This window comes from Pseudomonas sp. GW821-FHT05H12 (assembly GCF_059419385.1).
In genome coordinates this window covers 1-57,340 of sequence record NZ_JBWKRS010000038.1, presented here as the reverse complement: position 1 = coordinate 57,340, position 57,340 = coordinate 1, and the positions used below count along the sequence as shown (strand labels likewise).

50 protein-coding genes and 1 pseudogene (1 of these 51 cut by a window edge) are annotated in these 57,340 nt (G+C 61.8%); 16 read left to right on the top strand and 35 right to left on the bottom strand.

The window, feature by feature from the left end:
* On the top strand, positions 1–237 hold the 3' portion of the coding sequence (locus tag AC07SU_RS26060; protein WP_176996152.1) for an Lrp/AsnC family transcriptional regulator. Its footprint begins 204 nt before the window's first position; only the last 237 of its 441 coding nucleotides appear in the window; its start codon lies off the left edge, out of view; it ends in the stop codon at positions 235–237.
* Positions 238–337: 100 nt separating this feature from the next.
* Positions 338–1,186 (top strand): NmrA family NAD(P)-binding protein, encoded by an 849-nt coding sequence (locus AC07SU_RS26055; RefSeq protein ID WP_494998679.1) that lies wholly within the window; start codon positions 338–340, stop codon positions 1,184–1,186.
* A gap of 227 nt (positions 1,187–1,413) precedes the next feature.
* Here the strand turns inward: AC07SU_RS26055 and xylB are convergent, their stop codons facing one another.
* The 6 genes from xylB to AC07SU_RS26025 form a co-directional block, all read right to left on the bottom strand.
* Positions 1,414–2,874: a xylulokinase gene (gene xylB, locus AC07SU_RS26050; RefSeq protein WP_494998678.1), complete on the bottom strand. Its 1,461-nt coding sequence runs from the start codon at positions 2,872–2,874 to the stop codon at positions 1,414–1,416.
* Between the two features lie 7 nt (positions 2,875–2,881).
* Positions 2,882–3,883, bottom strand: a complete 1,002-nt coding sequence (locus tag AC07SU_RS26045) for a LacI family DNA-binding transcriptional regulator (protein ID WP_494998677.1) — start codon at positions 3,881–3,883, stop codon at positions 2,882–2,884.
* A gap of 23 nt (positions 3,884–3,906) precedes the next feature.
* Complete coding sequence (locus tag AC07SU_RS26040; RefSeq protein WP_494998676.1) at positions 3,907–4,839, bottom strand: ABC transporter substrate-binding protein; 933 nt, start codon at positions 4,837–4,839, stop codon at positions 3,907–3,909.
* Between the two features lie 34 nt (positions 4,840–4,873).
* The gene (locus AC07SU_RS26035; RefSeq protein ID WP_176998280.1) at positions 4,874–5,851 is read right to left on the bottom strand and encodes an ABC transporter permease subunit; all 978 of its coding nucleotides are present in this window, start codon (positions 5,849–5,851) and stop codon (positions 4,874–4,876) included.
* Complete coding sequence (locus AC07SU_RS26030; RefSeq protein WP_494998675.1) at positions 5,844–7,376, bottom strand: sugar ABC transporter ATP-binding protein; 1,533 nt, start codon at positions 7,374–7,376, stop codon at positions 5,844–5,846. The genes AC07SU_RS26035 and AC07SU_RS26030 overlap by 8 nt, the downstream gene beginning before the upstream one ends.
* Before the next feature lie 131 nt (positions 7,377–7,507).
* Positions 7,508–8,365, bottom strand: a complete 858-nt coding sequence (locus AC07SU_RS26025; protein ID WP_494998674.1) for a LysR family transcriptional regulator — start codon at positions 8,363–8,365, stop codon at positions 7,508–7,510.
* A 115-nt stretch (positions 8,366–8,480) separates the two neighbouring features.
* On the opposite strand from AC07SU_RS26025, the gene AC07SU_RS26020 reads away from it, so the two are divergent.
* Together AC07SU_RS26020 and AC07SU_RS26015 are read left to right on the top strand one after the other, a co-directional pair.
* Positions 8,481–9,185 carry a haloacid dehalogenase type II gene (locus AC07SU_RS26020; RefSeq protein ID WP_494998673.1) on the top strand — a complete coding sequence of 235 codons (705 nt, stop codon included), beginning with the start codon at positions 8,481–8,483 and terminating at the stop codon, positions 9,183–9,185.
* A 3-nt stretch (positions 9,186–9,188) separates the two neighbouring features.
* Positions 9,189–9,977 (top strand): aldolase, encoded by a 789-nt coding sequence (locus tag AC07SU_RS26015; RefSeq protein WP_176998286.1) that lies wholly within the window; start codon positions 9,189–9,191, stop codon positions 9,975–9,977.
* Between the two features lie 86 nt (positions 9,978–10,063).
* Here the strand turns inward: AC07SU_RS26015 and AC07SU_RS26010 are convergent, their stop codons facing one another.
* Positions 10,064–10,864 carry an alpha/beta fold hydrolase gene (locus AC07SU_RS26010; RefSeq protein ID WP_176998287.1) on the bottom strand — a complete coding sequence of 267 codons (801 nt, stop codon included), beginning with the start codon at positions 10,862–10,864 and terminating at the stop codon, positions 10,064–10,066.
* Positions 10,865–11,003: 139 nt separating this feature from the next.
* Here AC07SU_RS26010 and AC07SU_RS26005 point away from each other — a divergent pair, with 139 nt between their 5' ends.
* Positions 11,004–11,819 (top strand): AraC family transcriptional regulator, encoded by an 816-nt coding sequence (locus AC07SU_RS26005; protein ID WP_176998288.1) that lies wholly within the window; start codon positions 11,004–11,006, stop codon positions 11,817–11,819.
* A gap of 39 nt (positions 11,820–11,858) precedes the next feature.
* Here the strand turns inward: AC07SU_RS26005 and AC07SU_RS26000 are convergent, their stop codons facing one another.
* Entirely contained in the window at positions 11,859–14,015 is a 2,157-nt protein-coding gene (locus tag AC07SU_RS26000; RefSeq protein ID WP_494998672.1) for a dermonecrotic toxin domain-containing protein, read from the bottom strand.
* Positions 14,016–14,147: 132 nt separating this feature from the next.
* Complete coding sequence (locus AC07SU_RS25995; protein ID WP_494998671.1) at positions 14,148–15,146, bottom strand: M14 family metallopeptidase; 999 nt, start codon at positions 15,144–15,146, stop codon at positions 14,148–14,150.
* A gap of 90 nt (positions 15,147–15,236) precedes the next feature.
* On the opposite strand from AC07SU_RS25995, the pseudogene AC07SU_RS25990 reads away from it, so the two are divergent.
* Positions 15,237–15,776: pseudogene (locus tag AC07SU_RS25990) on the top strand (TetR/AcrR family transcriptional regulator); the annotation flags it as partial.
* Here AC07SU_RS25990 and AC07SU_RS25985 read toward each other — a convergent pair.
* The 8 genes from AC07SU_RS25985 to AC07SU_RS25950 all read right to left on the bottom strand — a co-directional run bounded on the left by AC07SU_RS25985 (position 15,732) and on the right by AC07SU_RS25950 (position 24,398).
* Positions 15,732–16,730, bottom strand: coding sequence for a DMT family transporter (locus tag AC07SU_RS25985; protein WP_494998670.1), 999 nt, complete (start codon positions 16,728–16,730; stop codon positions 15,732–15,734). The pseudogene AC07SU_RS25990 and the gene AC07SU_RS25985 sit on opposite strands and share 45 nt — an antisense overlap.
* Positions 16,727–17,425 carry an ABC transporter permease gene (locus AC07SU_RS25980; RefSeq protein WP_494998669.1) on the bottom strand — a complete coding sequence of 233 codons (699 nt, stop codon included), beginning with the start codon at positions 17,423–17,425 and terminating at the stop codon, positions 16,727–16,729. The genes AC07SU_RS25985 and AC07SU_RS25980 overlap by 4 nt, the downstream gene beginning before the upstream one ends.
* A 7-nt stretch (positions 17,426–17,432) precedes the next feature.
* A complete protein-coding gene (locus AC07SU_RS25975) occupies positions 17,433–18,137 on the bottom strand; it encodes an ABC transporter permease (RefSeq protein ID WP_494998668.1) in 705 nt (234 codons plus the stop codon).
* Positions 18,137–18,991 (bottom strand): transporter substrate-binding domain-containing protein, encoded by an 855-nt coding sequence (locus tag AC07SU_RS25970; protein WP_494998667.1) that lies wholly within the window; start codon positions 18,989–18,991, stop codon positions 18,137–18,139. The genes AC07SU_RS25975 and AC07SU_RS25970 overlap by 1 nt, the downstream gene beginning before the upstream one ends.
* A gap of 24 nt (positions 18,992–19,015) precedes the next feature.
* The gene (locus AC07SU_RS25965) at positions 19,016–21,016 is read right to left on the bottom strand and encodes an aminotransferase class I/II-fold pyridoxal phosphate-dependent enzyme (protein WP_494998666.1); all 2,001 of its coding nucleotides are present in this window, start codon (positions 21,014–21,016) and stop codon (positions 19,016–19,018) included.
* A gap of 559 nt (positions 21,017–21,575) precedes the next feature.
* Positions 21,576–22,565 carry a DUF3443 family protein gene (locus AC07SU_RS25960; protein WP_494998665.1) on the bottom strand — a complete coding sequence of 330 codons (990 nt, stop codon included), beginning with the start codon at positions 22,563–22,565 and terminating at the stop codon, positions 21,576–21,578.
* Positions 22,566–22,596: 31 nt separating this feature from the next.
* On the bottom strand, positions 22,597–23,352 hold the full coding sequence (locus AC07SU_RS25955; RefSeq protein ID WP_494998664.1) for a CDP-diacylglycerol diphosphatase: 756 nt from the start codon (positions 23,350–23,352) through the stop codon (positions 22,597–22,599).
* 62 nt (positions 23,353–23,414) lie between these two features.
* The gene (locus AC07SU_RS25950; RefSeq protein WP_494998663.1) at positions 23,415–24,398 is read right to left on the bottom strand and encodes an aldo/keto reductase; all 984 of its coding nucleotides are present in this window, start codon (positions 24,396–24,398) and stop codon (positions 23,415–23,417) included.
* Positions 24,399–24,510: 112 nt separating this feature from the next.
* Between AC07SU_RS25950 and AC07SU_RS25945 the strand changes: the two genes are divergently transcribed.
* Positions 24,511–25,434, top strand: coding sequence for a LysR family transcriptional regulator (locus AC07SU_RS25945; RefSeq protein ID WP_494998662.1), 924 nt, complete (start codon positions 24,511–24,513; stop codon positions 25,432–25,434).
* Between the two features lie 40 nt (positions 25,435–25,474).
* Positions 25,475–29,467 (top strand): hypothetical protein, encoded by a 3,993-nt coding sequence (locus AC07SU_RS25940; protein WP_494998661.1) that lies wholly within the window; start codon positions 25,475–25,477, stop codon positions 29,465–29,467.
* A 79-nt stretch (positions 29,468–29,546) separates the two neighbouring features.
* Here AC07SU_RS25940 and AC07SU_RS25935 read toward each other — a convergent pair whose 3' ends face one another.
* From AC07SU_RS25935 to AC07SU_RS25925, 3 genes are all read right to left on the bottom strand, one after another.
* Positions 29,547–29,693, bottom strand: coding sequence for a hypothetical protein (locus AC07SU_RS25935; protein WP_494998660.1), 147 nt, complete (start codon positions 29,691–29,693; stop codon positions 29,547–29,549).
* A 10-nt stretch (positions 29,694–29,703) separates the two neighbouring features.
* Positions 29,704–29,880: a hypothetical protein gene (locus AC07SU_RS25930; protein WP_494998659.1), complete on the bottom strand. Its 177-nt coding sequence runs from the start codon at positions 29,878–29,880 to the stop codon at positions 29,704–29,706.
* Positions 29,881–29,950: 70 nt separating this feature from the next.
* A complete protein-coding gene (locus tag AC07SU_RS25925; RefSeq protein WP_176998302.1) occupies positions 29,951–30,496 on the bottom strand; it encodes a hypothetical protein in 546 nt (181 codons plus the stop codon).
* 452 nt (positions 30,497–30,948) lie between these two features.
* Here AC07SU_RS25925 and AC07SU_RS25920 point away from each other — a divergent pair, with 452 nt between their 5' ends.
* The 3 genes from AC07SU_RS25920 (at position 30,949) to AC07SU_RS25910 (ending at position 33,855) form a co-directional block, all read left to right on the top strand.
* The gene (locus AC07SU_RS25920; protein WP_176998303.1) at positions 30,949–32,358 is read left to right on the top strand and encodes a circularly permuted type 2 ATP-grasp protein; all 1,410 of its coding nucleotides are present in this window, start codon (positions 30,949–30,951) and stop codon (positions 32,356–32,358) included.
* A gap of 3 nt (positions 32,359–32,361) precedes the next feature.
* Entirely contained in the window at positions 32,362–33,312 is a 951-nt protein-coding gene (locus AC07SU_RS25915; RefSeq protein WP_017253783.1) for an alpha-E domain-containing protein, read from the top strand.
* A gap of 108 nt (positions 33,313–33,420) precedes the next feature.
* A complete protein-coding gene (locus AC07SU_RS25910; RefSeq protein WP_494998658.1) occupies positions 33,421–33,855 on the top strand; it encodes a nuclear transport factor 2 family protein in 435 nt (144 codons plus the stop codon).
* A gap of 114 nt (positions 33,856–33,969) precedes the next feature.
* Here the strand turns inward: AC07SU_RS25910 and msrA are convergent, their stop codons facing one another.
* From msrA to msrB, 3 genes are all read right to left on the bottom strand, one after another.
* Complete coding sequence (msrA, locus tag AC07SU_RS25905; protein ID WP_494998657.1) at positions 33,970–34,665, bottom strand: peptide-methionine (S)-S-oxide reductase MsrA; 696 nt, start codon at positions 34,663–34,665, stop codon at positions 33,970–33,972.
* A gap of 132 nt (positions 34,666–34,797) precedes the next feature.
* Complete coding sequence (locus tag AC07SU_RS25900) at positions 34,798–36,558, bottom strand: cytochrome c biogenesis protein DipZ (RefSeq protein WP_494998656.1); 1,761 nt, start codon at positions 36,556–36,558, stop codon at positions 34,798–34,800.
* A 35-nt stretch (positions 36,559–36,593) separates the two neighbouring features.
* Entirely contained in the window at positions 36,594–37,094 is a 501-nt protein-coding gene (msrB, locus tag AC07SU_RS25895; RefSeq protein ID WP_176998307.1) for a peptide-methionine (R)-S-oxide reductase MsrB, read from the bottom strand.
* A 231-nt stretch (positions 37,095–37,325) separates the two neighbouring features.
* Here msrB and AC07SU_RS25890 point away from each other — a divergent pair, with 231 nt between their 5' ends.
* Together AC07SU_RS25890 and AC07SU_RS25885 are read left to right on the top strand one after the other, a co-directional pair.
* Positions 37,326–38,036 (top strand): response regulator transcription factor, encoded by a 711-nt coding sequence (locus AC07SU_RS25890; protein ID WP_494998655.1) that lies wholly within the window; start codon positions 37,326–37,328, stop codon positions 38,034–38,036.
* Positions 38,033–39,499: a sensor histidine kinase gene (locus AC07SU_RS25885; RefSeq protein WP_494998654.1), complete on the top strand. Its 1,467-nt coding sequence runs from the start codon at positions 38,033–38,035 to the stop codon at positions 39,497–39,499. The genes AC07SU_RS25890 and AC07SU_RS25885 overlap by 4 nt, the downstream gene beginning before the upstream one ends.
* On the opposite strand, the gene AC07SU_RS25880 is transcribed toward AC07SU_RS25885, so the two are convergent.
* The 3 genes from AC07SU_RS25880 to AC07SU_RS25870 all read right to left on the bottom strand — a co-directional run bounded on the left by AC07SU_RS25880 (position 39,462) and on the right by AC07SU_RS25870 (position 44,373).
* Complete coding sequence (locus AC07SU_RS25880) at positions 39,462–40,394, bottom strand: alpha/beta fold hydrolase (protein WP_494998653.1); 933 nt, start codon at positions 40,392–40,394, stop codon at positions 39,462–39,464. The two genes, AC07SU_RS25885 and AC07SU_RS25880, sit on opposite strands and share 38 nt — an antisense overlap.
* A gap of 80 nt (positions 40,395–40,474) precedes the next feature.
* Positions 40,475–42,730 (bottom strand): ATP-dependent DNA helicase, encoded by a 2,256-nt coding sequence (locus AC07SU_RS25875; protein ID WP_494998652.1) that lies wholly within the window; start codon positions 42,728–42,730, stop codon positions 40,475–40,477.
* Positions 42,727–44,373 carry a VRR-NUC domain-containing protein gene (locus tag AC07SU_RS25870; RefSeq protein WP_494998651.1) on the bottom strand — a complete coding sequence of 549 codons (1,647 nt, stop codon included), beginning with the start codon at positions 44,371–44,373 and terminating at the stop codon, positions 42,727–42,729. Before AC07SU_RS25870 ends, AC07SU_RS25875 begins: the two co-directional genes overlap by 4 nt.
* 187 nt (positions 44,374–44,560) lie before the next feature.
* Here AC07SU_RS25870 and AC07SU_RS25865 point away from each other — a divergent pair, with 187 nt between their 5' ends.
* Entirely contained in the window at positions 44,561–44,785 is a 225-nt protein-coding gene (locus AC07SU_RS25865; RefSeq protein ID WP_176998314.1) for a YgdI/YgdR family lipoprotein, read from the top strand.
* Between the two features lie 50 nt (positions 44,786–44,835).
* On the opposite strand, the gene AC07SU_RS25860 is transcribed toward AC07SU_RS25865, so the two are convergent.
* A complete protein-coding gene (locus AC07SU_RS25860; protein ID WP_494998650.1) occupies positions 44,836–45,000 on the bottom strand; it encodes a hypothetical protein in 165 nt (54 codons plus the stop codon).
* A gap of 191 nt (positions 45,001–45,191) precedes the next feature.
* Between AC07SU_RS25860 and AC07SU_RS25855 the strand changes: the two genes are divergently transcribed.
* A complete protein-coding gene (locus AC07SU_RS25855; protein ID WP_494998649.1) occupies positions 45,192–45,470 on the top strand; it encodes a hypothetical protein in 279 nt (92 codons plus the stop codon).
* On the opposite strand, the gene AC07SU_RS25850 is transcribed toward AC07SU_RS25855, so the two are convergent.
* The 8 genes from AC07SU_RS25850 to AC07SU_RS25815 all read right to left on the bottom strand — a co-directional run bounded on the left by AC07SU_RS25850 (position 45,471) and on the right by AC07SU_RS25815 (position 56,201).
* Positions 45,471–46,901, bottom strand: a complete 1,431-nt coding sequence (locus AC07SU_RS25850; RefSeq protein ID WP_494998648.1) for a polyurethane esterase — start codon at positions 46,899–46,901, stop codon at positions 45,471–45,473.
* A gap of 108 nt (positions 46,902–47,009) precedes the next feature.
* Positions 47,010–48,338, bottom strand: a complete 1,329-nt coding sequence (locus AC07SU_RS25845; protein WP_494998647.1) for a TolC family outer membrane protein — start codon at positions 48,336–48,338, stop codon at positions 47,010–47,012.
* Positions 48,339–48,340: 2 nt separating this feature from the next.
* Complete coding sequence (locus AC07SU_RS25840; RefSeq protein ID WP_494998646.1) at positions 48,341–49,654, bottom strand: HlyD family type I secretion periplasmic adaptor subunit; 1,314 nt, start codon at positions 49,652–49,654, stop codon at positions 48,341–48,343.
* The gene (locus AC07SU_RS25835; RefSeq protein WP_494998645.1) at positions 49,651–51,402 is read right to left on the bottom strand and encodes a type I secretion system permease/ATPase; all 1,752 of its coding nucleotides are present in this window, start codon (positions 51,400–51,402) and stop codon (positions 49,651–49,653) included. The genes AC07SU_RS25840 and AC07SU_RS25835 overlap by 4 nt, the downstream gene beginning before the upstream one ends.
* Before the next feature lie 103 nt (positions 51,403–51,505).
* Positions 51,506–51,874: a protease inhibitor Inh/omp19 family protein gene (locus AC07SU_RS25830; protein WP_176998321.1), complete on the bottom strand. Its 369-nt coding sequence runs from the start codon at positions 51,872–51,874 to the stop codon at positions 51,506–51,508.
* 48 nt (positions 51,875–51,922) lie between these two features.
* Positions 51,923–53,356, bottom strand: coding sequence for a serralysin family metalloprotease (locus AC07SU_RS25825; RefSeq protein WP_176998322.1), 1,434 nt, complete (start codon positions 53,354–53,356; stop codon positions 51,923–51,925).
* A gap of 367 nt (positions 53,357–53,723) precedes the next feature.
* Positions 53,724–54,827, bottom strand: a complete 1,104-nt coding sequence (locus tag AC07SU_RS25820) for a DmpA family aminopeptidase (protein WP_494998644.1) — start codon at positions 54,825–54,827, stop codon at positions 53,724–53,726.
* A 9-nt stretch (positions 54,828–54,836) separates the two neighbouring features.
* On the bottom strand, positions 54,837–56,201 hold the full coding sequence (locus AC07SU_RS25815; RefSeq protein WP_494998643.1) for an APC family permease: 1,365 nt from the start codon (positions 56,199–56,201) through the stop codon (positions 54,837–54,839).
* A 200-nt stretch (positions 56,202–56,401) separates the two neighbouring features.
* Between AC07SU_RS25815 and AC07SU_RS25810 the strand changes: the two genes are divergently transcribed.
* A complete protein-coding gene (locus tag AC07SU_RS25810; protein WP_494998642.1) occupies positions 56,402–57,187 on the top strand; it encodes a helix-turn-helix transcriptional regulator in 786 nt (261 codons plus the stop codon).
* The last annotated feature ends 153 nt before the right edge of the window (positions 57,188–57,340 follow it).

The following is a 57,340-nucleotide window of genomic DNA, read 5'->3' as shown; positions in this document are numbered from 1 at the left end:
CGTATTCGCCCCCTGCCCGGCCAGTTGCAGGAGGTGGAGCGACAGATCCAGGCGATCCCCGAGTTCACCGAGTGCGACAAGGTCACCGGCGACGACTGCTTCATCGCGCGCCTGCACGTGCGCACCATGGAGCAACTGGACACCCTGCTCGACCGCCTCAACCACTACGCCGAAACCAACACGGCCATCGTCAAGAAGACCCCGGTGAAACGACGTTTGCCCCCGCTGGCGCATTGATGATTTTGAGTCACTTGCGCAGTGACTGGATCGCTATTCTGTCAACAGTCGACGGTCTTTATGCTGGGCTCCACTCATTGGAACCACAGGTGTAAAGCTCATGTACGTGATTACCGGTATTACAGGCAAAGTCGGCGGCGCCCTGGCACGCAATCTCCTCAAGGCGGGCCAGCCCGTTCGCGCCGTGATTCGCGATGAGGCCAAGGCGGCCTATTGGGCGGACCTGGGCTGTGAAGTGGCGTTTGCCCGGATGGAAGATGCCCAGGCACTGACCGCTGCCTTCAAAGGCGCGACCGGTGTGTTCATCCTGCCGCCACCAGGGTTTGACCCGCTGCCCGGCTTCCCGGAGGCCCGTGCAGTGATCGCCGCCGTGAGCCAGGCATTGCAGGCGGCTGCGCCGAAGAAGGTGTTGTGCCTGTCCACCATTGGCGCCCAGGCCGAGCAGGTCAACCTGCTGACCCAGCGCACCCTGATGGAACAGGCCCTCGCCGCCCTCGATCTGCCGGTGACCTTCCTGCGCCCGGGCTGGTTCATGGAAAATGCCGCCTACGACCTGATCACGGCCCGTGAAACCGGGGTGATCCACAGTTTCCTGCAACCCTTGGACAAGGCCGTGCCGATGATTGCCACGGCGGATATCGGTGTACTCGCGGCGCAACTGCTGCAGCAGGACTGGTCCGGGAAGCGAGTGGTGGAATTGGAGGGGCAATGGGTCAGCCCCAACGATATTGCCCAAACGCTGGCGCAGATACTCGGCCGTGACGTACGGGCCAAGGTGGTTGAGCGTGATACCTGGGAAACCCTGCTGCGCTCGCAAGGCGCGCAAAACCCGTTGCCACGCATGCGCATGGTGGACGGTTTCAACGAAGGCTGGATCTGTTTCGAGCATGAACATGTGATCAAAGGCAGCACACCGCTGCTGACGGTATTGCGTGAGCTGGCCCGCTAAAACCACCACCGGTTGGCCGGCGATTGCGGTGGGTCCGCTTGCATCTTCGCTGACAGACATTCCGCCATCGCTGGCAAGCCAGCTCCTACAGTTCGGTGCGTGAACGGCTCAATTAAAACTCTGTAGGAGCTGGCTTGCCGGCGATGGCGGTGGTCCAGCCGACTCATTGGGTGGCTGATCTGACGCTATCGCCGGCAAGCCGGCTCCTACAGTTTGGTCTGTGTGGTTTATTCGTGCAGTGTTTTGGCGGCGGCGAGCAAGCCTTGGAACTGGTGGTAGCGGGCCGACAACACTGCGTATTGCGCAGTATCCGGCACGTACCGCGCCTTCACGGGCATTCCCGCTTGCAGCAGATCCGCGCCCTGCCCGATGGCCAGGAAGCCCAGTTTCGCCGCACCGATGCACGCGCTCAGTTCACTGCCGTGCAGGGTGAAGATCTCCCGCTGCAGGATATTGGCCAGCAATTGCGCCCAATACTCACTGCGTGCGCCGCCACCCACCAGGGCGCATGCGCCGACGTCGGCCCCTGCCGATTGCACCGCGCGCAACGCATCCAGTAAACCAAACCCCACCCCCTCCATCACCGCATAACCCAGCATCGCGGGCGTGCAGTCATGGCCCAGGTTCATGAACCCGCCACGCAACAAAGGATCATTGTGCGGCGTGCGCTCCCCCGCAAGGTAAGGCAAAAACAGTGGCGTGGACGCAGGCACCGCTTGGCCCATTGGCAGTTGCGCCTGGACCTGTACCAGCAGCGCCTGTTCATCGGGCATGCCGGTCAACCGTGTTACCCAGCGCAAGCAACTGGCACCCGCCAGCATCGCGCCCATGGTGTACCAGCGGTCTGGCAGCGCATGGCAAAAGCTGTGCACGGCACTCGACGGGTTACCGGCCGCATGATCGGTGATCGCGACAATCGCCGCGCTGGTACCCAGGGTGATGAAACCATCGCCGGCATTGATCGCACCGATGCCGACGGCGGCCACCGGGTTGTCGCCGCCACCGCCTGCGATCACCACTTGCGCCGACAAACCCAGCTCGGGTGCCGTCAGCTGGGCACTCGCCGCGCCGCCCTCGACCAAACGCGGCATCTGCTCCGGGGCCAGGCCCGTCGCTCGCACCATGGGGGAGAACCATTGGCGGTTCGCCACGTCCAGCCATAACGTGCCCGCCGCATCGGACATCTCGCTGATCCGCTCGCCCGTCAGGCGCAAACGCAAGTAGTCCTTGGGCGACAGCACGCAGTCAATCGCCGCGAACAGCTGCGGCTCATGCCGTTGCAGCCACAGCAGTTTCGGCGCCGTCAGCCCGGCCATGGGCAAGCTTCCGGTGACGTCGGCAAAGCCCGGGCCCAGCTGTTCGGCTTCGGCCACGGCGCGGGCGTCGTCCCACAAAATTGCCGGGTACAACACCCGGTTATCGTCCCCCAGCAACACCGCACCATGCATCTGGCCCGACAGGCCGATGCAGGCCACGCGGGTAAACACCGGATGGGCGCGCAGTTGCTCCAGGGCCTGCAGGCACGCTTGCCACCAATCCTCTGGATCCTGCTCGGACCAGCCGCTGTGGCGGCGCGAAACGCTCAGGCGCACGCCGGCATGGGCCAATACGCGGCCATCAAGGTCCATCAGGATGGCCTTGAGTTCCGAGGTGCCGAGGTCTATGCCGAGGGAAACGGGTGTGCTCATACGCGTATCATTCCAATCCAGTACAGCCACATGAATGCCTCAGTTGCAGGGTCGGTGCCAGGCGCAGGCTCTGGGTCGGCGCGTCGGGTGAGGCCATGCGTTGCAGCAGCAGATGCACCGCGCGGGTGCCCAGGTCCTGCACCGGCTGGGCAATCAGCGTCAGGCGCGGCACGAAGAAATCCGCCCAGTCAAAATCGTCGAAGCCCACCAGGGCCATTTGCCCTGGTACCTCGATGTGCGCATCCCGCAAAGCGTGCATCGCACCGAGGGTCATCAGGTTGTTGCCGGCCATGATCGCCGTGGGCGGTGCCTCCAGGGCCAGCAAGTGTGCGGTGGCGGCCCGCGCCGGCTCGCTGCTGGAGCCGCCGTTGACCAGCAACTGCGGATCAAACGCCAGCCCGGCCGCCTGCAACGCCTGGCGGTAACCGGCTACACGCTCATCGGTGGTGCCCAGCCCCGCACGTCCGGCAATAAAGCCGATGCGTCGGTGGCCGTGTTCAATCAAATGGCTGACCAGCGCTTGGGTGGACTCGGTGTTCTCCACGCCGATCTGATCAAACTGCTCGCTCATCATGCGGTCCACCAGCACCGTCGGCACCTCGTTGGCCTGCAAGTATTCCAAGGCCCGGGAACCGGTCGACGGTGCCAGCAAGATCCCGTCGACCCGCCGATGATGCAGCGCCGTGACCACCCGTAGCTCCTGCTCCGGGTCGTCGTGGGGGTCGACAAACAGCATCATGTAGCCGTGCCGTGCACACTCGGTTTCGATCGCGTGCACGGTTTCGCTGAAGTAGTGGTTGGACAGCGCCGAGATCGCCACGCCAATCGTGCTGGTGCTCGACCGCGCCAGCGAGCGCGCCAGGGTGTTGGGAATGTAGCCCAGTTCCTGGATCGCACGCTGCACCGCCTGCACGGTGGCCGGGCTGACTTTGCGGGTGCCGTTGAGCACATGGGACACCGTCGACGTCGACACCCCCGCCCTGCTTGCCACGTCATCCATGGTGACCACGACGCTGCTACCCCTTTAGTGGATCAATGTTGACTCGACCAACCGCTGTACGTACCGACGTTGTCACGGGTGATCAGTTTTGGCGTGAGCAGGGTAACCGCTTCGGCCGGGGCCTTGTCATTGAGAATGTCATTGCCCACGTTCACGGCAGTCTGGGCCATGGCCCAAGGGTCCTGGCTGGCGGATGCCTGGATCTGGGTCTGGGTCTTCAGCGCGTTTTCAATGTCGGGTGCGCCGTCCACCGAGGTAATGATGATGCCGCCGCGCTTAAGCTGCTTGGCCGCCAGGTCGCTGCCGATGGCTTGCGGGTCGTTGATCGCGAACAGGCCGTCGATTTTCGGGAAGCGCGTGAGGTAACCCTGCATCACGTTCAGGCCGCCTTCGCGGGAACCTTTGCCGTCCTGGTCATCGGACAGCACCTTGATCTCTGGCGCACTGGCCAGGGCGGCTTTGCAACCTTTGACGCGGTCGGTCACGGCGGTGACTTGCGGGCCGTTCTGGATGATCACGTTGCCCTTGCCCGAGAGCTTGTCCACCAGGAACTGGCAGGCCAACTTGCCGGCTTCGACGTTGTCGGTCTGCACCGTGGCGTTTACGCCCTTGGCGTCCACGTCCACCGCCACCACCACAATCCCCGCGTCACGGGCTTTCTTGATCGCCGAGGCCATGGCCGACGGGTCCACCGCGTTGAGCAGGATCAGATCAACCTTGGACGAAATGAAGTTGTCGATCTGCGAGAACTGCTTGCTCAGGTCATAGTCCGCCGACACCGAGGTGACCTTGACGTTGGGGTTCAGCTCCTTGGCTCGTGCGGTTGCGCCATCGGCCAGGGTTACGAAATACGGGTTGCCCAGCGAGCCCATACTGATACCCAGGGCCTTGAGTTCGCGGGCGTCTACGGCCTGGGACATCAGGGCAGCCAAGGCGACAACGGGAAAGATGCGTTTTAGGTTCATACCGGTCTCTCTTGTGATTGTTAGGGGAGTCGATTCAGGTCCGCGCACCGGACTGGCGATAGCGATCCAGCGCCACCGCGCCAATGATCACGATGCCCTTGATGATGTACTGCCAGATGTCCGACACCCCCAGCAGCACCAGGCCGTTGGTGAGCACCGCGATGATCAGGGCACCGATCAGCGTGCCGCCGATGGTGCCGACGCCACCGGTAAAACTGGTGCCGCCCAGGATGACCGCAGCAATTGCATCCAGCTCATAGGACTGGCCCAGTTGCAGGCCATTGGCGGCGAACAGGCGCGAAGCACTCATCACCGCGCCCAGCCCGGCCAGGGCGCCGGACATGGCGTAGACGAACAGCAGCACTTTCCACACTTTGATCCCCGACAGCCGCGCCGCTTCCGGGTTGCCACCCACCGAGTAGATCTGCACACCCATCACGGTGCGGCGCAGGATGAACCACGACAGCACCACCACGGCCACGGCAATCACCACCAGCCACGGCACGCCGAGGATCGAGTCGTTGCCGATAAAGGCAAACGGCAGGTCGGGGTTGAACACGGTCTTGTCATCGGCCAGCAGGCGCGCAAGGCCGCGCATGGCGGTCAGCGCGCCGAGGGTGACAATGAACGGCGGCAGGCGCATGAACGCGATCAGTCCGCCATTGACCAGGCCCAGCAACAGGCCGAAGCCGATACCCGCAGCAATCCCGAACATGCCGAACTGCGGCGACAGCGACACCTGCAGCGCCACCACAGCGGACGCCGCCAGGATCGCACCGACAGACAAGTCGATACCTGCCGTGAGGATCACAAAGGTCATGCCCGCCGCCAGCACCACATTGACCGAGGCCTGCTGGGTGATGATCGACAGGTTCTGCACGGTCATGAAGTTCTCGCTGGCCAGGGCGAACCCCACCAGCAACAAGACCAGCACGGGCAACATGCCCACCGTGCGCATCAGTTCACGTGCGCGTTCTGCCTTACCTGTTGGAGCAATGTTCAACTCAGCCATGGGCAACCACCTGATCGCCACCGGTGGCGAGGTCAATAATGCGTTCCTGGGAAATGGCGTAGCCCGATGCCCCGCCGACTTCGGCCACCAACTGGCCTTCGCGCATCACCAGCACGCGGTCGCAGGTGCCGATGATTTCCGGCAGCTCGCTGGAGATCACCACGATGCCCACACCGGCCAGCGCCAGTTGATTGATGATGCGGTAGATCTCGGACTTGGAGCCGATGTCCACGCCACGGGTGGGCTCGTCGAGGATCAACACGTGGGGCCTGACCTCCAGCAAGCGCGCCAACAGTACCTTTTGCTGATTGCCGCCCGACAAGGCGCCGACGTTGACCTTGCCCGACGCCACACGAATCGACAGTGACTGGATCGCATCCTTGGCGCGCTGCGCCGCGTGCTGGCGGTCGAGCACGCCACCGGCATGGGCATCCGGCACACAGGCGCAGACGTTGATGTTGTCGGCCACGCTCATGTCGAGGAACAGGCCCTGGGCCTTGCGGTCCTCGGTGAGGTACACCACGCCTGCGCGGATGGCGTCGGCCGGGGTGCGCAGTTGGGTGACGGTCTTGCCCACCACTTCCAGGGTGCCGCTGGTGCGTGGGTCGGCGGCGAAGATCAGCCGCGCCAGCTCGGTGCGCCCTGCCCCGACCAAACCAGCGATGCCCAGCACTTCACCGGCGTGCAGGTCAAAACTGCAGTGGCGCACGCGCTTGCCGTCGGCCATGTCGCGCACGCGCATCACCACGTCTCCGGGGTTGTAGGCGGCGTGTTCCTTCTTGTAGAAACCTGACAGGTCGCGCCCCACCATCATTTTCACCAGCACCTCGGCCGACAGCGCGTCGCGGGTCAACTCGCCAATGTACTGGCCGTCACGCAGCACCGAAACGCGGTCGGACAGCTCGTAGATTTCGGCCATGCGATGGCTGATATAGATGATCGCCAGGCCCTGGCTGCGCAGTTGCTTGATCAGCGCAAACAGGCGGTCGGTCTCGCGGGAGGACAGCGGCGTGGTGGGTTCGTCCATCACCAGGATCCTGGCGTTGCCATGCAAGGCACGGGCGATTTCCACCAACTGGCGTTCGGCGATCGACAGGCTGCTGACCGGCGTCGACGGTTTGAACTCGGCACCCAGGCGTTGCAGCACTTGCACACAACCGGCCTGCATGCCTTTGCGGTCGATGGTCCAGCCACGGCGCAGTTCACGGCCCAGGTAGATATTCTCGGCCACGCTGAGGTTGGGGCACAGGCTCAGTTCCTGGTAGATGACGGCGATGCCGTGGGTCTTGGCGCTGGCGGGGTCGAAGGTGGCGACGGGCTGGCCGTCGATGCGGATCTGACCACCGGGGTCAGCCTGGTAGGCGCCGGAAAGGATTTTCATCAGCGTGGATTTGCCGGCGCCGTTCTCCCCCATCAAGGCGTGGATTTCGCCGGGGTAGACCTTCAGGCCGACTGACTTGAGCACCCGCACACCGTTGAAGGTTTTGCTGATGCCCTGCATCTCAAGCAAGGGTTCAAGGCTCATGAATGAGCTCCTGGTTTTATTATTTTTGTTGTCGAGTGCTGCCGACTCTATGCCAGTTACATTTCCTTACGCAAGCGCTTGCGTGTGCCGTTTATCGTTTGATTAAACGTTTCACCAAAACGTTATTGGCGTTACCCGTTAAATGTCGCCGAGGATGAAACCGCTTCGCTCAGGCACTTGATCAGCCCCCGGTGGGTCTCGCTCAGTCGCGTGCCCGCGCTGATCAGCGCGAGTTCCGACGGCGGCACAGGTGGCAGTTCTGTACACACCCGATGGCTGGGCAGTACGGCGCTGACGGGCAGGATGCTGATACCGAGGCCCGACGTCACCGCCGCCTGGATACCCGTGAGGCTGTGGCTGCCAAACGCCACGCGCCAGCTGCGTCGCGCCTTGTCCAAGGTGCGGATGGCGCGTTGGCGGTAGATGCAACCTTGGGGAAACAACGCCAGTGGCAGCGTTTCAGCGTGCAAATCCTGGCCATCGCCACACACCCACACCAGAGGCTCCGGCCAGCTGGCATGGCACTCGCCGCTGCCGACTTCGCGCTTGACCAAGGCAATGTCGATCTCGCCCGCTTCCAGTTGCCGGCGCAGGTCGGTACTCATGCCGCTGACTGTTTCCAGTCGCGCTTGCGGGCGTGCACGAACAAATCCGGAGAGGATCGAGGCCATGCGCGTCGCGTCGAAGTCCTCCGGCACGCCTAACCTGACGGGCACCACTTTGGCTTCGGTATTCAACGCATCTCGCGCTTCGAGGGACAGGTTCAACAGGCGGCGGGCGTAATGGGTCAGCAACTCGCCCTGTTCGGTAGGGCTGACGTGCTGGCCAGAGCGATCACGCACCAGCAACACGTGCCCAACGCTCTCTTCCAGCTTGCGAATCTGCTGGCTGACCGTGGATTGAGTGCGGTGCACCCGCTCGGCGGCGCGAGTGAAGCTGCCTTCGTCCACGACACAGACCAGGGTTTGCAGCAGTTCCAGATCAAACATGGCGGCGGCCTTCATATCGACTATTCAACTGTGATGCAGAGGTTAATTTAATTTCCAACTGACAGCCACGCTTTCTATGCTGTCTCCATCACTCACGACGCAACAGGTGAACCCCATGCCGCTCGAACACTCCCCTCGCCCGCTCTGGCTGACCTTTGACTGCTACGGCACATTGATCCAATGGGATGAAGGCCTGCGCGCCGCCGTCGACCGGATCCTGGAGGCCAAGGGCGACCACCAGGTGGACCGCGAGACCCTGATCAGCGTCTACGACCACCACGAACACGCGCTGGAACAAACGCCGCCCCATCGCAGCTTCCGCACCTTGGCCGGGCTGAGTCTGCAGTTGGCGCTCAAAGAACTGGGCCTGAGCGCCAGCCCTGACGATGCCGCGATCCTGACCGACAGCATCGGTGCCATGCCGCCGTTCCCCGAGGTGCTGGGCACGCTCAAGCAGTTAAAGCAGCAGGGTTACAAACTGTGCATCGTCTCCAATACCGACGATGACGTGATTGCCGGCAATGTCGCGCAGTTGGGTGGGTATATCGACCGCGTAATCACCGCGCAGCAGGCGGGAGCCTACAAGCCGGATCGCCGCTTGTTCGACCATGCCCATGCGCAACTTGGGGTGAGCCTCGACCAGGTGGTGCACATCTGCGCCAGCCCGCATTTGGACCACGCCGCCGCGCGGGATATCGGCTTTCGCTGCGTGTGGATCGACCGTGGCACCGGCCGGCAACTGCTCGCCGACTACACGCCGGACGCAACCCTGCCAGCCCTCGACGGCGTGCCCGAGCTGTTCAAGTCTCTGGGGTGGTAAGCCATGGCCCACACGTTCACACCCTCCTCGCTCGGCCCCCACGCCGGGCGCTTCAACCTCGACACGGTTGCCGCCATCGAAGCCCGGGTAGAGCTCGCCGCCTGCCTGCAATTGGCGGCGCTGCATGGCCTGGAAGAAGGCATCTGCAACCACTTTTCGGCCACGGTGCCGGGGCATGACGGGTTGTTCTTCGTCAACCCGTTCGGCTATGCCTTCGAGGAAATCACCGCTTCGCATCTGTTGGTGTGTGATTACGCCGGCAACGTGATTGATGGCGACGGTACGCCGGAAGCCACTGCGTTCTACATCCACGCCCAACTGCACCAGCAGCAGCCACGCATCAAGGCAGCGTTCCATACCCATATGCCCAATGCCACTGCGCTGTGCCTGCTGCAAGGCCCACCGCTACTGTGGCTGGGGCAGACCGCGTTGAAGTTCTACGGGCGCACGGCGGTGGATGAGCACTACAACGGCCTGGCCCTGGACAACCGTGAAGGCCAGCGCATTGCAGCGGAATTGGGCGACGCCGACGTATTGTTCCTCAAAAACCACGGCGTGATGGTAACCGCGCCCAACATCGCCGAAGCCTGGGATGACTTGTATTACCTGGAACGTGCCGCCCAGGTACAACTCAAGGCCATGGCCTGCGGCGGGGTGCTAAAACCGATCGATCCACAGGTGGCAAAGTTGGCCTCCTCACAGATGCGCGAAGGTGATCCGGCCAGCGCGCGGGCCCATCTGGACAGTGCGATGCGCCGATTGAAGTTGCGCGGTTCGCATTTTGATCGATAGGTGCGAGCCCGCCCCAATGAAAACGCCGCATCCTGTCAGACAGAATGCGGCATCGGGTTTCAGGCCGTGGGCTTGAGGGGCCTACTTCATTGAGCATTGGCCTTGGCCGCATCGTTGATGATTGCCACCACTCGCGCGGGGTTGGAGACCATCACCACGTGGGAGGCGCCTTTGATGTCGATGGTTTCCTTGGAGCCGGCACGGTCCGCCATGAATTTAAGCGCAGCCTCGGGAATATTTTTGTCGGCTGAACCGTATATGAAGTAGGACGGCAGTTTTTTCCACGCCGGATCACCCGATGGTTCCTTCAGTGCGGCCTCGGTAATCGGACGCTGACCGGCAGCCATCAGTTGTGCGTCCTTCGGCGCAACGTCGGCGGCGAACTGGCTGTTGAACTTGTCCTGCTGGATATACAGGTCGGTCACGCCGTCCCCGGACACCACCGGTTTGTCCAGGGTCGGCCCCAGGGTGCCGCCCGGATAGCGGCCAGACAGTTCAAAGGCGGTCTCGCCCTTTTCCGGGGCGAAGGCGGCGACATACACCAGGGCCTTGACCTTGTCGCTGCCGTGTACGGCATTAGTGATCACCGAACCACCGTAGGAATGGCCAACCAGGATCACCGGACCGGGGGTGTGTTCGACGATATCGGCCACATAGTCAGAGTCGGTCTTCACGCTGCGCAGCGGGTTGGCCACAGCAACCACCGGATAACCTTCGGCCTTGAGCCCGGCGATCACGCCGTTCCAGCTGGAGGCGTCCGCGAAGGCGCCATGCACCAGCACCACGGTGGCTTTCTGGGTATCGGCGAAGCTGGCAGAGGCGGCGCCAAGGGCGAGTGCGCCGGTGAACAGGGCGGCGGCAACACGGGAGAACTTGAAGGTTTTCATGGGCATTTGCTCCGTTGGGTTAGGCGCTCAAGGCGTTGAACGTGGAGCCATGATGCCGAAACCGAATTTACAAATGGAGGCTATTAGTCGACGATATGGCGCAGATCGTCTAAACAGATTATTTACACTCAGGTGAGTCATGGATCGTTTGTCCACCCTGCTCGTGCACTTCGGCATCGGTGCCGATACCTTCCACAGTGGCCCGCTGCGCGGCGCCATCGACACCCGGGACCTGCAGCAACGCGGCCGGGTTTACCTGCTCAAGGAAGGCCAGGCCACCCTGGACATGCCCGACGGGCCGTTGCGCATTCCCAAGCCCAGCCTGGTGCTGGTGCCCCGCCCGCTGCCTCATCGGCTACTGGCGAGCGCGGAGGATGGCGCCCAGGTGGTTGCCGCCTCATTGCGCTTCGACGGCGGCCTGGACAACCCGTTGTCAGTAGCCTTGACCGACACCATCGTCATGCCCCTCGACCAGATTCCGATGATTGCCGGCACCCTCGACTGGTTGTTCAGCGAAGCCTTCGCCGAGCATTGTGGCCGCGAAGCGGTGATGAACCGCCTGTTCGAATTGATGGTGATCCAGTTCCTGCGCCATATGATGGCCGAGCACAGCATGACCACAGGGATGATGTCGGGCCTGGCCGACCTGCGCCTGGCGCGGGCCATGACCTTGCTGCACAACCATCCGGAACGCCCGTGGACCGTGCAGGAAATGGCCGTGGAGTCGAACATGTCCCGCGCCAGCTTCGCCGCGTACTTTCACAAAGTCGTCGGCCAGACCCCGGCCGACTATGTGCTGAGCTGGCGCGTTAGCCTGGCGCAGAAACGCCTGCGCGAAGGCCGGCCCATCGCGCTGATTGCCGATGAAGTGGGCTATGAAAGCCCATCGGCGCTGGCCAGGGCGTTTCGACGCAAGATCGGCACCAGCCCGCGGGAATGGGTGCAGCAGCAGTGATTTCAAGGACTTGGCGCACCAGACCGATGCATTGCACAGCTAGAGAATCAGATACTGCGGGGGCACGTCGCCCTTCACATAAAATACCTCCTGCTCGTTGAGCTGAACTTTATCGATAGCCTGGAGCAAGGTCGCCTTGGTTATTTTCCCTTCCCTCACCAGGCGCTCCCCATCTTTAAGGATGATATCGGGCACGGTTCGAAACGCGGAGGGGTCTTGGGTGGTGTCCACAGTGTAAACCGGCACTTTGTTGTTGTTGGTGGAGTACTGCCTGGCGAAACTTTCTGCCTTCATCTCACGGGTACTGAAGGACATGACCTCGCCATTGCTGCCGCCCTGGCGTGCCGTGTGTTTGATAATTGCCGCCAGGTAGTCATCACCCGACGTTGTTGTGCCTGCGGCACGACGCAGGCCGGTAACAGATGGATTTTCGGTCCCGGTGTGAGCCCGATAGATCCTGGCAGGTACGGGAAAATCCTCAGCCTGGAGTTGAGCGACAGACGTGATCCCGGGCGTTGCCCCTGGCGTCTCGTTACGCTGTTTCAGCAGGTCCTCCAGGAAACCCGTCGAGTCTCCGCCGCTGGCAGATGCCTGCGGCGCGGCCGATTTTGAACTGCTGCCACCGCCGCCACTGACACCTCTGCGTACCCAGCCCCCCGTATTGTCTGGCTTGGCAACGATGCCGCTGCTGACTAATCGGGTCGGATCATTCGGGTCCTTGACTCGCAGCAGGTAGTGCTCACCATCGCCCGCATCCGGCGTCTCAGCTGCGAAGTAACGATTTTCTCCCTGGAACGAAACGCTTCTGAAACCCGGGTATTGGGGCGTTGCAGAAGGGGCTGCCGGTGAGGGCTCCTCAACCTCAGTGACAGGCGTATTTTCAGTCGGCGTGTTCACTTCAGCCGTCTTGGAACCCGGCAATGATCCTGCGGGTTTACCGGGCGACCCAGGCATCGGCAGGTTTTTCCTGGCCGGACTGTCCGGTTTCAAGCCCAGCGCATCGCCCAGGTCGCGAACTTCCTGGTCCGTCATCGGCTCATTGCGAATAGCCTTCGTCAATAGCGTCGCGAGCCCCCGGGCTTGACCATAAACGGGTACAAAGCCCTGGGCGACGTCACCCACGCCCTTGAGCACGCCGTCCATGGTCGGCTTATCGACACCGAATACGTTGCCGATCTGGTTGTTTTTGTTCAGGTCCAACAGGAGTGCGCTGAAAGGGTTATCGAAGTAGCGTTCAACGGTATCAGCGGTATTTTGGTTGACGCCGAACACCTGCAACGCTTCACCCAAGCCGGAAAATGGGTGCTCAAGGTGATTGAGCAGCTCATCGTAGAACCCGCGAATATCATTGGCGCCCACGTTGTCGAGGGACTGGTTGGTAACCTTTTGCTTGAACGCTTGTTCCGAAAGAGGCACCAGCGGCCGGCCGCTGTTCACGCCGTTGTTCAAAAAATAGAAATTGCCTTTGTCACCATCGCCCAACAAATTCCCATAGGCGTCAAACTGGAAATAGACTTTTTCACCGTCCGGCCGCAGGCCGGAATACAGCACACGTCCCTCTGGCGACTCACGCTCCGTTTTAAGGTTGCTCAACCCATTGACCGACACCGGTGGTGCCGATGCACCTGTGTCCAGGCGGCCAAAGATATCGCTGTGTTCATTGGCAAAGGGCCCGACCACGGCATTGATGTCGTTGTTTTTGAACTGGGCCATCGTGTCGAGGACACTTTGCGTCCTGCCTGGGTATCCGCTTTCTGCGAAGTGCTTGGCAAACGCGCTCAAGCGTTGGGGGTCACCCGCGAGGGCTTTCAACCAGGTGTTCATTTCCTCGCGCGTATTGAAGGAGTGAAAGGAAGCACCGTCTTTCTCTGGTACATACAGCACAATATTCGGGCCATCGGAATTCGGTGGTACACGCTGTATGAACAGAATGTCGTTCGCCTGGATGCCATTGACCGCGAATGTCTTGACCTGCACTTTGGGCAAGGTCGCTTTACCCGGGTACAACACGGCATCGACCATGGCATTGGCATCAGGCGCGAGGCGGCCGTTGTTCAGGTCGCTTGTCACGCGCTCGCTGAACGCGGCCTTGTGATCACTGTACACGTGCGGATCAGCGTTTTTTTGCGACCGTTTTTCCCGCACTGAGACACTGTTTGCCGTAGCGCTGGATTGGCTGAAGGATGTGATGAGCATAAATGGCCAAGGTAAAGGAGTGGGTTGTCGGCGCGGGAATAATCCATGGCCGTTGTCCTCCCTTGTGTGATCCTGACGTACGAATTTGTTCTAGCGCTTCTCAATTCCGAATATGTCCAGCCTCGCCTACGACTACGGGTCCAGCACTCCGCCGCTGTAGCTGTCGGACAGGCGCGTACCGGTGAACTTCGCTACCACCGCCCCCTGCGCCACCAGGCGTTCACGGTGACGGGTCACCATGCGCCCCGCTTGTACGGCGTGCAGGATCACTTCGGAATGGGCGTCGCCAGGACGCCCGATTATCCGTGCGAAGCACTCACCCTCTTGCACCTGATCGCCGAGGTTTTTCTCGAACACCAGCACCCCGGCGCAGAGCGCCAGAGCGGTTTCCATACACCCCATGTCGACCACTTCGCCTTGCCACTCGGCGATGACAGCCACTTCATCGATCACACCATTGATGCACAACCATGCCCAGATTCCATCGGCGTCCTGCTTGGCCAGCACGTCGCTGACATCCGCCTGGCCGCGCAACTCGACAGTGGCGGCCAAGCGCGGCGTTCCGTGGTGAATGATGGCTTCTTCAAACGCGCCATCGCCGCCCTCGTCCCACACGATCACCACCTCGGCCTGCAGCGCCGCCGCCAACGCCAGACCTTGTTCCGGCCAGAAGCTGCGGTGAATATACAGGTACGGCAGCGCTTCATCGTCAGTGTGCAGGTCCAGCACCAAGTCGGCGTCCTGCGCCAGTTGCACCAGGTTTTTTTGCCACTGCGCGAAGTTGTTGGCCGGGCGTGCCTGGGCCAGCGAATGGTCGAAGCCACGGTTGAAATTCTGCCCGGTGGCCTCGTGAAAACGCCCGAGCAATTTGCCCTGGCGAAACTGACCGATGCCAAACGGATTGGCTTGCGGCACCACCGTCACGGTGCCGCGCAAACGCCCTTGGTCCTGGCACGCCTGCAAACGTGGCAGCAGTTGGTGCAACACCAACATCCCGGCGATCTCATCGGCATGCACGCCCGCTTGCAGGTGCACCCGGGGGCCGCTGCCATCGCCTTCGAACCGCCAGGCGCCGATGTGCAACAGGTTGCCGGCATCGCCCGCCACTTGCCACGAAAGGTCTTTTGCCATGCCTTGCCCTCCTCTGATGATTTAAACGGTAGAGATTGAACAGATGTTCAACTAACCTTGGCACTCTGGTGATTCTTCAAGGGCATTCCTGTGACCGTCGACCCTCCCAAACTGCGCCGTGCCGACCCCGACGAACGCCGGGACCTGCTGATTGCCGCGACCCTCACCTGCCTTGCCCGCGATGGCCACGCGGGGATTTCCGTACGGCGCATCGCGGCCGAGGCCGGGGTGTCGGTAGGGTTGCTCAACCACCATTTCGGCAGCATCGATGCGCTGATCGCCGAGACCTACCACAAGCTGGCCAACGAACTGACCACCGCCCTGTGGGCGCAAGTGGAACCCGTCGAAGGCGCCGCTGCGCGCCTGGACGCGTTTCTCAGTGCATCCTTTTCGCCCCGGGTGATGGACCCTGACCTGCTCGGCGTGTGGGTGGTGTTCTGGAGCCTGATCCGCCACTCGCCCCACGTGAACCAGTCCCACGAAAACAGCTACCGCGCCTACCTGGCATTGATCCAGCAACTGCTCGACGACCTGGCCCGCGCCGAGCAGCTGGTCATCCATGACAGCCACCTGGCGGCCATCGGCCTATCGGCGATGCTCGACGGGCTCTGGCTCGAGGGGTGTCTCAACCCCGGCACCTTCAGCCCCGCCAACGGGCTGCACATCTGCCGCTGCTGGGTACAGGGGTTGCGTCACGGAGCATTCGGCGCCGACCACGTCTTGTGATTCCGGGTGGCGTGCACTGAGCATGGCCAGGGTGCCGCTGACGGCGATCAACACCGCGCCGATGATCAGCGAAGCGTCCATCGAGGTGCCCCAGATCAGGCTCGACAACAGGAACGCCCAGATCAGCCCGGTGTATTCGAACGGTGCCAGCAAGGTCGCCGTGGCGCGCCGGAAGCTGGCAAACAACAGGAACTGACCGATACCGCCGACCAACCCCGCCGCGAGCATGCCAAGCCAGGACGGTGTGGGCGCGGGGGTGTGGGTCCAGGGCAAGGTCACGGCCATGCAGATCACGAATACCACGTTGGTGATCAGCATCTGCTCCAGCACCGAGGTGGTCGGGTCGACCTGGCGCAATTGGATGTACGTGAACGCCCAGCACAACGCGGCGGCCAGCGTCAGGGCAATCGGCAAGGGATCGACCATGTTGCTTGGGCGACACGCGATCATCACGCCGACAAAGCCGATGATCAGCGAGATCCACTGGCCGCGACTGGCGCGCTCCTTGAGGATCAACGCCGCCAGCAAGGTGACCATGATCGGCGCCGAGAAATACAAGGTAGTCATTTCCGCCAGGGTCAGGTCCTTGGCGGCGGTGTAATACAGCAACCACGCCAGCAACGACAGCAACCCGCGCACGACCAGCAACTTTCGGCTGACCGAGGTCCAGGCGCGGCGCAACAAGCCCAGGCGCCCGGCAATCACGCAGGCAGCCACCACCACCAGGCTGCGCCAGAACAGAATGGTGAACACCGAATAATCGGCCACCAGCCACTTGATCACCGCGTCCTGCAGGGCCAAAAACGCATAGGCCAGCGAACACAGGGCAATCCCTTGCAGCGAGCGGTCCCTGTTCATCCCACTGACCTGCGCAGCGGCGTGCCACGCCGTTCGGCGATGGCGTAGACGCCTTCGATCAGGAACGTCAGGCACAGGTACACCCCGGCCACCAACAGCAGCGGTTGATAGATCTGCAGGGTTTGCGCACGCACAACGTTCGCCACGCCGAGCAGGTCCACCACGGCAATCGTCGACGCCAGCGCGGTGGATTTGAGCAGCATCACCGTTTCACCGGCCAGGGTCGGCAGCAACAGACGCATCGCCCGTGGCAGGCGCACCCGTAGCAAGGCCTGGCGCGGCGTCATGCCGAATGCCGAGGCAGCTTCCATCTCACCCTTGGGCACCGCCAGCAGGCCACCGCGAATCACCTCCCCCACATAGGCGCCCACCGACAGCACCAGAGCAAACACGATGTACCAGTAGCCGTCGCGCAGGAACGGCCACAGGAAGCTGCCGCGAATCATCGGGAACTGGGCGAACAAACTGCCCAGGCCGTAATAGAAAATGTAGATCTGGATCAGCAACGGCGTGCCCCGCAGCACGCTGGTGTAGGCCAGTGCGCTGCGGGCCAGCCACTTGCGCCGCGACAAGCGCGCCAGCGCCACCAGCACCGCCAGGGCAAAGCCGAGCACCGCCGAAATCACCAGCAGCGACAAGGTGGTCTGCAAGCCTTTGGCGATCAACCCCGCGTAGTAACTTATCCACTCAGGCATGCGCCCCTCACTCGACAACCGGCATCCAGCGACGAATACGTCGCTCCAGGCGTCCGGACAGGTAGTTGGAAGCCAGCGTCACCAGGTAATACAAGGCGGCGGCCGTGAGGTAGAACAGCAGGTATTGGCGGGTGGAACCCGCCGCCTGCTTGGCGGTGTAGAGCAACTCGTTGGTGCCGACCACGCTGATCAGGGCACTGTCCTTGATCAAGTTGATCCACAGGTTGGACATGCCCGCCAAGGCGTACGGCGCCATGATCGGCAACGTCACCCGACGGAACAGGCCAAAGCCGCTCAAGCCAAAGGCCCGCGCCGCTTCGATCTGGCCATGGGGAATGGCCAGGATCGCCGCGCGGAAAATCTCCGAGGCATACGCACCCTGCACCAACCCCAACACCAGGATCGCCACCAGCGGGCCGCTGATATTCAGCTGCTCGAAGCCCAGGCTGACGATCAACGCATTCAGGCCCATGGCGCCGGCGTAATACAGCAGCAGGATCAGCAGCAGTTCCGGCACCGCCCGAAACACCGTGGTGTAGCCGCGCATCAGCAGTGCAAGCGGGCGTGGGGCGCTGAGTTTGGCGCACGCCACCACCAGCCCGATCAGCAACCCCACCGCAAAGGAGCCGGCGGAAATTTGCAGGGTCATCCATAACCCCTTGAGCAGCGCGTTACCCCATCCTTGTTCGCCGAAGCTTAAGAGGTCGAACATTATTCGCTCTTCTGGGCGATTTGCTGGTAGGGGCTGTCACAGGTCTTGCTGACATAGGCCGGCGTATCGCCGCGCTTGCACGGGCTGACCGACAGGCCAAAGTAGTGCTGGGACAGGTCGTCATAGTCCTTGCTCACCAGCAGTTCGCCGATGGCTTTGTCCAGGCGCGCCTTGAGCGCGGTGTCTTCCTTGCGCAACCCGGCACCGACGCCACGGCCGATGATTGGGTCATAGGGCACGCTGGCGATATGGGCCAGGCCGCTGGCTTCCGGGGTCTTGACCATCATGGCGATGGCGGTGTCGTCGGCCATCATGTAGTCGATGCGCCCGGCGATCAGGTCGGCGTTGGCCGATTCCTGGGTGTCGTAGTACTTCAGGTCGGCGATGTTCTCGTAGTACTTCTTCAGGTAGTTGGCGCTGACCGTGGAGATCTGCACGCCAATCAACTTGCCCTTCAGGCCTTCAGGCGTGATGTCCACGGTGGCGCCCTTGGGCCCGGCCACGCCCAGCAGCGAGTCGTAATAGGCGCGGCTGAAGGCGATCTGTTTTTCACGCTCGTCGGTCACCGACATCGACGAGAAAATCACGTCGATCTTCTTGGCCAGCAGTGACGGGATGATGCCGTCCCACGCCACTTCCTTGATCTGGCACTCGGCTTTCATGCCCTCGCACAGCTTGTGGATCAGGTCCACCTCAAACCCCGACCACTGGCCGTTGCCGCCTTTTACCGTGAACGGCGGGTAAGGTTCGGCCGCCACCGCGAACACGATGGGTTTTTCCGCCGCCCAGGTAAAACCTGCGGCCAACATCAACACTGCACTGCCCAACCACGTTGCCATGCGTTTGCATTTCATGAGTTGCCCCGTCTTTTTATGGAGTTAGCGAGTTTGATGCGCGTTGACGAACTGTCGGCAACGCTCACTGCGTGGGTCGATAAACACCGAGTCCGGCGAACCGGTTTCCTCGATCATGCCTTGGTGCAGAAAAGCCACTTTGGACGACACATCCCGGGCGAAGGCCATTTCATGGGTGACCAGGATCATGGTGCGGCCTTCTTCGGCCAGGGAGCGGATAACGCGCAACACTTCGCCCACCAGTTCCGGGTCGAGGGCTGAAGTGGGTTCATCGAACAGCATGACTTTGGGGCGCATGGCCAGTGCGCGGGCAATCGCCACGCGCTGCTGCTGCCCACCGGAGAGAAACGCCGGGTATTCGTTGCGCTTGGCGGCCAGGCCAACCCGGTCGAGCAAGGCTTCGGCACGCTCGATGGCTTCGGCCCGGCTTTCGCGCAGCACCTGGGTGGGCGCCTCGATGAGGTTTTCGAGCACGGTGCGATGGGGCCACAGGTTGAAGTTCTGGAACACCATGCCCAGGGTCGAGCGGATGCGCACCAGTTGCTTGGCATCCGCCACCAGCGGCGCACCGGGCCGGCCGTAGTTGAGCTTGATGCTTTCACCGTCCACATGAATGCTGCCCTGGTCGGGCACTTCCAGCATGTTGATGCAGCGCAGCAAGGTACTTTTGCCTGAGCCGCTGGCGCCGATCAGGGAAATGACATCGCCTTCGTGTGCGGTCAGGGAAATGCCCTTGAGCACTTCGATATTGCCGAAGCGCTTATGCAGATCGACCACCTCGATCATCTTTTTGACGTCGGCCGGTTGCACCACTTCAATCGTTGCGACGGGTGCCGGCGCGATCCGCGGCTCGCCCGCGAGTTGGCCAACAAAGCCGGCAATACGCTGGCAGGCCTCGGCCAGGCGCTCATCGCCCAGGGTGAACGACAGCCGCACAAACCCTTGGGCTGGCTCACCAAAGGCCGCCGCATCGAGCACCGAGACCCCGGCCTCACGGAACAATCGCCAGGCAAAATCCAGCGAACTCAAGCCCGTGCCGCGCACATCCACCAGTACAAACATCCCGGCCTGTGGCGCCTGCACCTTGATCCCTGGGCAAGCGCTCAGGCCCGCCACTACCAGGTCACGTCGGCGGCGGTAGATCTCGCGCATGCCCACGGTCACTTCATCATGGGCCAATACGGCGGCTGCAGCGGCTTCCATGACAAACCCGGGCAGGCCATAGAGCATGCTCAGCACCAGGGTTTCGGCATGGGCGACCATCTGCGGCGCGGCGATGATCCAGCCGATACGCCAGCCCGTCATCGCGTGGGACTTGGACAGGCTGCCGATCACGATGCAGCGGTCTTCCATGCCGGGCAGCGCGGCGAGGCTGTGGTATTGGCCGTCGAACACCAGGCTTTCGTAGACCTCGTCCACCACCACCCACAGGTCATGGGCGATGGCCAGGTCGGCAATCACTTGCAGTTCCTGGGGGTTGAGCACCACGCCGGTGGGGTTGTTCGGGTTGGAAAAGAAGATCGCCCGGGTGCGCGGGGTGATTGCAGCGGCGAGTGCCAGCGGGTCCAGGCGAAACCCCGACTCCGGCGAGCACGGCACGCGCACCAGGGTTGCACCACTGGCCTTGAGCGTGGCTTCGTAAGTGACGTACATCGGGTCGAGCACCAGCACTTCATCCCCGGCCTGCAACAGGCACAGCGAGCTGATGAACAATGCGTTCTGGGCGCCGGGCACGATGATCACGTTATCGGCCGCCAACGAGCGGCCGAGCGTCTGGCTGTAGCGCCGGGCCACGGCATCGCGCAAGGACGTGCGGCCGGGGATTTCGGTGTAGTGGGTGTCGCCGTCGCGCAGTGCGCTGACGGCCGCGTCGGTGATGAACGAAGGCGTGGCGAAATCGGGGTCGCCGACGCTGAGGATGATGATGTCTTCGCCCTGGCTGGCAGCGTGGAACGCGGCGTGGTGGATGTCCCAGGCGGCGACGCCCTGCCCTGCAATTCGTTCGACGAAGGGGGAAAACCGCATGCCAGAGCCTCTCGTTCAAGAAGAAAAAGCGCGAACCCGTTTGCGCGCAAACGGGTGGATGCGGTCAACATAGTTCAAACTGAACAGTCGTTCAATGGCTAAATCTGAGGGGGTGTCGTTTATCGAGCAAAGAGGTCGTGAATGAAAATTTTCCGGTATGCGGGATCCAAATGTGGGAGCGGGCTTGCTCGCGAATGCGGAGTGTCAATCACTGAATATGCTGACTGACCCACCGTATTCGCGGGCAAGCCCGCTCCCACAGGGGATTCGCGGTGTATCCGATTTCTCGGCAGGACGCAGATCCAATTGTGGGAGCTGGCTTGCCTGCGAATACGGTGGGCCAGCTGGCAGGTGTGTCGACTGACACTCCGCATTCGCAGGCAAGCCCGCTTCCACAGGGGGTTAGCGGTGTACCCGATTTCTCGGCAGGACGCAGATCAAAATGTGGGAGCTGGCTTGCCTGCGATGGCGGTGGATCAGCCAATGAATGGGTTGACTGACACTCCGCCATCGCGGGCAAGCCCGGCTCCCACAGTTGTGCTGTGTTTGTCTTCAGTGATCAGCGGGCCTTCAGGCCGATGGTGCCGGCGGACTGGTCGTACAGCACCGCATTATCGAAATACGTCAGCAAGCCGGCATTGATTCCGTGGAAGTTGTGTTCGCCTTGGGCGGTGATGTAGCGCACATAGCGCCCGCCGCCGTTATCCACCTTGAAGTGCTGGCCCATCTGGCTGCCGTCCCCCAGGGCCAGGCTGAAATGCGCCGGGGTGCCCACCGGCCAGTTGGCTTGCAGCGCATCGGCATAGATATGAAAACCCGCCGCGCCGGTGTCCAGGATGCTGTCGCCGCACACCTGTTGGTGAGTGTCCAGGCGCTGCAGGCAACCCTGCACGCCGTGGTCTTTCCAGTAGGCGCTGGTATCACCGGGTTTCACCGCAAAGTGTTGCAGGCTGAGGAGGCGAAACCCCTGGGTCTCCGCCGCCGTGGGGTTGATGATCAACTGCCCGGTGCTCTGCCCGGGCCGTGGCAGCACCACCAACCAACGGCCGCCCATGGCCACCAGCGGGTTGGCCGCGGGGTTACGTAACATGCCGACGCCCATGATCGCCTTGAAGCCCTCGCCGCGCTCGGGGTTGCCGCCCATGAGGAAGTCCTTGGCGGACACTGTCGAGGCCGGGCATTTAGGCCGTGCGTCGCTGCAACTGATGCTCTCGACCAATTGTATCGGCACCTGGGCCGTAGCAGTGCCCAGGCTGACCGTGGCCATCGCCAGCTTGCCGTTCAGGCGCACGCCGCTGCCGTACTGAATCGCCGCCGGGACGTTCTGGGCCAAGGCATCCTGGGGTTTCAACACCCCAGGCAGCACGCGCAACCCCACCGAGCCGGTGTCGAATTGGGTTTCCACGGGCGTGCCGCCAATCTTCAAGGTGACGCTGTAGCGCAAATCACCATTGGCCATGGTGGCGCTGTGGATCGGGATCACTTCGCGGGTGGCCGCCTGGGCCACACCAACAGACAAGAACAGGCAAGCCAACACAGTCAAGCGCATGGAAGTAGGTCCGAATCAGGTCAAAGGGGGCTTACAACTGGGTCATCAGGTCACAGCGATAGTCTTGCAGTTCACCGGCCGAACCCAGGTTCAGTTCGGTGAGCGCCAGGTGCGTGCTCAACAGCACAAAGCTGCCGTCGGCGCGGGGCGTCATCAGCAAACTGTAGTGGCTCATTGAGCTGCCCTGGGCCTCGACGTAGTCGTGCAACAGCGCCATGGGGTCGAGCAGCTCGGCGTCGGCTGCCGACAACGTGCGGGCGCTGTAGGTATGCCCCATCAGCGGCCTCGGCAACACCTGCCACTGTTCATCCAAAGCCTTGCCTTGCTGGCTCAAGGCGACAAACACCTCGGGGCGCAGGCAAGCGATGTGCACGTGCAACTGGTTCTGCGAGCGACCAAAACGCGAGTTGATGGCCACGGAAACGAAGGCGTCGGGGATCGGCTTTTTCAGGCCGTCGGACAACACTGCACGGTGCTTCCAGGCCTGGGCGAAGTAATGCGGCAGCAACTGGCGCCCCAACGCAGGGTCTTCAATGCCGGTGACTTTATCCACGGGAATCAGCAGGTCATGCAACGGGCCATTGCGGTCCTTGAGCAGCGTATAACCACGGTCCAGGTCCACCGCCAGGCACGGGTCGGGCTTGTGCTGCTGTTGCTGGTCGGGAACGCATTGCTGGCTGACGATGTGCCACAAGGCATTGGGGTCACCGCGCCATTTCAGGGCGCCTGCCACTAACAGCCCACAGAGCAAACCACCAGCGATCGTGAATAGGGTGCCGCGCTTCATGCAAAAACCTCAACGTACGGGGATGTCATTTTTTGTTGTCGCTGACATCCCTGTCGTAAGGGTTAACGCTTGGCGGGGGCCATAAATTCCGGCCCGATCGGATCTTTTATCGTGCTGGCCAGAATACGGTCGATATGTGTCAGGTCATCGGCGGTCAAATGCCAGCCAAACGCCTCTTCATAGCCCTTGAGTTGCTCCGGCCGGCGTGCGCCCCACAGCGCGATGGTCGGGCCTTGATCCAGCACCCAGCGCAACGCCAGCGCCAGTATCGACTTGCCGTGACACTCGCGGGCGTACACCTCCAGCGCGCCGACGGCGGCCAGGTATTGTTCGAAACGCGGCGCCTTGAATTTGGGGTCGATCCTGCGCACATCGTCGCCACCAAAGCTGGTGGCCGAATGCATGCTGCCGGTCAGCAACCCCCGGCACAGCGAGCCGTAGGCCAATACCACCAGCCCGTGGTTCTTGGCATACGGCAGGATGTCGCTGTCGATGGCGCGCTCGAACAGGTTGTAGGGCGGCTGCACCGTGGCCAGCGCGGTGTAGCGGCTGAAGTCATCCATCTGCGCCGGTGAATAGTTGCTCACCCCCACGGCGAGGATCTTGCCCTCACGGCGCAAACGCTCCAGTTCATCGGCGGTATCTTCCTGGGCTACCAACGGATCGGGCCAGTGGATCTGGTACAGGTCGATGTAGTCGGTTTCCAGGCGCACCAGGGAGTCTTCGATTTCCTTGCGGATGCGCTGGGCGGTGGCATTGCGGCGTGTGGTGCCGTCATCCCACTGCAGACCGGCTTTGGTGGCGATCACCGCGGTATGGCGTACGCCGCGCAGGGCCTTGCCGATCAACTCTTCGGACAAACCGAAGCCATACACCGGCGCCGTGTCGATCAAGTTGATGCCACTGGCCAGGGCATGCCGGATAGTCTTGATGGACAGTTCATTGTCCGAGCCACCCCACAGTCGGCCACCCATGGCCCAGGTACCGAGGGCGATCCTTGACACAGCCTTTTCGATACCGGGGATCTTGAGGGTTTCGATACTCATAAAAAATCACGCTGCCCATAGCAATACTTTGAAAAGCAATTACTCTAGGTCATCCCTGATTGAATAGGGCTCAACGCCGCATACAACCGAATTCTCCTAAAAAAGTCTTGATATGGCCGCTTTTAACCGCTCCGAACTCGCCGATCTCAATGTGTTCATGGCCATCATCCGGCGTCGGAGTTTTCGCCACGCTGCGCACGAACTGGGGGTGACCACCTCGGCGTTAAGTCACACCATGCGCAACCTCGAAACGCGCCTGGGCGTGAAATTGCTCTACCGCAGCAGCCGCGCCGTCGAGCCTACTGACGCGGGCAACCTGCTCGCGGAAAAACTCAGCCTGGGTTTTGCGACAATCCAGGACGGACTCGACACGCTGGAGCTGTATCGCGAAGCACCGATCGGCCGCCTGCGCCTCAACGTGCCTCGCGACGCGGCGGTGTTGCTGCTGGCGCCGATTCTCGGCGAATTCACCCAAGCCTACCCGCAACTGCGCCTGGACCTGATCGTGCAGGACCAGATGATCGACATCATCGCCGAGGGCTACGACGCCGGTATCCGCTACGGCGCCACGGTGCCCCAGGACATGGTCGCCGTACCGCTGACCGGTGAATTGCGTTGGATCATGGTCGCCTCCCCCGCTTACCTCGCCCGCCGTGGCGCGCCAAAAGAGCCCAGGGACCTGCTGCAACACGCGTGCATCCGCATGTACCTCGGTGACAAGACCACTTACAAGTGGGAGCTGGGCAACGGCGCGCGCCAGCAACGCATCGATGTGCCGGGGCATTTCAGCGCAGCCGACACCGAGACCATCGTCCATGCGGCGCTGCAAGGGGTGGGGATTGCCTACTGCCTGTCCAACCGCGTTGAGCAGGAACTGAAGGACGGTCGCCTGGTGGAAGTGATGCCCGATTGGGCTTGCCTGGGTGAGCCGTTGTGCATGTACTACCCCAGTCGGCGTCAGTCGCAGCCGGGGTTGCGGCAGTTGATGGACATGATCCGTATGAAAACCATCGGTTCGCAGTTGATCGAGTCCTAGTCAGCCGGCGGGGATAAATACAGCAACGAAAAACCGGCCCATGAGCGGAATCATCAGGGACGTTTGTGACACGCACGTTGATCACACGGCAAACCATGCCGCCAACTGCCTCTCACACGACGAGCCACTCCTGATGATCAACCCAAGCACTGTAAATACCCGCTATCCCCTGCCCATCGATGCTTTTCAGGCGAGTTCCGCGAGGCCGCGACGTGCGACTGATGAATCCTCTGAGCTCGATACTTACGACCCCCATTCCCGCGCCGAAGGCGACAGTGAGCTGGCAGCGCTGTATCGCATCGCACTGGCGAAGACCGCCGGCCCCTCAGCCCATCAATCAGACCTCAAGATCGACGCCATTCCAGCCAGCTCGACCTTCGGCCAATGGTGGAGCCAGCTGGGCCAAGCGTTTCAATCGCCCGACGTGCAACAGTGGATGCAGGAACGGGGCATAAAACCAGATTCGATCAAAATCAACCCGGCCTCCGGCCAGATATCTTTTTCGCTTAAAACAGGCGCTGGGCGGGAGGTCCATACACTGGGGCTCGACAACCCGGACTGGGCAGCGGTCAGCGGGCCGATTCTGAATGCAGGCCGAATCATCGTTTCGGGATACACCTTCACCACGTTTGCTCCGCCGCTGTCTTCCGCGGCCAACAGCGCGCCCTTCAACCTTGTGCAGCGTTTTTACAAAGAGCCCGAGCTCTTGTCCCCCGACGCAATCAAGCAACGCGTGGCCGAACTGCTGCGAGACAAGGCCTTTGTCGAACTGACACCGCCGACCTTTACCGGGTTGCACACCCGTCGCAGTGAAGATCGACTGGAAGAGCAACAGGCGCAGTTGGCCGATATCCGCAACCGCTACCAGGCGGCTTTCGACTTGCAGCACCTCGCCACCTTTGTCAGGGAGGGCAGCCGGGAAGAGTCGGAAATAGCCCACGAACTCGACACCCGAGTTGTCTATGTCGACAGCGCCAGTACCTACATGCCTTCGATGGCAGGCAAGCACAACAGCGTGAGCCTGAAGCAGTTCGTTGAGGACCATGGCTGGAAAATCCCCACCACGCTTGATCAGTTGGACAACCTGGTCACTGCGTTGATGACCCCTGCCCCCAAGGCGCCGGCCAACGGTAACTACGGCGGAGCACGTGCCTGGCCCGAGCCATTGGATGCCGCGAGCGAGCAACAATTGAGAGGCGATATCCTTCAGGGCAAGGTCGGCGATATTGATTTTCGCCCGTCCAGCAGCGTTCTGGAGTATTTGCTGGAGGGGCATCCGGCACAAACCGGTGATCCAAGGCGCTTGATTGACAGCTTGATCGAATCGCCCACAGGGCAGGCCGTGGGCCGGGCCATCCAGGCCCAGTTTGAGGCGCGCTCGGTCAAAGGCAGTGTCAATGACTGGTTGCTGGCGGCCCTGACGCTGGACCTCTCTGAATCGCCGGAGGCTGCTGCGGGCGCGGCGCAAACCCGTATCGCGGGCTTTACGCTGTTGTCCGCGCAGAACTCGGGCAAGACCGCTGCGGCAGTGTTGAATGAGTTAACCAACGAACTGGCAAAGGGATCATCACCTGAACACGCCAGGATCCAAGCCACGCTGATGGTGTCCAGCCGGGCACCGGAATTTCTGGTCAAGGACATTCCACAAGATCTGGTCCTGGGCACTCACAGCTGGGTCAGTTTTGCCACCGCCGTTGCCCGTATAGAAGCGAATGCCCCCGGGGCGACCGCAACGATGAGCTACGCCCAAGTCATGGCCCAGGCCAGCATCGCGCCCATCTCCGACGAAGAAGAACGTACTGAGTTTGTCGCCCAAAGCGCTGCGCTCAAGGAATGGGCCGTTGCCAACGGGTTGCCGTACCCGGTAACCCAGGCTGCAATGGGCAGCGTGCGCAAGGCGTTTGCAGCGCAGGTCAGCGAACTCGCGAAAGCTTCGCACGCCTCCACGGCCGTAATGCCGACAGCCAGGGACATGGCACTGGAGCGCCTGAAAAAAGCCTTGCCAGGCGTGGACCCGAAGCACTTCGAAGAAAAATGTATCCGTGTTGAGCATTCCAACCGTTATTTCCCAGGGCCCTACTCAATCCTGGACCTGTATATCGATGGCCGGGGCATCTTGGGCGCACCGAGTTCTGCGGATAACTGGGGGGAAGCGGGCAGAGACCTGATACGCACTTACACATTCGGGCAGGTTGACCTGCCCGATGACGGCAGGCCGGGTGCCTGGGTCTCTTCGTCCAGTGCATTTAACGTCAATGACGTTTTACAAAAACTCAAACAACTGCCGGATCTATCCACTGAGTTCACTGAAGCATTCTCGGCTTATTCCGAGGCGATCAGGACAGCAACTGCCGCGCAAGTAAAAAACATGGTGGCAAAGCTGCCTTTGGCAGACCGTCAGAATTTTGAGTTCGGAGAAATCACCATTGCCAGGAAAACCCATTTCGAATGGGGCGGCAAACTCGCCAGTGAATACGACAAAGAGACTGAAGGGTGCGTGCTGATCAAGATCAAGCGCGATGGGCAAGTCCACACTTACCAGCTGGACCGCCTGAAAGGCAGCATCACTCGGCAGCCGGACGAAGGTAATTTCAAGACGGGCCAGCCCTACTACAAAGAATCCCGTCCATTCTACGAATACAAAGTAATCAAACCTGAAGGCCGCTACCCAGCCGGGCTAACGGAAGAGTCCTCGAACGCGAGTGGTGTTCCCGATAGCTTCGGCAGCGCAAGAACCGCCTACCTTGCAGACGCTGTCCTGCATGACATGGATATACCCGGGATAAAAAACGCAGCCAGGGGCCAGACGACCTTTGATACCGAAGTGCCAACCCACGAAAAGGCGGCGCAGATCGCCCTTAACCTCATCCCGTTCAGGTCGGCGATCGTCAATTTTCAGAACGGCAAAATTGCCCAGGGGGTGGGCGATCTGTCGTGGGACATATTCGGCTTTCTCGTTGGTTTCGGTACAGCGGTCAAGGGTGCGAAAGCGGCTGCAACCGGGCTTGGCACGCTGGCCAGGGTCGGGCATACCCTCAAGATCCTGGGGCGCGCCACAGTTGGCGCACTCAATCCGGTGAGTGGGGTGGATGATCTGGCGCGTGGTGTTTTGAATGGTGGACGGCGGATTACGGGGGCTGCGTACAACGGATTCAAACACTTACGCGGCTCATACAGCAGCGGCAACCTGTTGGACGTAGTTAAAAACCCAGACATTGCGCAGGGCACCTACAAATCCATCAATACGACGCAGGACGTTGGATCCTTGGCTAAATACGATCCGGCTACCGGTAATTGGCATGCCTACGATCCGCGCACAAGCCAAGTGTATGGAAAGCCACTGGAGCAGTTCAGGGGCACCGCATCTTCGCTTGCCAGCAAAGATTCAAGTTTGCTAAACACAGCGCTCGCTCGTGATAACGTCGTCCAACTTGGCGGCTCTATGCAAGAACTTAAAGCCATTGGTTCAGGCTTGCACACTTATGTCGATAACTACAAAGGCGTCAAACGTCTTAATATCATCGCGCACGGCGAAGCACCTGATACAGCCAATGATTTTTTAAGAAATGGCACTTTCTTGTACGCAGACAACAAACCTCACGACGCCGAGAGCCTCATCAGTTTGCTCAAGTCCAAAGGAATCAATCCGGCAGACTACGATAACGTGCGGCTCTGCGCGTGTTACGGAGCAAATGGTGGAGCTTCATCGTTCGCCCATCAGTTTCAGAAGGCAACCAACAAACCAGTAAAAGCCTTTGAAGGCACGGTGACAGTGAATATTGGTCCGCTTGCGCTGGACACGTTTCATGGCAGCTTCTCGGAAAACATTAAAAGGTTTCACCCGAATCTGCCGCCGGATCAAGCCCAACTGCTTGCAGATGTGAGATACAGCAAATTTCACGAGCGAAACACAAAGTTCCAGATTGATAAAAATGACGGAGGAAAAAACCAGATCCACTTTGTCCTTCCAGACGGATCACTCTCGACGAAAGAGGTCAACGTATCCTACAAACCGCGTCATTTTGGATCATAAAGGCTGCAGTAAAACCTAGACAGTAGCAACCCTACGTTGCCGACTGTGAGGTAAGCGCCAGCACAATAGAGCACCCGATTTAATTCTGGCACACTGTACTACAGGTGTTCTGCGCTTCATCTGATTCACGGAGAGGCACCTCTGCATCATCCATCAACGACCCCGGGTCTTCGTTGCCCGGGTCGTTGAGCTCCTCTTCAAATTCTTCTTCCCGTTCTTCTGACATGACCGTCTCCCTAACCCCCTTGGATATCGATATCGGCATCGGTTTCAGGCTTGGGCTCGCGCTCGGGCTTGAAGTCTGGACTGTAGTCGTTTTCCCGCGCCTTAGGGTCTTTGGCCTTGGGGTCTGCGTTCAGGGCCGGGTCTTTGGGGGCGTCTGCGCCCGTCGCGGGTTGTTTGTGTGTGCTCATGGTTCACCTCTGCAACGTTATGGCCTGTGTAAAGTTAAGGTCACGTGCCCGACAACGAAGTTCCATTTGTCTAGGACCCGGGGTTGTCCACCTGGATGTAGAACGCGTAGGCCCCCAGCAATAGCCAGAACACCATGAACAACCACGGCGCACGCATGGAAAACAGCAGCGACTTGCGATAGCCCTTGTGGGACGACTCGGTCTCGCAGAACAGCGGCGAATCATCGTAGGCCAGGCCCATCACCGGCTCGCTGCGAAGCAGTTCGCTTTGCTTGTAGTGCCAGTGGTCGATGATTTCGTACGCCGCGCGAATTCCCGGCCAGGCGTTCAATGAGCTGAGAATGCCGAGCATCACCAGGAACACCGGCACCACCAGCGTGAACAACTTGCCCCATTCCGGGTTGAGGTTGCCCATGCCGGACACGAATGCGATGACCAGGAACGATTGCGCCGTGAGGTAGGCGTCGGTGCGGTTGGCCAGGATGGTGGTTTCGTACTGGATCTCGCGGCGGTAGAAGTCCAGGCGGTCCTTGGGCGAGCCGAAGATCTTGGCGGTGTGTTCGCTGTGATCTGTCAATGCCGCTTCCGGCGTTTGGGGGGAAATGATTCTGGGCACGGCCGTGCTCCACACAGGTTCGAATCCCGTTAGAAGAAACGGGCCCGGGCGAAGTTCAAGTTAGTTGGTGCACTGGTGTGGTGCGTGCGATGCGCCGTTATGGATACCTGCAATGCACCCACTGTAGGAGCCGGCTTGGCGGCGATGGCGATCTCACGGCTGCCATCGCCCCCCCCCCCCCCCCCCCCCCCCCCCCCCCCCCGGGCTCCTGCACAACCGTTGTCGCCCGCCCACCGGTAAACGACGCCTGAAACGCCGTTTCGGCACAAGCATTGCTTTATCCATTCATCTGCCCGGAAACAGGAGCATTCGTTACCCCCCGACCCAGAGCCCACCCCATAAGAAAGTAAGGACCAGGCCCAGTGGCACCCTCAGCCACGGGCTCATAAAAAATGCGGTTTTTAAAGCGGCAGTGCCACCCAGGCTTCCCTCGGCACTGACAAGGTACTGGAATGGCTCGATCTTTCTTTGACGAAATGAATGACGCGCAAGGCGTATGCCGCGCGCATTATCAGGATTTCTCCCGCTGGCTGGCCAATACGCCGCCGGAACTGCTGGCCCAGAGGCGCCGCGAAGCCGATTTGCTGTTCCATCGGGCCGGGATCACCTTCACCTTGTATGGCGACGAACAAGACACCGAGCGCCTGATCCCCTTCGACATCATCCCCCGCAGCATCCCCGCCAGTGAATGGGCCGTGATCGAACGCGGCTGCATCCAGCGCGTGAACGCACTGAACATGTTCCTCGCCGACATCTACCACGACCAGCGCATCATCAAGGCCGGGATCATCCCTGCCGACCAGGTGCTGGGCAACGAGGGTTACCAGAAGGCCATGGTGGGCCTGGACCTGCACCGCGACATCTACTCGCACATCTCGGGCGTCGACCTGGTGCGTGACGGTGATGGCACCTACTACGTGCTCGAAGACAACCTGCGCACGCCCAGCGGCGTGAGCTACATGCTCGAAGACCGCAAGATGATGATGCGCCTGTTCCCCGAAGTGTTCGCCAAGCAGCGTATCGCGCCGGTGGACCACTACCCCAACCTGCTGCTCAAGACCCTGAAAAGCTCCAGCCGCCTGGATAACCCCAATGTGGTGGTGCTCACGCCGGGTCGTTTCAACAGTGCGTTCTTCGAACATGCGTTCCTGGCCCGGGAAATGGGCGTGGAACTGGTGGAAGGCGCCGACCTGTTCGTGCAGGACCTCAAAGTGTTCATGCGCACCACCGACGGCCCCAAGGCCGTGGACGTGATCTACCGGCGCATCGACGACGCCTTCCTCGACCCGCTGGCGTTCAACCCCGAGTCGATGCTCGGCGTGCCCGGCCTGGTCGCCGCCTATTGCGCGGGCAATGTGGTGCTGGCCAATGCCATTGGCACCGGGGTGGCCGACGACAAATCGATCTATCCATACGTGCCGGAAATGATCCGCTTCTACCTGGACGAAGAACCGGTGCTGCAAAACGTACCGACCTTCCAGTGTCGCAAACCCGATGAACTGTCCCATGTGCTGGCCCACCTGCCGGAACTGGTGGTCAAGGAAACCCAGGGCTCCGGTGGCTACGGCATGCTGGTAGGCCCGGCATCCACGGCGGCCGAGATCGAGGACTTCCGCCAACGCATCAAGGCGCGCCCACACGCGTACATCGCCCAGCCCACCCTGAGCCTGTCCACCTGCCCTACCTTTGTCGAAAACGGCATTGCGCCCCGGCATATCGACCTGCGGCCCTTCGTGCTGTCGGGCAAGGAGACCCGCCTGGTGCCGGGCGGCCTGACCCGTGTGGCGCTGAAGGAAGGCTCGTTGATCGTCAACTCGTCGCAGGGCGGCGGAACCAAGGACACCTGGGTGGTGGAGGGCTGAATCATGTTGAGTAGAACCGCCGCAGATCTGTACTGGATGTCCCGTTACCTGGAGCGCGCCGAGAACCTGGCGCGCATGCTTGAAGTCAGTTATTCGCTGTCGCTGATGCCCCAGGCCGGGCGCAGCGATGGCCTGGATGAACTGGCGATGTCGTTGCTCAGCAGCGGCACCCTGGACAGCTACCTGGAGCGCCACAAGCAGCTGGACGCCGAACGCATGCTGCATTTCTTCGCCCTCGACGAAGAAAACCCCGCCAGCATCTACAACTGCCTGCGCGCCGCCCGGGGCAACGCCCACGCGGTACGCGGGCGCATCACCGCCGACATGTGGGAAAACCTCAACGCCACCTGGCTGGAAATGCGCAGCATAGCCGCCGGCGGCCTGGCGCGGCATGGCATCAGCCACTTCTGTGACTGGGTCAAGCAGCGCTCGCACCTGTTTCGCGGCGCCACCTCCGGCACCATCATGCGCAATGACGCCTACCGCTTCATTCGCTTGGGCACATTCGTCGAACGGGCAGACAACACCCTGCGCCTGCTCGATGCGCGCTACGAGATGTTTGGTGAGGAGTCCGAAGAAGTCAGCGACCTGTCGGCACGCGGGTATTACCAGTGGAGCGCGCTGCTGCGGGCGTTATCGTCATTCGAGGCCTACACCGAGCTGTACCCGAATGCGTTGAATGCACGGTCGGTGTCTGAGTTGCTGTTGCTGCGCAGTGACGTGCCGCGCTCATTGCACGCCTGCATCGAGGAGTTGAGCCACATCCTCGCCGACTTGCCCGGCAGCTACGGGCGCACCGCCCAACGCCTGGCCGCCGAGTTTGAGGCGCGACTGCGCTACACCGGGATCGATGAAATCCTTGAAGACGGCCTGCACAGCCGCCTCACCGACTTCATCGACACCGTGCGCGAACTGGCGCGGGCCATTCACAGCTCTTACCTGGAAGTGGTGTGAGTGCAATTGGGTTACTTAACTGTCAATTCAGGTGATTGACCCCTCTTTGATACCGCTCTTATGTTGGGCTGGTGCAACGCCTTCCCACCATAAGAACAGGTACAGAGCATGTCCGAACTGACCCTCACCCCCGCTGCTGCCCAAACCCTGCAACGTTGGCACGCTATGCTGGCCGCCCGTGATCTCAAGTCCCTGCCCGAGCTGCTGGCCGCCGACGCGGTGTTTCGCTCGCCCATGGCCCACACGCCCTACCCTGGCGCGCCGGTGGTGTCGATGATCCTCAACACCGTGATCAAGGTGTTCGAAGACTTCACCTACCACCGTGAACTGGCAACCGGCGATGGCCTGAGCGTGGTGTTGGAGTTCAGCGCCCGGGTGGGCGACAAGCAGCTCAAGGGCATCGACCTGATTCGCTTCAACGAGCAAGGGCAGATCATTGAGTTTGAAGTGATGGTCCGCCCCTTGAGCGGGTTGCAGGCTTTGGGTGAGGAAATGGGCCGACGCCTGGCACCGTACCTGGCCAAGGCCAACTCCCAGGCCTAAAATCGCCCACCTGTAGGAGCCGGCTTGCCGGCGATGGCGGTTGATCAGTCAATGATTTATTGGCTGAAAGATTGCGATCGCCGGCAAGCCGGCTCCTACGGGTGGCGGTGGTGGTTATTGGTTTTTCACCAGGACCGGTTCTGCGCGGTATTGGTCGGGGAACAGTTTTTTCAGCTGCGCTACCTTCGGCAGGTCATTGATCACGATGTAGGGGTAAGACGGGTTCTCGGTGAGAAAGTCCTGATGGTAGGACTCCGCCGGGTAAAACGCCTTGCCGGTTTCCACTTTGGTCACGATCGGCTTGTCGAAGGCCTTGGCCGCGTCCAGCTGGGCGATATACGCCTGGGCGACTTTCTGCTGTTCGGCGTTCTGCGCAAAGATTTCCGAGCGGTATTGGGTGCCGCTATCCGGGCCCTGGCGGTTCAGCTCGGTGGGGTTGTGGGCCACCGAGAAGTAGATCTGCAGCAGCTTGCCATAGCTGACCTGGCTCGGGTCATAGGTCACCGACACCGATTCGGCATGCCCGGTATCGCCGCCGCTGACGGTCTCGTATTGCGCGGTACTCGCCGCACCACCGTCGTAGCCGGACACGGCGTTTTTCACACCCTGCACATGCTGGAACACCCCTTGCACGCCCCAGAAACAGCCACCGGCAAACACGGCGGTCTGCAGGTTGCCGGAGGTGGCGGGCAGGTCCAGGGCGGGGGGTGCGATCATCACCGCGTCTTCAGCACCACCGAAGGAGAACGCCGAGCTTTGGCCGACAAAAACCGCGAAAGCGAGCACCGGTAAAAACTTGAGTCGTTTCATCACTATCACTCCAGAACACGGTCGACTGTGGGAGCTGGCTTGCCTGCGATGGCGGTGCATCAGGGCCAGATGAAGCGGCTGGCCCGACGCTATCGCAGGCAAGCCAGCTCCCACAGTGATTGGGTTTTCAATTCAGCCGAAAGTGAAGGCGTAGGCCGATACGTTCGGGTCCAGAAACTCAATGCTGAAGGTACGGTCCTGCACCGCACCTGGCTGGCGCACCAGCTGGTACAGGCGCTGCTCGGTCACGGTGCCGCTGCCATCCGGCGCCACGTCGGTGCCATGGGCGTCGCCCGGGGCCTGGCCGTCGACCGTCACCTTGAACCGCACCGGCTTGCCATCGGCGCCCGGGCCCAGCACCAGGTGCAGGTCGCGGGCATGGAAGCGGTAGACGATGCGCCCACCCGCCTGATCAAGGGTGGCTTGCTGGCCGCCGACGTTCCACTGCCCTTCCAGCGTCCAGTTATTCAGCGCCAGGGTGCCAGCCGCCGGGTAGTTCACCACCTTGTCGGTGCCCAGGGTGCCGGTGGTGACGAAGTTCTCGGCGCGCTGGAAGCCCAGGTAGGTTTCCGGCGACTGCACTTCGTTCATGTCCGGCGCCTGTTGCACGCCCTTGGCGTCGGCCTCGATAAGGCCTCCGGCCACATTCTTGGCCCCGGCTTCACGCAGCAGTTGCTGGATCACACGCTCTGACTCGGCGTAGTCACCTTCACCAAAGTGGTGATAACGGATCTGGCCCTTGGCATCGGCAAAGTAATGCGCCGGCCAGTACTGGTTATTGAATGCGCGCCAGATCTTGTAGTTGTTGTCGATGGCCACCGGGTAGGTGATGCCCAGGTCCTTCATAGCCTTGGTGACGTTGTTCACGTCGCGCTCAAAGGCAAACTCCGGGGCGTGCACGCCAATCACCACCAGGCCCTGATCGTGGTACTTCTCGGCCCAGGCCTTCACGTACGGCAAGGTGCGCAGGCAGTTGATGCAGGAGTAGGTCCAGAAATCCACCAGCACCACCTTGCCCTTCAAGCCTTCGGCCGTCAGCGGCGGGCTGTTGAGCCATTGCACGGCACCGTCCAGCGGCGGCAGCGTACCCTCGATGGGCAGCGTGTCGCTGTGGTTGGCGGCCATCATCATGGCGCCACCGGCCATCATCGCCCCGCCCTTCGGTTCAGGCTTGGCACTCAGCTTATCTACTAGGCTTTGTTCCAGGCCACCGGTCGAAGCCGTCGACAAACGCGACAGCACGCCGGTGTCCAGGCCCAGGGCGATTGCCGCCACACCGGCCAGCATCAACGCCCCCAGGCCACGGCGCAGCCATTCACCGGCACCCAGGGACTTTTTCATGAAGCCAAAGACTTTACCGCCGACCAGCAGCGCCAAGGCCAGGGACGTGGCAGCCCCCGCGGCGTAGGCCAGCAAGAGCAAGGTAGTGCCGATGCTGGCGCCCTGCAGCGCCGCGCCGGTGAGTACCAGGCCGAGGATTGGCCCGGCGCACGGCGCCCACAGCAAACCGGTGGCCACGCCGATCAGGAACGAAGCGCCCGGACGCGGCTTGGCGTCGGCCCCGGCGGCTTCCGAGAGGCGACTGCCGGCCGCCACCAACGGGCGCGTCAGCCGCTCCGACAGTTGCGGCAACAGCAGCGTGAGTCCGAACAGGGCAACGCACAGCAACGCGAGCCAGCGCCCGTATTGATTGACTTGCACCACCCAGCCGCCGCCCACCGCCGCCAGCGAGGCCACCAGGGCAAACGTCACCGCCATCCCCGCTAACAGCGGCAAGCCACTGCGCATAAACGGCTGCCCGGTGCGAGCGAAGACAAAAGGCAGAACAGGCAGGATGCACGGACTGACAATCGTCAGCACGCCGCCCAGATACGCGAGAACCAGAAGCCACATGGGATCGTCCCTTATACGAATGAATAGACATCGGCTTACGCCGCCGTGAACGTCATGGCGGCGCCATTCATGCAATAGCGCAGGCCGGTGGGTTGTGGGCCGTCGTCGAACACGTGCCCTTGGTGACCGCCGCAGCGCCGGCAGTGGATTTCCTTGCGCACCACGCCGTAGGAGGTGTCGACGTGGCTGGCGACGGCGTTGTCCAGCGGTTGCCAGAAGCTCGGCCAGCCGGTGTGGCTGTCGAACTTGGTGGTCGAGGAAAACAGCGGCAGCGCACAACCGGCGCAGGCGAAGGTGCCGGTGCGGTGTTCATCGTTGAGCTTGCTGCTGTAAGGGCGTTCGGTGCCCTCCTCGCGCAGTACGTCGAATTGCTCGGCGGTGAGCAGGCTGCGCCACTCGGCCTCGGTATGGCTCACCTCAAAGGTTTCGGCGGCTTCAGCGTCGCTGACCACGTTGAGTTGCTTGAGCAGGCCACCGGCCAGGACGGCGACACCCAGGCCGCCACCGGCCAGCAGTATTTGTCGACGTGAATACATGGCATTCCCCTCTTCGATCCATTGCGATCCCCTGTAGGAGCCGGCTTGCCGGCGATGGCGGTCTATCAGGATGATCGCTATCGCCGGCAAGCCGGCTCCTACCATTGGGCAGTGGGGCCATGCTGCGGCTTTTACGGTCGCGGAATCCTCACGCAGAGTTAAACAATTCGTGATAACTACACTGTGGCAAAACCCGCACAATGCGCGAACTACACGTGAAGGTTTCTCTACATGGATCAGCCAAAACGAGTCCTGGTGGTCGAGGACGATGCCCATATTGCCGACCTGATCTGCCTGCACCTGCGGGACGAGCAGTTCGAGGTGGTGCACAGCGCCGATGGCACCGAAGGCCTGGGCCTGTTGGAGCAAGGCGGCTGGGATGCATTGATCCTCGACCTGATGCTGCCCGGCGTCGACGGCCTGGAGATCTGCCGCCGCGCCCGGGCCATGGCGCGCTACACGCCGATCATCATCACCAGCGCACGCTCCAGCGAATTGCACCGCATCCTCGGCCTGGAACTGGGCGCCGACGACTACCTGGCCAAACCGTTCTCGATGCCGGAACTGGTCGCGCGGGTTAAAGCCCTGCTGCGCCGGGTGGACGCCATGGCGCGCAACTTGAAGATGGACGCCGGCAGCCTCGACCTCGGCCAGTTGTTCATCAACCCGCTGACCCGCGATGCCACGCTGCAAGGCCAGCGCCTGGACCTGACCCCGCGTGAATTCGACCTGCTGTACTTTTTCGCCCGCCAACCGGGCAAGGTGTTCTCGCGCATGGACCTGCTCAATGCGGTGTGGGGCTACAGCCACGAAGGCTATGAACACACGGTCAATACCCACATCAACCGCCTGCGCGCCAAGGTCGAAGTCGACCCGGCCAACCCGGCGCGTATCCTCACGGTGTGGGGCCGTGGCTACAAATTTGCCGAGAGCGCGCCATGAAACTCACGCTGACCCAACGCCTGTCGGTGGTGTTCGCCGTGTTGCTGGTGATTTGCAGCGGCACGTCGGCGTGGTTGCAGGTGCGCTCCAACCACATGCATGAACTGGAAGTGGTGCAAGGCCTGTCCCGCGACCTGGCGGCGCACATTGCCCGTGACACCCAATTGATGGACGCCGACGGCCTCAAGCCTGACGCCGTGCGCAACCTGTTCAGCCAACTGATGCTGGTCAACCCGAGTGTCGAGGTGTACCTGCTCGACATCGACGGCCGTGTGGTCGGCAATGCCGCGCCCAGCGGGCATTTGCTGCGTGATCGTGTCGACCTGACGCCGGTGCGCCGCTTCCTCAGCGGCGCCATGCTGCCAATCCTCGGCGACGACCCGCGCAGCGTTGACGGGCGCAAAGTGTTCAGTGCCGCACCGCTCAAGGCCAACGGGCAACAAACCGGTTTCCTCTACGTGGTGCTGCTGGGCGAAGCCCATGACGTGTACGACGCCAAGGACGCCACCGGCATGGCGCTGAAGATCGCGCTGTGGTCCATCGGCCTGGTCGCGCTGCTGTGCCTGATGGCGGGCCTGATCGCGTTCGCCTGGATCACCCGGCCGCTGCGCCAGCTGACCGACAAGGTCGGCCAGTTCGACATCAACGGCGCACCGAAAGCCCCCGCGCCGCTGACGCCCGAACTCACCAGCGGCGATGAGATCGCCGTGCTCGACCACGCCTTCGTGCAGATGGAAAACCGCCTGGGCGAACAATGGCGCGCCATTACTCACCAGGACCAGGAACGCCGGGAAATGGTGGCCAACATCTCCCATGACCTGCGCACGCCCCTGGCCTCGTTGCACGGCTACCTGGAGACCCTGTCCCTCAAGGACGCCAGCCTCAGCCCCGAAGAGCGCCGCCGTTACCTCGGCATCGCCCTGGACCAAAGTCGCAAGGTCGGCGGCCTCGCCCAGTCACTGCTGGAACTGGTGCGCCTGGAACATGGCTTTGTACAGCCAGTGATCGAAGGCTTTTCGCTGCCCGATCTGGTGCAGGACATCTTCCAGAAATTCGAGCTCACCGCCGAAGCCCGGAGCATTACCCTGACGGCCACCCTGCCCCCACAGGTGCCCACGGTGCTGGCGGATTTGGGCCTGATCGAACGGGTGCTGACCAACCTGCTGGACAACGCCCTGCGCCACACGCCGGTGAATGGCGAAGTGGAAGTGCTGCTGGCGAGCGCGGCGGATGGCGTGGCGGTGACGGTCAGCGACAGCGGCCCGGGTATCGACGCCGAGCTGCGCGAAGGCTTGTTCCTGCGTGCTTTCACCATCGGCGGCGCACGCCGGGATGGCGGTCTGGGCTTGCGCATCGTGCACCGCATCCTGCAATTGCACGGGCGCAGCATCCAGTTGGTGGACCGCCCCGGCCGTGGCGCGACCTTTACGTTCTCCCTAGAAACCCGAGCATCAGCGCGTTGACCTGAGCGCCCTGCTCGTTCTGGATCCAGTGCCCGCAGTTGGGGAGTACGTGTTGCTCCAGCACGGGCACCGAATCGGGCATGCGCTTGATCGTATGGGCTTCAAACACGCCGACCGGGTCGCGGTCGCCGATCAGGAACAGCGTCGGTTGCAGCACCTGCCGGCCCGCCAGGGCTTCGGTGCGCTGCCAGTTGCGTTCGAAGTTGCGGTACCAGTTCAACGGGCCGCGAAAGCCGTGCTCGGTGAACGTCTGCACGTAGACGTCGAGGTCTTGCTGGCGGCACCAGTTTGGCAGCGTGGCGGGGGTTGAGACACCGTCGAGCAAGGTGGCATCGGGGGATTTCTTCTGCAGGAACACGTCCTGGTCCTGCATGAACAACCGCAGGGTGCGCTCGATGTCAGCATTCAATTCCCGTTCGGCCACGCCGAGCGCCTGGAAGTACAGGATGTAGTTGAATCGGTCGGCGTACAGCTCGCGCATGATCTCGATCACTGGCCGGCGGGCACGCCCGGCGAACGGCACCGACATCGTGATCAACCGCGTGACACGCTCGGGCTCCAGCAATGCCAGGTGCCAGGCCACCACGGCGCCCCAGTCGTGGCCGACCATCACCACCTCGCGGTGGCCGAAATGGTCCATGGCCTGCTGGATATCGCCGCACAGGGTCATCAGGTCGTAATCGGCAATCTCGGCAGGCGAACTCGACCGACCATAGCCGCGCATCTCCGGCGCGAACACCCGGTAGCCCGCCGACGCCAGCGCCGGTATCTGCTCGCGCCAGGAATGCCAGCATTCAGGAAAACCGTGCAGCAGCCACACCGGCTGGCCGTGTTCAGGGCCGGCGATGTGCACGCTCAGCTCGATACCGTTGACGCGAAGGGTGTGCTGGCTCATGGGTTTAGCCTGGCGAAGGGTTTGCCACAGCCTGCAGCATGGACATGATCAAGGCCAGCATCATTGATGCCGGGAATACGTCAACCGACTGCCCACCACTGCGGCAACAACTGGCGCACCCGTGGCTCGCCAAAGCGGTCATCGATCAACATCACCACGCCTTCGTCCTGCTGGCTGCGGATCACCCGGCCGGCGGCCTGCACCACCTTCTGCAGGCCCGGGTACAAATAGGTGTAGTCGTAGCCGGCGCCGAAGATGGCACCCATGCGCAGCTTCATTTGCTCATTGACCGGGTTCAGTTGCGGCAGCCCGAGGGTGGCGACAAAGGCACCAATCAAGCGCGCGCCTGGCAGGTCGATGCCTTCACCGAAGGCGCCACCGAGCACGGCAAAACCGATGCCCTGGCTGTGCTCGGTGAACTGGTCGAGGAACGCCTGACGCTCGGCCTCGGCCATGCCGCGTGATTGTTGCCACAAGGGGATTTGCGGGTGCGTTTCGGCCAATAACTGCGCCACCTGTTGCAGGTAATCAAAGCTGCTGAAAAACGCCAGATAGTTACCGGGCGTTTTTGCGAACTGGGCGGCGATCAACGCGACGATGGGCGCCAGCGACGCCTCGCGATGTGCAAAGCGCGTGGACACCTGATCGACAATGCGCACCGTCAGTTGCTCGGCCTTGAACGGCGACTCCACGTCGACCCACGCCGTGTCCGGCGGCAAGCCGAGCAGGTCGGCGTAGTAGTGCCGTGGGCTCAAGGTGGCGGAAAACAGCACGCTGCTGCGCGCCGCCGTCAGCCTGGGCCGCAGGAATTCAGCCGGCACCACGTTGCGCAGGCACAGGGTCGAGCTGCTGCGCTTGCCGCTGAACTGGCGCTTGCTGATATCAAAGATGAAGTGTTCGTTGAACAGCTCCGCGACCTTGGCAAATTGCAGGGCTTCGAAATAGAACGCCTGCAGATCACCGGTGAGGGATTCGGGGTGGTCGTTGAAGTAATCTCCCAGGGCGCTGGTGCACAGGTTCAAGGCTTGCAACAGTTTGTCGGGCCGGGTTGGGTAGGCCTGATACGGCGCCAGTTGTTCCTTGTGCAGCGCGTTCCACTCGCGGTTGAGGCGTTGCAGGGGCTTTTTCAGCGCTTCGGGGGCGGTGTCACGCAGGGTCTTGAGGCTGTATTGGTCAAGGCTGGCGCTGTACATCGAGCGCGCACGTTCCACCAGGTTATGGGCCTCGTCCACCAGCACGGCGACACGCCATTGGTTGAGCTGGGCCAGGCCGAAGAGCATGGCGCCGAAGTCGAAATAGTAGTTGTAGTCAGCGACCACCAGGTCGGTCCAGCGCGCCATTTCCTGGCTCAGGTAATAGGGGCAGACATCATGGGCCAGGGCCACCTCGCGCAGGTTGCGCTGATCGAGCAGGCGCACCTGGGAAGCCGCCTCACGGGCAGCCGGCAGACGATCGTAAAAGCCCTTGGCCAACGGGCAGGAATCGCCGTGACAGGCCTTGTCCAGGTGTTCGCAGGCTTTGTCCCGCGCCACCAGTTCCAGCACCCGCAGCGGCAAGTCAGGGCGACTGTCGTACAGCACCTGCGCCGCGTCCAGGGCCAACTTGCGCCCCGGGGTCTTGGCGGTGAGGAACAGCACCTTGTCCAGTTGCTGGGGCGCCAGGGCCTTGAGCAGCGGGAAGATCGTACCGATGGTCTTGCCGATACCCGTGGGCGCCTGGGCCATCAGGCAACGGCCAGTGCTCGCGGCTTTGTAGACCGATTCGGCCAGCACGCGCTGGCCGGGGCGGAACGCGGCATGGGGAAACGCCAAGGTGGTGGCTGCGCTGTTGCGTGCGTCGCGATGCTGCATTTCCCGGGTGGCCCAGCCGAGGAACAACGCGCATTGCTGATTGAAGAAGACCTCCAGTTCGGCGGCCGGGTAATGCTGGTTCAGCAGGGTTTCGCCCTCGCCGACGATGTCGAAGTACACCAGCGCCAGGTCGATGGCATCGAGCCCCAGCTTCTGGCACATCAACCAGCCGTACACCTTGACCTGGGCCCAGTGCAGTTGCCGGTGGTTGGCGGGTTGGGCCTCGAGGTCGCCGCGATAGGTCTTCACTTCTTCCAGGCGATTGGCGTCCGGGTCGTAGCCGTCTGCCCTGCCCCGTACCTTGAGTTGCAGGTACTCGCCTTCCAGCGCCACTTCGTTCTGGTAGTGCGCATTGCGCCGCGAGGCCACGGTGCGATGGCCGACAATGCCTTCCTGGGCACTGGGCGACGGAGTAAAGCGCAGGTCCAGGTCGCCCACCTTGGCCGTGAACTCACACAGCGCGCGCACCGCCACGCTGTAGCTCAAGCGGGTTCTGCCCAGCGCACATAACACACCGTCACGGGCATCTGGTATTCGCCGCAGAACTCCAGCCAGCGCAACTGGTTGTCCTGCAGACGGTCGCCCGGGCCCTTGACCTCGATCATGCGGTAGGTCTTTTGGGCCGGCCAGAACTGGATCAGGTCCGGCATGCCGGCGCGGTTGGCGCGAATGTCCAGCAACAGCCGCTCGAACCAATAACGCAGGTGCTCGGCGGGCAGGCAGGCCAGGGCTTGCTCCAGCAGTTCGTCGCTGAGCAGGTTCCAGAACACGAACGGCGACTGGATGCCCCACTTGTCGGTATAGCGCTGACGGATGGTGGCCTTGTAGCGTTCATCCTGCAGTTGCTCGAAACAGGCGGCGAACAGCGCGGCGCGGCGCAGGTGGAAGTCTTCGCTGTGCAGGTCTGCCGGGCCGCGTTGGAACGGGTGGAAAAACGAACCCGGCAAGGGTGCGAAAATCGCCTCCCAGCACAGCAGGCCGAACAGCGAGTTGATCAGGCCATTCTCGACGTAATGCACCGGCGCGTCCGGCTCGCTCAGGTGCGCCTGCACGCAATATTCCACTGACATCAGTTCATCGGGAGGCGCCAGCGCGAGATCCAGCCGGGTAACCGCCCGGGGTTTGGTCTTGGGTAACGGTGGCTCACCCAGCTTGCGTCGCAGCCGGGGCAACACGCGCAACAGGTGCTGCTGTTCAGCGGCGCTTTCCGGGGCCTGCTGTGCGGCACAGGCCAGGGCCATGGCCTGGGCATAGTCCTCGCGGCGCTCCAGCACGCGGATCAGCCGCGAACGCGCACCGGGATAGGCGCATTGCCGGTAAATCTGCTCGGCCAGGTCCAACTCGGCGCTGCGTTCGCAGTATTGGCCGATCTGGAACAACAGCTTGGCGCGGCGTTTTTCCAGCCAGGGGTTGTCGGTGTTCAGCGTGGCGATGTGAGCCAACACCTGGTCGAGTGCCAGCCCGGCTTCAAACGCCTGCTGACACCCGTGCAGGAACAGGTAGCCGTGCACGTCGTCACGGCTGCGCAAGCCACGGGACTCGGCGCAGAACTCGACTTTTTCGTAGGTGTAGATGCCCAGGTCGGCCAGCACGAACTCGGACCAGTCCTGATGCAGGTTGCCGAAGAACATCAGGCGCAGGCGGTCGCACAGGTCCATCACGGTGAGGCTGTACAGTGTATCGGTGGTCTGCGGACACCACTGGGTAAAGCTGCGAAGCTCGGTGAACTGTGCGGCCAAGGCCTCGAGCCAATCGGCCTTGTTGGCCTTGGGCTGCTCAATCCACGGCTTGAAGGCTGCCAAGACCTCGCCTTTTTGCAGCAAGGCGAACAGTGTTTCAAAGGTCAGCGGGCTGTGCTCATCCACCCAACCCAACTGCACCAGCGGTGCGGTTGCCGCGTGAGTGCAGCCGACTTCCACGTAATTGAGTTTGCTCGCCCGAAAATGCATGCCCTTGCGCATCACCATGCGCACCAATAACGCCTGGGACGCCTGGGGCAAGCTGTCAAAATGCTGAATGAAATGCTGTTCGTCAGGGGCGAGCAAATCGGCATAACGTTGCCCCAGCCAGAGCAGCACCTGGCGGAAGTTATGCAGGTAATAGAGCGGATCGTCGAGGGGATTGGCCATTTCACGGGGTATTCGGACACTGGTTATGCATACAGATTGCCGCCCCAAAGGCGTTGTTGCAATCGGTAATAGATAAGTGGCGCGCGCAACTTTTAGTTTTAAAGTGATCAGATACAAGCATTGATCGCGTAACATTTGTTGCCCGCGGCCCTCTGGTGCGGGTCTCTTCAAGGTTAAAGGTAGGGTTATGAGCATGAAGAATTTGGGTCTGCCGCTGGTTGCACTCACTTTTCTGGTTTTGGCCGGTTGCGCAACGCAAACCGTCGTGACGCTGCAAAACGGTACGCAGTACCTGACCAAGGATTTGCCCAAGACAAACACCGCTGACGGTTTCTATGAGTTCATCGACATCGCCGGCAAGCACGTGCGGGTCAAGGCGTCCGACGTCGCCACCGTCCGCAAGGAAAACTGAACATGAAAAAGCCCCGCATCTGCGGGGCTTTTTGTTGAAGCGCATCTCGATCAATACCGGTAGTACGGGTGGTAATACGGGTGATAGTAGGGATGGTAGTAGTAGGAGTGGTAGTACGGCCGGTAGCAGCATGGCCCCGGATAAGCCGGGTACACCGCACACCCGCCCACCCCCAACAACACCACGGCGCAGAGTAACAATCGAAGTCGGGACATGCTCAATTCCTCACACATGACGCGCGAAACCTCTCGCAGGTAGTCATTGAACGTGTGAGCCCCGGGTTATCCGTCGGTGCATTTACCACTGATCAGTGAAGATTTATTTACCGAAGGATTTGCCCCTCTCCCCACGTTTAACCGGTAAGCCCCTTCAACGTCGAAGGCGGCAAAACGGAGGAACGACGGCCATGGCACTCATGTCCCGAACGGTACGCGCTCTTTTACTCATTCCCCTGACCCTGGCGGCCCTGGCCAGCGCGCCGGCGTTTGCCGACACCATCATCATCCGCCAACCTCCCCGGGTAATCGTGGTGCAGCAACCGCCACCACCGGTCTACTACGGCCATTGGGGTTACGGCCCACGGCCCTATTACTACCCGCATCACTATTACGGCTACGGCTATGGCTATGGCTACCCCCACCGGCCCTATTGGGGTGGCGGCTGGCGGGGGCAGCACTGGCGTTGATCAGCCGATCACCACGCCGTCAGACCACAGGCCCCCGTGACCCACGCCTACCAGGGTGACCGAGTCGTTACCAAAGGTGAGCACCGTATCCGCGCCGACCACCTTGGCGTGGTCTCGCAGGTCGGTGCTGCCTTGCACGTCCTTGAACACCAGCTTGTCGGTGGGCTGGTAGCCGATGATGCGGTCGTTGCCAAAGTGCCCGCTGAACAGGAAGGTGTTGTGGCCGCTGTTGTCGCGGATCGTGTCGTTGCCCCTGCCGCCTTCGATGAAGTCAGCGCCCTTGCCGCCCTGGATCAGGTCATTGCCGTCGCTGCCGATGATGAAGGTATTGCCCTTATGGGGCTCGGCGTTGCGGTTGAGATCCTGCACCCAGGTGTTGGCCCGCGCCGGATCGGACAGGTTGGCGACGATCACCGTGGAATCGCGGGTCATCTGGTCGTAGAACCCGGACTCCACAATACGCGTCATGCCATCGCCGTAACCGGTGGGCAAATGGGAAATCCAGGTGGGCAGGTTGACGATGGAAAACGGCAGCACATTCCACAAGGTCGACGCGTAATGGTCGTTGAAGCTGACGATGTTGTCGGTGGTCGACTCGTGGGGTGTGTCGTGCACGCCCAGCGACGACAGGTTGAACGATGAGCCATCCAGCGCACGGAACACCGGGTCGTTTTCATAACCGATATTGAGCACCTTGTCCCCGGCACTCTGGGTCGGCGACGCATAGGCAACGTAGTTGGCGTCCTTGTAGAACCCCGACCACTTGTTGTTGCTCAAGTCGGCCATGCTGTTGACGGCCAAACCGCCCAGGCTGTGGCCGCTGACGACTACGTCCTTGCCGCTCAGGCCGTGGGCGCTGGCATAGTCAGCGACGTTCTTGAGCAAGTTGCCAAACGCCTCGCCGCTGTAGTTCTTGGCGTAATCCTTGGGCCCCAGCGCCGCCAGCAGGTCACTGACCAGGTCACCGATGGAATCGCTGATCAAGGTTTCCCGTGGGCCCGAGGTGCCACGAAAGCCGATGCCGATTTCCAGCAGCTTGCCGGCGTCATCGTACTTGCCCAGCACTTCGACTTGCGCGGTGGTGTAGCCAGCCTTTTCACCGAAGAACGTGCCTCGCGCATCCACCTTGCCGGTGTAACCCAGGGTGCTCGCACTGATCGGCGTCCAACCGGCTTTTTGCACGGCTTCCAACGCAGCTTTTTCCGAGTCCGGGTTCCAGGGAATGCCCGGGATCACCCCCTGGGAATCGGTACTGCCCAGCAGCGCACCGACCAAGGTGGCCGGCAAGCCGAGCCCCAGGCCGTTGTGCTGGTAGCCCACGGCAAATCCGTTATCCAGGTTGTGGTAGGAATACAGCGTGATCGCCATGGCATCGGCAAACAACGCTTTGGAGCCCTCGGAGCCGAGGTTTTTATAGTCGAAGATTCCCATCGCAGCGCCTCTTTTTGTTGTTGTACAAACCCCACTGTGGGCGCCGGCTTGCTGGCGATTACGGCGTGCGGGACACCCTATCGCCGGCAAGCCGGCTCCTACGGAACATCAATGGCCGAAGGCTTCGTCCACCTTGGCCAGGTCGGTGTCGCGCAAGTTGCCGGCGTAGTAATGCAATTTGGTCCAGGCCATCAGGTAGTCGTAACGGGCCTGGGCCAGGTCGCGACGGGTGCTGTAGAGCTGCTGTTCGGCGTTCAACGCATCGAGGTTGACTCGCTCGCCACCGAGGATGCTTTGTTTGGTCGACACCACCAGTGCTTCGGCGGAGGCCAGGGCCTTCTGATAGGCGCGCAACTTGCTCACACCCGACAAGCAGGCGCTGAACTGGCGGCGCAGTTCGATCAGGGTTTCGCGGGTCTTGCCTTCCAGCTCGTACTCGGCCTGCTCCATGGCACGGCTGGCCTGGCGCGTCGAAGCGGAAACGCCGCCACCGGCATACAACGGCATGCTGACTTCCACGCCGATGGTGTTGGTGTCGTAGCGTTGGTTGTAGGTGTTGCCGCTGTCGGATTCCTGCTGGCGTGAGCTGGCATACGCAGTGATCTTGGGCAAATGCCCAGCGCGGTTACGCTCCACCTCGTAATGTGCCACCTCCACCGCTTGGCGCTGGGAGGCCAGCGTCGGGTTATTGCTGAGCGCCAGCTCGTGCCAGCTGTCGTAGTTGGCCGGTGCCAGGGCGAACGCGGCGAAGCTCGGGTTGAGCGGCGCCAGGTCCTGGATATTCACGCTTTGCACACCGATCAACGCGCCCAGTTCTCGCAGCGACGCATCCTGTTCGTCCAGGGCCTGGATTTCTTCGGCGGTGGCCAGCTCATAGCGTGACTCTGCTTCCAGAATGTCGGTGCGGGTGCCCTCGCCCTGCTCGAACAGGTGACGGTTCTGCTGGAACTGCTGCTCGAAGGCCTTCTTCTTGGCGCGGGCGATGTCGATCTGGTCCTGGGCAAACAGCGCCTGGGTGTAATAGGTCAGCACTCGCACCAAGAGCGCCTGGCTCTTGTCGCGAAAGCTCTCGTCGGCAAACAGCGCCTGGGCCACGCCCTTGCGGTAGTTGGCATAGGCTTCGTAGTCGAACAACGGCTGCTGCAGGCTGAACGTGGACCCGTAGCTGCTGTAGTTGCGGTCATCGTGGTAATTGCCGCCGCGCCCGTCGGGCAAGGTGGCCTGGGAGTTGTTGCGACCTTTGTTGTAGTTGTAGGACAGCTTGGGCAGCAGGCCGGCCCGGCCGATGGTGCGGTTTTCCAGGCCGGCATCGCGCTCCTTGATGGCACCAAGGAACACCGGGTCGTTGCGCAAGGCTTGCTCGTATACATCGAACGGCCCCATGGCCGCCTCGGCGCTGGAGCACAGAAGCAGTAAGGCGAAGAACACAGGCTTCATGCTCATTCCTCGGTCAACGCAGAACCGGCGCGATCGAGCAGCGGCTTGAACAGGTAATTGAGCAGCGAACGTTCGCCGGTGCGCACAAACATCTCGGCGGGCATGCCCGGCTTGATCACCAGGCCGTGGAGTTTCTCCAGCGCCGCCTCGCTGACCGTGGTGCGCAGCACGTAGTACGGCGCGCCGGTTTTTTCATCGAGCATCTGGTCGGCAGAGATCAGGCTCACCTCCCCCGGCACGCGCGGTGTACGGCTCTGGTTGAAGGCGGTGAACAGAATGTCCACGGGCAAGTGGGTGCCCACCTTGTCCACCAGGTGCACCGGCAAATGCCCTTCCACTTCCAGGCGCGTGCCCTGGGGCACGATTTCCAGCAAGGTTTCGCCGGCGCGCACCACGGCGCCTTCGGTGTGCACACCCAGGTTGACCGTGATGCCGTCGGCCGGTGCATTGATCTCGCTGTATTGCAGGTCGAAGCCGGCCGAGGTCAGTTGCTGCTCCAGGGTCAGGCTGCGCAATTGCGCGTCGGCCAGTTGGCTGCGCACTTCCTTCTGGTACTCCTCGCTGTGTTGCTGCAGCTTGAGGCGCGACTCAAGAATGCCCTGCTCCACGCGGCCGCTTTCGCCGGTGTTCTGCGCCAGGTCCTGTTGCACCTGGGACAGCTGGCGCTGGTATTCCATCAAGCGGTTGCGCGGGATGTAGCCGTTGTCGGCCAAAGGTTGCAGGTTGCTCAGTTGATCGCGCAGGGATTGGGCCTGGGCGGTCAGGTCGCTGCGCGCACGGCGCATGCCGCCCAGTTGCGCAGTGGCACCGTCGATGTTTGCGCGAATGCCGGCCTGCTCGCGGGCAAACGCCTCGCGGCGACTGCTGAACAGTTGACGTTGGCCTTCCAGCACCAGCGCCAGCGCCGGGTCGGGGTCGCTGCTCAACTCAGGGGGAAAGGTAATGCTGGCACGGTTGTCGCGCTCGCTCTGCCAGCGGGCGACGCTGGCCCAGGCCATGCGGTACTGGGCCTGCAGCGATTGCACGTCGGCCTGGTTCTGGGTCTGGTCGAGCCGGAACAGCGGCTGGCCCTGCTTCACCGCTTCGCCTTCGCGCACCAGGATCCGGCTGACCACGCCAGGGCTGAGGGTTTGCACGGCCTTGCGCTTGCCCGATACCACCACCGTGCCCTGCACCGGAATGCCCTGGTCCAGCGGCGCCAGGCTGGCCCACAAGAAGAAGCCACCAGCGCCGACCACGGTCAGCAGCCAGCCCATGCGGACAAAAAAGCGTGCGTCGCGTTGTTCAAAACGCGGTTCAACAGTAAGGCTGCTCATGCGCCTGGGTTCCTTGCGGCTTGATACTGACGGCTGAGGCTCACACCGGCCTTTTCCCGTGGCTGTTCCTGCTGGCCGGACAAGGCGCGCAGCACCTCCTGGCTTGGCCCGAACACCTGCAGGCGCCCTTCGTTAAGCACCAGCAACTTGTCGGCCTGGGCCAACGCCGAAGAACGGTGGGTGACCAGCACCACGCTGCTGCCCTGGGCTTTCATCTGCACGATTGCGCTGGCCAGGGCGGCTTCACCGACGGTGTCGAGGTTGGAATTGGGCTCGTCCAGCACGATCAGGCGCGGCGCGCCGTACAACGCGCGGGCGAGTGCCACCCGTTGTTTCTGGCCGCCCGACAGGCCGCCACCGTTGTCCCCCAACACGGTGTCGTAGCCCTGGGGCAAGCGCAGGATCAGCTCATGTACCCCGGCTTGTTGAGCCGCCTTGACCACCTGCTCGGGGTCGGCGTCGCGAAAGCGCGCAATGTTGTCGGCGATGCTGCCGCTGAACAGTTCGATGTCCTGGGGCAAGTAACCAATGTGCGGGCCGAGGTCGTCACGGTCCCAACGGTGGATGTCGGCACCGTCCAGGCGCACGATGCCCGCCAGGGTCGGCCACACACCTACCAACACGCGGGCCAGGGTGGACTTGCCCGAACCCGAGGCGCCGAGCACACCCAGCACTTCACCGGCCCCCAAGTTGAAGCTGACTTGCTGCAAGGTCGCCACGCGCCGCCCGGGCGGCCCGGCACTGACCTGCTCGAAACTCACCTGCCCCTTGGGCGCCGGCAACGCCATCTGTTCACCTTCCGGGGGAAACTCGCGCAACAGGTCATCCAGGCGCTGGTAGGCCAGCTTTGCCGAACTCCATTGCTTCCACACCGCGATCAACTGGTCGATGGGGCTGAGCACGCGCCCCATCAGGATCGAACCGGCGATCATCATCCCGGCGGTCATGTCGCCCTTGATTACCAGCAGCGCGCCCAGGCCAAGCACCAACGATTGCAGGCACAGGCGCAAGGATTTGCTCAGCGAGGTGATCACCGAGCCGGTATCGCTGGCCCGGTTCTGCAAGCCGAGGAATTGCGAATGCACGGCAAACCAGCGTTTGCGCAACGCACCGAGCATGCCCATGGCCTGGATCGTCTCGGCGTTGTGCAAATGGCTGGTGGCCAGTTGCGTGGACTGCTGGGAGAAGCCACTGGCCTCCCCCAACGGTTTCTTGGTCATGTATTCATTGAGGCACGCCAGGCCGATCAGCAGCACGGCGCCCGCCGTGGCCAATACGCCCAGCCACACGTTGAACAGGAAAATCACGAACAGGTAGATGGGAAACCACGGCGCGTCGAAGAACGCGAACAGCGCAGGCCCGGTGATGAACTGGCGCAAGTGGGTCAGGTCGCCCAGGGATTGCCCGGCATGCCCCTGGCCGCGTTGCAGGTTGCGCTCGAACGCGGCTTTGTAGACGCGCAAGTTGAAACGCCGCTCCAACTGGCTGCCGATACGGATCACGATAAAACTGCGGATGACTTCCAGGGTGCCAATAAAGGCAAAGAAGCCCACGACCATCAACGTCAACATCACCAGGGTGGTTTCATTCTGGGAGGACAGTACGCGGTCATACACTTGCAGCATGTAAATCGACGGTACCAGCATCAACAGGTTAATCAATGCGGTGAAACAGCCAATGCTGATCAAAATGCTCTTGTATTCACCCAGCGCCTTGAACAAGGGCGCAACGGCATGGGGCTTGGCCATATGTTTTGATCTTCCTTGAACCTAATTGCGCGCAATAGTTGCCCACCCCCGAAACAGGGGACAGCCAACTAATAAAATCAAGTTATATGTTTATAACGAACAACTAAGGCGTGCGCTGCAATATCAGGAGGGTGCCCGACGGAGTGCGCCCTTGGTATTCGCCTTCTTTCTGGCGGTTCAAATGGGTAATGCCGGTGCCTTCGGCATTCATCAGCCAGATCCCATCCGGCGTCGGTGACCAGCTCAGGGGCTTGTCGCCCAGCCATTGGGTTGCACAGGCCACATCGCCGCCCAGGGCGTTGGCCTGCTCCAAGAGGTCAAGGGCACAGACCTGGTCCTGCTGCTTCAACGCCCAGTGCCCGGCCAATTGCGCGGTGGTGGGTAAAACGAGACTGCTCGCCATTGCGTGGGCTCCTGCCGACACGAACAACACCTGTGAAACACAGGCGATCAAATGAGAAAAACGTGGCATTTCCAGCTCCTTCCCAGTGCGCGGCGCCGAGGCGCCGCGCGCTTTACATCACGCCACGATATCGCTGACGGCTGCCTGGCCGACGGTGGTGACGAGGAAATCCGCCACACCGTGACCCGAGAAGTCGACTGCCAATGTACCCAGGTTGGTACCTGCCGCGTAGGTCAGTACAGCATCCCCTGCGTGCCCGGTAAACGCATTGACGAAGGTCAGGCCTGCACCTTTGGTAATGCCGGACAGGTCGATCTTGTCCGAACCCGAGGTGAAGTCAAAGATCTTGTCCGACGCCCCAGGCTTGGAGTCCGAGCTGGCCCCGTAGACGAAGGTGTCGTTGCCGGCACCGCCCCACAGTTGGTCCGCACCGCCACCGCCATAGATGATGTCGTTGCCGGCGCCGCCCTTGATGACGTTCGCCGCATTGTTGCCGATGATCAGGTCATTGCCCGAACCGCCGAAGGCGTTCTCGATGGTGACGCCCTTGGCGATGGACACGTTGCCCACCAGGCCGCCAACGTCGGAGAACGAGGCCTCATTGAGGTTGATCTTCTGGTTCTGGGTGAAACCGGAGAAGTCCAGGGTGTCGTTGCCACCGCCGTCCCAAACCGAGAACACCAGCTTGTCGGCGTTGGACGTAGCGCTGTAGAAATCACGCCCGGTGTTGGAGTTGAACCCGTAGGTGGTGTCACCGGCGCGGGTGCTGTAGTTGGCGCCGTAGAGCTTCTGGATCGCGGCGATGTCGTCGATCAGCGGGCCCGAAGCGTAAGCCTCTACGCCGCCTTTGCTGAAGTTCTGGTTGGTGTTGCTCTCGCTCCAGTAACTCATGACGCTGTAGCCGCGCGTGTCCTGTCCATAGGTCGCGTCGTTGTAGGTCGGGTTGCCGTTCCCGGCGTTGTAGTCGCCAGGGTGGGCCAGGCCCAGGGTGTGGCCGATTTCGTGGGTCAGGGTCTGCCGGCCGTAGTTGTTGAGGTCCGGCGTCTTGTTCGGCGTGTAGCTGCTGTTGGTCAGGTACCACGAAGTGCCGTCATAGCCTGCGCCGGTGCCGGGCAGGTAAGCGAAGGCGGCTGCGCCGTCCTGGCCACCGCTGTAGTTGCCGAAAGTCATATGTGCGTCGCCGCCGGTGGCCTTCTCGGTGAAAGTCACGTTGGCCACGTCCGACCAGGATTGCATGGCCAGTGCGGCCTGTGCTTTCTGCTGAGCGTTGAACTGGCTGAACCCGGAGATGCCATGTTTGTTCATGGTGCTCGAGGAGGCCGAGGTGAGGAAGGTATAGGTCAGATCGATCTTGCCGTTGCCATCAACGTCACGGTACGCGGCGCCGTCCCGCAGCAGCTGGGTGGCTGCCTGGTCCACGGAGTAGGACGGTTTGCCATTGACCGTGAGGTTACCGCCACGGTCATACAGATGGCTGAAGCTATCGATTTGCGAGTACGCGGTGCTGGCTTGCGCGGCAGATACAATAGCTTTGTCTTTTACTTTTGACATAAACGTACTTCCTTGTTTGCAAGTGCATCAGTCTTTGTTCGATAGGAACCCCGCGGGCGAGATCGTCCTATCACTCGCCTCTTTTGAAGGCGTAAGAAAACTGACACAACTTGAAATCATTCGTCTACATCTATTTCCGGCTTAAAAAACTGGCCAACTAATACCTCTCGCAATTCAAATCCAGTATTTGCTGGGCGCACTTGATTTTGTCCGACAAAAAACATCCACCCCTTATTTAAATATTAAATACCGCTAAAGCCGCGCCACTCTAATAGCGGCGTTAATTAATGGATCCAATATATTGTCACGGTGTCATTGGCAACATTAAAGAGCCACTAGTTATCATAATAATGAGAGTTGCCCCCTATTACCGGGACACACTCCAGCCCGTTGTGCGCAATGCCTCTAATAAAGTCTCGGCTTTCAAGCCCGGCACTGTCGCACCGTCGTCAGTGAGCATGTCTTCCCCGGCCAGGACGGCATTGATGATCGCCTCCTCCACAGCCTCGGCGGCGGCGCTGAACAGCGGGGAGATATGGTCGTTGTTGACCATCTGCAGTTCGGTACTCAGGGGCAAATCCTTGCGCCCGTAATCGGCAGGCGGCAATGCCGTGTTGCCGGTGGCAAACGCCAGGAACAGGTCGCCACTGGAATCCTCGGTGCCGCCACCCGTGCGCGCAATGCCGATGGACGCGCGCTGGGCCAGGCGCTTGCATTGGTGAGGCAGCAACGGTGCGTCAGTGGCGATGATCACCACAATCGAGCCCATGCCCGGCGTGCCACGCTCCGCGAACGGTGACGGGATGTCCATCAACCTGCGCCCCACCGGGTAGCCGTCCACCCGCAGCTCCTGGCGCTTGCCATGGTTGGCCTGCACCAGCACGCCGACGGTCCAGCCGCCCTGCTCGGTCGTCAGGCGCCGCGATGCCGTGCCGATGCCGCCCTTGAATTCGTGGCAGATCATGCCGGTGCCACCGCCCACCGCGCCTTCTTGCACCGGGCCGCCTTCGGCGCTTTCCAGGGCTTGGCGCACATGCTCGGGTTTGACGTGCTGGCCCCAGATGTCATTGAGCAGGCCGTCGTAGGTTTCCATCACCACCGGCATGCACCAGTACACCGCCGGGTCCGCCAGGCGCTCACGCTCTAGGGCGATCAGGGTGTCGCGCACGATGCCGATGCTGTGGGTGTTGGTGATAGCCAGCGGCGTGGTCAACAGGCCGGCTTCGCTGATCCACTCCAGGCCCGTGGCATCGCCGTTGCCATTGAGCACGTGGTACCCGGCAAAACAGGGTTGCAGCCGCGCCTCTCCGGCACGCGGCTGCACCACTGTCACCCCGGTGCGCACCTGTTTGCCGTCGACACGGGTCTTGAGCGTGGTGTGACCGACTCGCACCCCCGGAACATCGGTGATGGCATTCAATTCGCCAGGCATGCCCAGCCCCAAGGTGATGCCCAATTGACGTGCACGCATAACCACTCCTTACAATTTCTGGAACGCCGGACTCAACCGGCCACTGATGCAATACAGAATCACCGACAGGGCCAGCAAGCCGATGATAATCATGATGTCGCGTACCGACGCCGCCGCGACCAGGGTCACCAGCAGGTAGCCTGCGCCCAGCACCGCCAGCAACGCGGGAACCGGCCACAGCGGCATGCGATAGGGATGCTCGCGATCGCGCAGCAATACCCGGCTCATCAAGGCGCTCAACGCCACCACCAGGTACACCAGCATGATCAGCAATACGCTGAACGAGGTGAGGTCCGCCAGGTTGGAGCTGAAACTCAACAGTGCCGACGGGATCGCCAGGAACAGCGTAGCCAACCACGGCGAATCCCAGCGCGGGTGAATACGGGTAAACAGCTTGTTGATGCCTGGCGTCCACAGCGCATCGCGGCCACTGCTGAACACCACGCGGCCGATCTGGATGACGATGGCGACAATCGCGTTGAACACCGACAGGAAGATCCCGGCGCTGACCAGGCGTGACAGGGTTTCATTGCCGTGACTGGTCAGCAGGTAGCCGATGGGGTCGGGGCTGCTGATCATCGCACTCAGGGACGGCGCGCCGATCAGCAGCGCGGTGATCGGCACCAGTTCGATCACCACCACCAGCCCCAACGACCACAACACGGCTTTGTGCACGCCTTTGCCGCCACATTTCATGTCTTCGGCCAGCAGCACGGCCGGGCCGTAGCCATTGAACGAGAACAGGCCGATGCCCACGGCGCCGATGACCAAGGCCCAGGGCGCGAGGTGCAGCACGCCGTTTTCGACGATCTGTGGCTGGAACAACACGCTGGCCGGCTGCACCGGGTTGCCGAAACCGAGAAACACGATCACCAGCAGCGCAGCGACTTCGAGCAACAGGCAGGTGCCGGTGATCCAGGCGTTGAGCTTGATATTGAGGATGCCCAGGGCGTAACTGCACACCACGATGACCAGGGCGACGGTTTGTGAATCGAATTTTGTGCCCAGGGCGTTGTTCAAGTAAGTCGCCGCCCCGGTGGCCAACACCGGCGGGATAAACAACAGCATCACCAGCACCGTCAAAAACGTCGCATACCCGGCCATGCCGCCAAACACCCGCTTGGCGTATACGTATTCACCGCCCGCGCTGTTATGGGCGCGGCCCAGCTCCGCGTAGCAAAAGGCAAACATCAGCGCGAGCACGGCGGCCATCACAAAGGCCAGGAACACACCGCTGCCGGCCTGCTGGATGGCAAAGGGCGCGATCACGAATACGGAACTGGCCGGGGTCACCGCCGAAACGGTAATGGCGACCACGTCGAAAACACTCAAGGTGGGTTTCAGCACGCCGTCTGGCGTGGGGGAAGTGCTCATATCGTTATCCTCTGTCGTTGTTTTTGGTGTGAGGCAGAAACGAAACGTCTGAATGTCGCGGGATATGTTTCCCGCTGAATGATGGCAACCTTAAACAGGGTGTTCATGCCAGCCAATTCCCCTATTGGCGTACTCCCCTTGACGCCACCCGGCAAAAGCCGAACCCTTGGCCGATCTTTGGGTTGGCGGGAGCCTGTTACATGAGCCTGTTTCAAGAAGTCGGCCTGCATGCCGGTTTGGGGCGCACCGTCGCGCACATCGGCAGCGAGCGGTTCTGGAAACAGCTGGTGCTGTTGTTGCACCACTGCCTGCCGTTCGATAACGCCCTGGCGATTTTCTACCCGGTCGACGGCCCGCCCCAGGCCCTGGAAGAGTACGACGCCCAGCCGAGCAGCAAACCGGCGTCGATGCTGGTGTACCTCAATGGCCTGTATTTGCTCGACCCGTTTTTCCAGGCCTGTCGCGAGGGCTATGCCAGCGGCGTGTACCGCCTGGAGGAAGTCGCACCGGACCACTTCCGCCAGAGCGAGTACTTCCTCAATTATTTCCACGACAACGTGCTGGAAGACGAGGTGCAGTTCATCCTGCAACTGCCGGGTGCGGGTACCTTGTCATTGTCATTGGGCATGCAGCGGCGCTTCAGCGCGGAAGAGACCGGGCTGATGACCACGGTGGCGAATTGGGTATTGCCGTTGATGCAGCAGCATTGGCAGCAAAGCACCCAACGCCCTGCGGCGATGGACAGCCAGATCCGCGATGCATTGAGTCATTTCGGCTGTGGCGTGTTGTCGGAGCGCGAACTGGAAGTGGCGCGGCTGGTGCTGCGCGGGTTTTCGTCCAAGGCCATGGCCGAACGCCTGAATATCTCGCCGGATACGGTGAAAGTGCACCGTCGGCATTTGTACGCGAAGCTGGATATTTCGTCACAGCCGGAGCTGTTTTCGTTGTTTATCCAGTCGTTGGGGCATGACCTGGAAAACCCGTAGGCGACCACATCTCGTTACCACGCGGACCGTGGGAACGATTGGTCCACCACCTGTAGGAGCCCGGGGGGGGGGGGGGGGGGGGGGGGGGGGGGGGGGGGAGGGGAGGGGGGGGGGGGGGGGGGGGGGGGGGGGGGGGGGGGGGGGGGGGGGTGG

Bases quoted from the DNA above. Each gene is read 5' to 3' on its own strand.
- AC07SU_RS26055 (WP_494998679.1), top strand. From the start codon at position 338: ATGTACGTGATTACCGGTATTACAGGCAAAGTCGGCGGCGCCCTGGCA.
- xylB (WP_494998678.1), bottom strand. From the start codon at position 2,874: ATGAGCACACCCGTTTCCCTCGGCATAGACCTCGGCACCTCGGAACTC.
- AC07SU_RS26040 (WP_494998676.1), bottom strand. From the start codon at position 4,839: ATGAACCTAAAACGCATCTTTCCCGTTGTCGCCTTGGCTGCCCTGATG.
- AC07SU_RS26035 (WP_176998280.1), bottom strand. From the start codon at position 5,851: ATGGCTGAGTTGAACATTGCTCCAACAGGTAAGGCAGAACGCGCACGT.
- AC07SU_RS26030 (WP_494998675.1), bottom strand. From the start codon at position 7,376: ATGAGCCTTGAACCCTTGCTTGAGATGCAGGGCATCAGCAAAACCTTC.
- AC07SU_RS26025 (WP_494998674.1), bottom strand. From the start codon at position 8,365: ATGTTTGATCTGGAACTGCTGCAAACCCTGGTCTGTGTCGTGGACGAA.
- AC07SU_RS26020 (WP_494998673.1), top strand. From the start codon at position 8,481: ATGCCGCTCGAACACTCCCCTCGCCCGCTCTGGCTGACCTTTGACTGC.
- AC07SU_RS26015 (WP_176998286.1), top strand. From the start codon at position 9,189: ATGGCCCACACGTTCACACCCTCCTCGCTCGGCCCCCACGCCGGGCGC.
- AC07SU_RS26010 (WP_176998287.1), bottom strand. From the start codon at position 10,864: ATGAAAACCTTCAAGTTCTCCCGTGTTGCCGCCGCCCTGTTCACCGGC.
- AC07SU_RS26005 (WP_176998288.1), top strand. From the start codon at position 11,004: ATGGATCGTTTGTCCACCCTGCTCGTGCACTTCGGCATCGGTGCCGAT.
- AC07SU_RS26000 (WP_494998672.1), bottom strand. From the start codon at position 14,015: ATGCTCATCACATCCTTCAGCCAATCCAGCGCTACGGCAAACAGTGTC.
- AC07SU_RS25995 (WP_494998671.1), bottom strand. From the start codon at position 15,146: ATGGCAAAAGACCTTTCGTGGCAAGTGGCGGGCGATGCCGGCAACCTG.
- AC07SU_RS25985 (WP_494998670.1), bottom strand. From the start codon at position 16,730: ATGAACAGGGACCGCTCGCTGCAAGGGATTGCCCTGTGTTCGCTGGCC.
- AC07SU_RS25980 (WP_494998669.1), bottom strand. From the start codon at position 17,425: ATGCCTGAGTGGATAAGTTACTACGCGGGGTTGATCGCCAAAGGCTTG.
- AC07SU_RS25975 (WP_494998668.1), bottom strand. From the start codon at position 18,137: ATGTTCGACCTCTTAAGCTTCGGCGAACAAGGATGGGGTAACGCGCTG.
- AC07SU_RS25970 (WP_494998667.1), bottom strand. From the start codon at position 18,991: ATGAAATGCAAACGCATGGCAACGTGGTTGGGCAGTGCAGTGTTGATG.
- AC07SU_RS25965 (WP_494998666.1), bottom strand. From the start codon at position 21,016: ATGCGGTTTTCCCCCTTCGTCGAACGAATTGCAGGGCAGGGCGTCGCC.
- AC07SU_RS25960 (WP_494998665.1), bottom strand. From the start codon at position 22,565: ATGCGCTTGACTGTGTTGGCTTGCCTGTTCTTGTCTGTTGGTGTGGCC.
- AC07SU_RS25955 (WP_494998664.1), bottom strand. From the start codon at position 23,352: ATGAAGCGCGGCACCCTATTCACGATCGCTGGTGGTTTGCTCTGTGGG.
- AC07SU_RS25950 (WP_494998663.1), bottom strand. From the start codon at position 24,398: ATGAGTATCGAAACCCTCAAGATCCCCGGTATCGAAAAGGCTGTGTCA.
- AC07SU_RS25945 (WP_494998662.1), top strand. From the start codon at position 24,511: ATGGCCGCTTTTAACCGCTCCGAACTCGCCGATCTCAATGTGTTCATG.
- AC07SU_RS25940 (WP_494998661.1), top strand. From the start codon at position 25,475: ATGAGCGGAATCATCAGGGACGTTTGTGACACGCACGTTGATCACACG.
- AC07SU_RS25935 (WP_494998660.1), bottom strand. From the start codon at position 29,693: ATGTCAGAAGAACGGGAAGAAGAATTTGAAGAGGAGCTCAACGACCCG.
- AC07SU_RS25930 (WP_494998659.1), bottom strand. From the start codon at position 29,880: ATGAGCACACACAAACAACCCGCGACGGGCGCAGACGCCCCCAAAGAC.
- AC07SU_RS25920 (WP_176998303.1), top strand. From the start codon at position 30,949: ATGGCTCGATCTTTCTTTGACGAAATGAATGACGCGCAAGGCGTATGC.
- AC07SU_RS25915 (WP_017253783.1), top strand. From the start codon at position 32,362: ATGTTGAGTAGAACCGCCGCAGATCTGTACTGGATGTCCCGTTACCTG.
- AC07SU_RS25910 (WP_494998658.1), top strand. From the start codon at position 33,421: ATGTCCGAACTGACCCTCACCCCCGCTGCTGCCCAAACCCTGCAACGT.
- msrA (WP_494998657.1), bottom strand. From the start codon at position 34,665: ATGAAACGACTCAAGTTTTTACCGGTGCTCGCTTTCGCGGTTTTTGTC.
- AC07SU_RS25900 (WP_494998656.1), bottom strand. From the start codon at position 36,558: ATGTGGCTTCTGGTTCTCGCGTATCTGGGCGGCGTGCTGACGATTGTC.
- msrB (WP_176998307.1), bottom strand. From the start codon at position 37,094: ATGTATTCACGTCGACAAATACTGCTGGCCGGTGGCGGCCTGGGTGTC.
- AC07SU_RS25890 (WP_494998655.1), top strand. From the start codon at position 37,326: ATGGATCAGCCAAAACGAGTCCTGGTGGTCGAGGACGATGCCCATATT.
- AC07SU_RS25885 (WP_494998654.1), top strand. From the start codon at position 38,033: ATGAAACTCACGCTGACCCAACGCCTGTCGGTGGTGTTCGCCGTGTTG.
- AC07SU_RS25880 (WP_494998653.1), bottom strand. From the start codon at position 40,394: ATGAGCCAGCACACCCTTCGCGTCAACGGTATCGAGCTGAGCGTGCAC.
- AC07SU_RS25870 (WP_494998651.1), bottom strand. From the start codon at position 44,373: ATGGCCAATCCCCTCGACGATCCGCTCTATTACCTGCATAACTTCCGC.
- AC07SU_RS25865 (WP_176998314.1), top strand. From the start codon at position 44,561: ATGAGCATGAAGAATTTGGGTCTGCCGCTGGTTGCACTCACTTTTCTG.
- AC07SU_RS25860 (WP_494998650.1), bottom strand. From the start codon at position 45,000: ATGTCCCGACTTCGATTGTTACTCTGCGCCGTGGTGTTGTTGGGGGTG.
- AC07SU_RS25855 (WP_494998649.1), top strand. From the start codon at position 45,192: ATGGCACTCATGTCCCGAACGGTACGCGCTCTTTTACTCATTCCCCTG.
- AC07SU_RS25850 (WP_494998648.1), bottom strand. From the start codon at position 46,901: ATGGGAATCTTCGACTATAAAAACCTCGGCTCCGAGGGCTCCAAAGCG.
- AC07SU_RS25845 (WP_494998647.1), bottom strand. From the start codon at position 48,338: ATGAAGCCTGTGTTCTTCGCCTTACTGCTTCTGTGCTCCAGCGCCGAG.
- AC07SU_RS25840 (WP_494998646.1), bottom strand. From the start codon at position 49,654: ATGAGCAGCCTTACTGTTGAACCGCGTTTTGAACAACGCGACGCACGC.
- AC07SU_RS25835 (WP_494998645.1), bottom strand. From the start codon at position 51,402: ATGGCCAAGCCCCATGCCGTTGCGCCCTTGTTCAAGGCGCTGGGTGAA.
- AC07SU_RS25830 (WP_176998321.1), bottom strand. From the start codon at position 51,874: ATGCCACGTTTTTCTCATTTGATCGCCTGTGTTTCACAGGTGTTGTTC.
- AC07SU_RS25825 (WP_176998322.1), bottom strand. From the start codon at position 53,356: ATGTCAAAAGTAAAAGACAAAGCTATTGTATCTGCCGCGCAAGCCAGC.
- AC07SU_RS25820 (WP_494998644.1), bottom strand. From the start codon at position 54,827: ATGCGTGCACGTCAATTGGGCATCACCTTGGGGCTGGGCATGCCTGGC.
- AC07SU_RS25815 (WP_494998643.1), bottom strand. From the start codon at position 56,201: ATGAGCACTTCCCCCACGCCAGACGGCGTGCTGAAACCCACCTTGAGT.
- AC07SU_RS25810 (WP_494998642.1), top strand. From the start codon at position 56,402: ATGAGCCTGTTTCAAGAAGTCGGCCTGCATGCCGGTTTGGGGCGCACC.